Source organism: Cupriavidus sp. IDO, from assembly GCF_000812465.1.
GTDB lineage: Bacteria > Pseudomonadota > Gammaproteobacteria > Burkholderiales > Burkholderiaceae > Cupriavidus.
Genome location: NZ_JWMA01000044.1, coordinates 57,672 through 115,342 on the forward strand (window position 1 = coordinate 57,672; position 57,671 = coordinate 115,342).

44 protein-coding genes, 1 tRNA gene and 1 pseudogene (2 of these 46 cut by a window edge) are annotated in these 57,671 nt (G+C 66.7%); 21 read left to right on the forward strand and 25 right to left on the reverse strand.

Going from position 1 to position 57,671, the window contains the following annotated elements:
* The 3 genes in view from RM96_RS14725 to RM96_RS14735 are tightly spaced (at most 44 nt apart) and all read right to left on the reverse strand, a layout consistent with a single transcriptional unit that may run on beyond the window.
* On the reverse strand, positions 1-1,354 hold the 5' portion of the coding sequence (locus RM96_RS14725) for an efflux transporter outer membrane subunit (RefSeq protein WP_039011578.1). 131 nt of this gene lie to the left of the window's left edge; the window shows 1,354 of its 1,485 coding nt (coding positions 1-1,354); its start codon is at positions 1,352-1,354; the stop codon falls past the left edge of the window.
* A 1-nt stretch (position 1,355) separates the two neighbouring features.
* Positions 1,356-4,508, reverse strand: coding sequence for an efflux RND transporter permease subunit (locus RM96_RS14730; RefSeq protein ID WP_039011580.1), 3,153 nt, complete (start codon positions 4,506-4,508; stop codon positions 1,356-1,358).
* A 44-nt stretch (positions 4,509-4,552) separates the two neighbouring features.
* A complete protein-coding gene (locus tag RM96_RS14735) occupies positions 4,553-5,776 on the reverse strand; it encodes an efflux RND transporter periplasmic adaptor subunit (protein WP_039011582.1) in 1,224 nt (407 codons plus the stop codon).
* Positions 5,777-6,340: 564 nt separating this feature from the next.
* On the opposite strand from RM96_RS14735, the gene RM96_RS14740 reads away from it, so the two are divergent.
* A complete protein-coding gene (locus RM96_RS14740) occupies positions 6,341-7,075 on the forward strand; it encodes a TetR family transcriptional regulator (protein WP_039011583.1) in 735 nt (244 codons plus the stop codon).
* 138 nt (positions 7,076-7,213) lie between these two features.
* On the opposite strand, the gene RM96_RS14745 is transcribed toward RM96_RS14740, so the two are convergent.
* The gene (locus RM96_RS14745) at positions 7,214-8,326 is read right to left on the reverse strand and encodes an ABC transporter substrate-binding protein (RefSeq protein ID WP_193752460.1); all 1,113 of its coding nucleotides are present in this window, start codon (positions 8,324-8,326) and stop codon (positions 7,214-7,216) included.
* Between the two features lie 301 nt (positions 8,327-8,627).
* Here RM96_RS14745 and RM96_RS14750 point away from each other — a divergent pair, with 301 nt between their 5' ends.
* Both RM96_RS14750 and RM96_RS14755 read left to right on the forward strand, forming a co-directional pair.
* Entirely contained in the window at positions 8,628-9,302 is a 675-nt protein-coding gene (locus RM96_RS14750) for a response regulator (protein ID WP_039011878.1), read from the forward strand.
* 13 nt (positions 9,303-9,315) lie between these two features.
* Complete coding sequence (locus RM96_RS14755) at positions 9,316-10,782, forward strand: sensor histidine kinase (protein WP_039011584.1); 1,467 nt, start codon at positions 9,316-9,318, stop codon at positions 10,780-10,782.
* A 661-nt stretch (positions 10,783-11,443) separates the two neighbouring features.
* Here the strand turns inward: RM96_RS14755 and RM96_RS14760 are convergent.
* From RM96_RS14760 to RM96_RS14820, 13 genes are all read right to left on the reverse strand, one after another.
* Positions 11,444-12,916: a dihydrolipoyl dehydrogenase family protein gene (locus RM96_RS14760; RefSeq protein ID WP_039011585.1), complete on the reverse strand. Its 1,473-nt coding sequence runs from the start codon at positions 12,914-12,916 to the stop codon at positions 11,444-11,446.
* Between the two features lie 73 nt (positions 12,917-12,989).
* Positions 12,990-13,886 (reverse strand): patatin-like phospholipase family protein, encoded by an 897-nt coding sequence (locus RM96_RS14765; protein ID WP_039011586.1) that lies wholly within the window; start codon positions 13,884-13,886, stop codon positions 12,990-12,992.
* Between the two features lie 31 nt (positions 13,887-13,917).
* A complete protein-coding gene (locus tag RM96_RS14770) occupies positions 13,918-14,343 on the reverse strand; it encodes a PaaI family thioesterase (protein WP_039011588.1) in 426 nt (141 codons plus the stop codon).
* A 57-nt stretch (positions 14,344-14,400) separates the two neighbouring features.
* Entirely contained in the window at positions 14,401-15,459 is a 1,059-nt protein-coding gene (locus tag RM96_RS14775; RefSeq protein WP_039011590.1) for an AbrB family transcriptional regulator, read from the reverse strand.
* A 116-nt stretch (positions 15,460-15,575) separates the two neighbouring features.
* Positions 15,576-17,090, reverse strand: coding sequence for a tripartite tricarboxylate transporter permease (locus tag RM96_RS14780; protein WP_039011592.1), 1,515 nt, complete (start codon positions 17,088-17,090; stop codon positions 15,576-15,578).
* Between the two features lie 31 nt (positions 17,091-17,121).
* Complete coding sequence (locus RM96_RS14785; RefSeq protein ID WP_039011593.1) at positions 17,122-17,595, reverse strand: tripartite tricarboxylate transporter TctB family protein; 474 nt, start codon at positions 17,593-17,595, stop codon at positions 17,122-17,124.
* Between the two features lie 281 nt (positions 17,596-17,876).
* Positions 17,877-18,845, reverse strand: a complete 969-nt coding sequence (locus RM96_RS14790; RefSeq protein WP_082016554.1) for a tripartite tricarboxylate transporter substrate binding protein — start codon at positions 18,843-18,845, stop codon at positions 17,877-17,879.
* A gap of 367 nt (positions 18,846-19,212) precedes the next feature.
* Entirely contained in the window at positions 19,213-20,058 is an 846-nt protein-coding gene (locus RM96_RS14795; protein WP_052279518.1) for a ChaN family lipoprotein, read from the reverse strand.
* 146 nt (positions 20,059-20,204) lie between these two features.
* Positions 20,205-23,402 carry an efflux RND transporter permease subunit gene (locus RM96_RS14800; RefSeq protein ID WP_039011595.1) on the reverse strand — a complete coding sequence of 1,066 codons (3,198 nt, stop codon included), beginning with the start codon at positions 23,400-23,402 and terminating at the stop codon, positions 20,205-20,207.
* 3 nt (positions 23,403-23,405) lie between these two features.
* Positions 23,406-24,647, reverse strand: coding sequence for an efflux RND transporter periplasmic adaptor subunit (locus RM96_RS14805; RefSeq protein WP_039011596.1), 1,242 nt, complete (start codon positions 24,645-24,647; stop codon positions 23,406-23,408).
* 238 nt (positions 24,648-24,885) lie between these two features.
* Positions 24,886-25,524: an MOSC domain-containing protein gene (locus RM96_RS14810; protein ID WP_039011597.1), complete on the reverse strand. Its 639-nt coding sequence runs from the start codon at positions 25,522-25,524 to the stop codon at positions 24,886-24,888.
* A 106-nt stretch (positions 25,525-25,630) separates the two neighbouring features.
* Entirely contained in the window at positions 25,631-26,803 is a 1,173-nt protein-coding gene (locus RM96_RS14815) for an MFS transporter (protein WP_039011598.1), read from the reverse strand.
* A 206-nt stretch (positions 26,804-27,009) separates the two neighbouring features.
* The gene (locus RM96_RS14820) at positions 27,010-28,035 is read right to left on the reverse strand and encodes a D-2-hydroxyacid dehydrogenase family protein (protein WP_039011599.1); all 1,026 of its coding nucleotides are present in this window, start codon (positions 28,033-28,035) and stop codon (positions 27,010-27,012) included.
* 501 nt (positions 28,036-28,536) lie between these two features.
* Here RM96_RS14820 and RM96_RS14825 point away from each other — a divergent pair.
* Positions 28,537-30,393 carry a phosphoenolpyruvate carboxykinase (GTP) gene (locus RM96_RS14825; RefSeq protein ID WP_039011601.1) on the forward strand — a complete coding sequence of 619 codons (1,857 nt, stop codon included), beginning with the start codon at positions 28,537-28,539 and terminating at the stop codon, positions 30,391-30,393.
* Positions 30,394-30,458: 65 nt separating this feature from the next.
* On the opposite strand, the gene RM96_RS14830 is transcribed toward RM96_RS14825, so the two are convergent.
* Both RM96_RS14830 and RM96_RS14835 read right to left on the reverse strand, forming a co-directional pair.
* Positions 30,459-31,139: a response regulator gene (locus tag RM96_RS14830; RefSeq protein ID WP_039011603.1), complete on the reverse strand. Its 681-nt coding sequence runs from the start codon at positions 31,137-31,139 to the stop codon at positions 30,459-30,461.
* On the reverse strand, positions 31,136-32,554 hold the full coding sequence (locus RM96_RS14835; RefSeq protein ID WP_039011881.1) for a cache domain-containing protein: 1,419 nt from the start codon (positions 32,552-32,554) through the stop codon (positions 31,136-31,138). Before RM96_RS14835 ends, RM96_RS14830 begins: the two co-directional genes overlap by 4 nt.
* A gap of 381 nt (positions 32,555-32,935) precedes the next feature.
* Here RM96_RS14835 and RM96_RS14840 point away from each other — a divergent pair, with 381 nt between their 5' ends.
* The 3 genes from RM96_RS14840 to RM96_RS14850 all read left to right on the forward strand — a co-directional run bounded on the left by RM96_RS14840 (position 32,936) and on the right by RM96_RS14850 (position 35,886).
* Positions 32,936-35,008 carry a carbon starvation CstA family protein gene (locus RM96_RS14840; RefSeq protein WP_039011883.1) on the forward strand — a complete coding sequence of 691 codons (2,073 nt, stop codon included), beginning with the start codon at positions 32,936-32,938 and terminating at the stop codon, positions 35,006-35,008.
* A 14-nt stretch (positions 35,009-35,022) separates the two neighbouring features.
* Positions 35,023-35,217 carry a YbdD/YjiX family protein gene (locus RM96_RS14845; protein ID WP_010811333.1) on the forward strand — a complete coding sequence of 65 codons (195 nt, stop codon included), beginning with the start codon at positions 35,023-35,025 and terminating at the stop codon, positions 35,215-35,217.
* A 222-nt stretch (positions 35,218-35,439) separates the two neighbouring features.
* Positions 35,440-35,886 (forward strand): hypothetical protein, encoded by a 447-nt coding sequence (locus tag RM96_RS14850; RefSeq protein WP_039011604.1) that lies wholly within the window; start codon positions 35,440-35,442, stop codon positions 35,884-35,886.
* A 251-nt stretch (positions 35,887-36,137) separates the two neighbouring features.
* On the opposite strand, the gene RM96_RS14855 is transcribed toward RM96_RS14850, so the two are convergent.
* The gene (locus tag RM96_RS14855) at positions 36,138-36,392 is read right to left on the reverse strand and encodes a hypothetical protein (RefSeq protein WP_039011605.1); all 255 of its coding nucleotides are present in this window, start codon (positions 36,390-36,392) and stop codon (positions 36,138-36,140) included.
* Positions 36,393-36,581: 189 nt separating this feature from the next.
* Between RM96_RS14855 and RM96_RS14860 the strand changes: the two genes are divergently transcribed.
* Positions 36,582-37,484 (forward strand): LysR family transcriptional regulator, encoded by a 903-nt coding sequence (locus tag RM96_RS14860; protein ID WP_039011606.1) that lies wholly within the window; start codon positions 36,582-36,584, stop codon positions 37,482-37,484.
* A 67-nt stretch (positions 37,485-37,551) separates the two neighbouring features.
* Here the strand turns inward: RM96_RS14860 and RM96_RS14865 are convergent, their stop codons facing one another.
* From RM96_RS14865 to RM96_RS14880, 4 genes and pseudogenes are all read right to left on the reverse strand, one after another.
* The gene (locus RM96_RS14865; protein ID WP_039011607.1) at positions 37,552-40,233 is read right to left on the reverse strand and encodes a DNA topoisomerase III; all 2,682 of its coding nucleotides are present in this window, start codon (positions 40,231-40,233) and stop codon (positions 37,552-37,554) included.
* 147 nt (positions 40,234-40,380) lie between these two features.
* Positions 40,381-40,785, reverse strand: a complete 405-nt coding sequence (locus tag RM96_RS14870; RefSeq protein ID WP_039011608.1) for a thioredoxin family protein — start codon at positions 40,783-40,785, stop codon at positions 40,381-40,383.
* A 69-nt stretch (positions 40,786-40,854) separates the two neighbouring features.
* Positions 40,855-41,809, reverse strand: a pseudogene (locus RM96_RS14875) (DNA-processing protein DprA).
* Positions 41,806-42,978, reverse strand: coding sequence for a LysM peptidoglycan-binding domain-containing protein (locus RM96_RS14880; protein WP_039011610.1), 1,173 nt, complete (start codon positions 42,976-42,978; stop codon positions 41,806-41,808). Before RM96_RS14880 ends, RM96_RS14875 begins: the two are co-directional and overlap by 4 nt.
* Positions 42,979-43,140: 162 nt before the next feature.
* Between RM96_RS14880 and def the strand changes: the two genes are divergently transcribed.
* From def to RM96_RS14940, 12 genes are all read left to right on the forward strand, one after another.
* On the forward strand, positions 43,141-43,647 hold the full coding sequence (def, locus tag RM96_RS14885) for a peptide deformylase (protein ID WP_039011612.1): 507 nt from the start codon (positions 43,141-43,143) through the stop codon (positions 43,645-43,647).
* 165 nt (positions 43,648-43,812) lie between these two features.
* Entirely contained in the window at positions 43,813-44,832 is a 1,020-nt protein-coding gene (fmt, locus tag RM96_RS14890) for a methionyl-tRNA formyltransferase (protein WP_039011613.1), read from the forward strand.
* A gap of 40 nt (positions 44,833-44,872) precedes the next feature.
* Positions 44,873-45,511 carry a LysE family translocator gene (locus RM96_RS14895; RefSeq protein WP_039011614.1) on the forward strand — a complete coding sequence of 213 codons (639 nt, stop codon included), beginning with the start codon at positions 44,873-44,875 and terminating at the stop codon, positions 45,509-45,511.
* 93 nt (positions 45,512-45,604) lie between these two features.
* Positions 45,605-46,465: a zinc metalloprotease HtpX gene (gene htpX / locus RM96_RS14900; RefSeq protein ID WP_039011615.1), complete on the forward strand. Its 861-nt coding sequence runs from the start codon at positions 45,605-45,607 to the stop codon at positions 46,463-46,465.
* A gap of 186 nt (positions 46,466-46,651) precedes the next feature.
* Entirely contained in the window at positions 46,652-48,025 is a 1,374-nt protein-coding gene (gene rsmB / locus RM96_RS14905) for a 16S rRNA (cytosine(967)-C(5))-methyltransferase RsmB (protein ID WP_039011616.1), read from the forward strand.
* Positions 48,026-48,034: 9 nt separating this feature from the next.
* On the forward strand, positions 48,035-48,910 hold the full coding sequence (locus tag RM96_RS14910) for a DUF4390 domain-containing protein (RefSeq protein WP_039011618.1): 876 nt from the start codon (positions 48,035-48,037) through the stop codon (positions 48,908-48,910).
* A complete protein-coding gene (locus tag RM96_RS14915; RefSeq protein WP_039011619.1) occupies positions 48,907-51,348 on the forward strand; it encodes a sensor histidine kinase in 2,442 nt (813 codons plus the stop codon). The genes RM96_RS14910 and RM96_RS14915 overlap by 4 nt, the downstream gene beginning before the upstream one ends.
* A 52-nt stretch (positions 51,349-51,400) precedes the next feature.
* Positions 51,401-52,114, forward strand: coding sequence for a response regulator (locus tag RM96_RS14920; protein ID WP_039011620.1), 714 nt, complete (start codon positions 51,401-51,403; stop codon positions 52,112-52,114).
* Positions 52,115-52,174: 60 nt separating this feature from the next.
* A tRNA-Phe gene (locus tag RM96_RS14925) sits at positions 52,175-52,250 on the forward strand.
* 289 nt (positions 52,251-52,539) lie between these two features.
* Entirely contained in the window at positions 52,540-53,028 is a 489-nt protein-coding gene (locus RM96_RS14930) for a hypothetical protein (protein ID WP_039011622.1), read from the forward strand.
* A 279-nt stretch (positions 53,029-53,307) separates the two neighbouring features.
* Positions 53,308-53,928, forward strand: a complete 621-nt coding sequence (locus RM96_RS14935; RefSeq protein WP_039011623.1) for a LysE family translocator — start codon at positions 53,308-53,310, stop codon at positions 53,926-53,928.
* Positions 53,929-54,192: 264 nt separating this feature from the next.
* Positions 54,193-54,939 carry an aquaporin gene (locus tag RM96_RS14940; RefSeq protein ID WP_063925989.1) on the forward strand — a complete coding sequence of 249 codons (747 nt, stop codon included), beginning with the start codon at positions 54,193-54,195 and terminating at the stop codon, positions 54,937-54,939.
* On the opposite strand, the gene RM96_RS14945 is transcribed toward RM96_RS14940, so the two are convergent.
* On the reverse strand, positions 54,923-56,593 hold the full coding sequence (locus RM96_RS14945) for a carbohydrate porin (protein WP_039011624.1): 1,671 nt from the start codon (positions 56,591-56,593) through the stop codon (positions 54,923-54,925). The genes RM96_RS14940 and RM96_RS14945 overlap by 17 nt on opposite strands.
* A 489-nt stretch (positions 56,594-57,082) precedes the next feature.
* Between RM96_RS14945 and RM96_RS14950 the strand changes: the two genes are divergently transcribed.
* On the forward strand, positions 57,083-57,671 hold the 5' portion of the coding sequence (locus RM96_RS14950; RefSeq protein WP_039011626.1) for a TRAP transporter substrate-binding protein. Its footprint extends 548 nt past the window's final position; the window shows 589 of its 1,137 coding nt (coding positions 1-589); its start codon is at positions 57,083-57,085; its stop codon lies beyond the right edge, outside the window.

Here is a 57,671-nt window from a genome sequence, read left to right on the forward strand (position 1 = left end):
CCTGCTCCGCGGTGAACAACTGCCGCTGTGCGTCCAGCTCGTCAAGGTAGCTCGCCACCCCGCTGCGGAACCGCACGCGCGCCAGTTCGTAGCGCGCCGCTTCGGCGTTGCGTACCTGCTCCTGGCCAGTCACCTGATCCTCCAGCGTGCCGCGTGCCACCAGTGCATCGGCCACTTCGGCGAAGGCCGTCTGGATGGTCTTCTCGTAGTTGGCGATCTGGATGTTCTTGCGCACGTTGGCCAGGTCCAGGTTGGACTTGTTCCGGCCATAGTCGAAGATCGGCAGCGTCAGCTGCGGCGCGAACGACCACGCCTTGGTTCCGGCATCGAACAGGTTCGAGAACGTCGGGCTGATGGTGCCGATGCTGGTGGTCAGCGTGATGCGCGGAAAGAACGCCGCGCGCGCCGCACCGATGTTCGCGTTGGTGGACAGCAGCTGCTGCTCGGCCTGACGGATGTCGGGACGCTGCTCCAGCAGCTCCGAAGGCAGGCCTTCGGGGATGTCGCTGATGATGCGTTCGTCCGACAGCTGCATCGGCTCTGGCAGGTTCTCGATGGTGCCGATGGGCTTGCCCACCAGCACTTCGAGCGCGTTCTGCGCCTGCGCGCGCTGGCGTGCGAGCTGCGCGGCGGAGACACGTGCCTGCGCCACCAGCGATTCGTTGTCGCGCAGGTCCAGCGCGGAAGTGGCGCCGACGTCGAAGCGCTGCTTGGCCAGTGCGTAGGTGCTCTCGCGCGCCTTGAGCGTGTCGCGTGCGATCTCGTACTGCTCGGCGAAGGAGCGCTCGGACAGGTAGGCCTTGGCCACTTCGGACACCAGCGAGATATAGGCCGAACGGTGCGCCTCTTCGGTGGAGAAATACAGTGCCAGGGCTGCATTGGACAGGCTGCGCACGCGACCGAAGAAGTCCAGTTCGTAGGACGAGATGCCGAGGCTGGCCGAGTAGACTTGCGATACCGCAGGCTGGCCCAGGACCGATACCCCCGTGGCAGCGTTGGTGCTGGCACGGGTATAGCCAGCGTTCGCGTTCACCGTCGGCAGCAGGTCGGCACGCTGTACCTGGTACTGCGCGCGCGCTTCCTCGATGCGCAGCGCGGCGGTGCGCAGGTCGCGGTTGTTCTCGAGCGACGTGGCGATCAGTGCCTGCAGGCGCGGATCGCGGAAGAACTCGCGCCAGCCGATGTCGGCGGCCCGGCGCGTTTCGCCGCTCTTCACCTCGGCCGCGGCATAGCCTTCCGGCGCCGCGGGATAGCTGGTGGCCACCGGCGGGGCGGGGCGGTCGTAATGCGGGGCCAGTGTGCAGCCCGTCAGAACGCCGGCCACCAGCAGCAGTGTGGTCAGTGTCTTGGTCATGTCAGATTTCCTCTTGCGGCTCGTGCCACTTCTGGTCCAGCATGCGCTGGCGGGCGCTGCCTTTGAAGCGCTTGCGCACCACCACGAAGAAGACCGGCACCAGGAAGATCGCCAGCAGCGTGGCGGTGATCATCCCGCCCATCACGCCGGTGCCGATCGCGCGCTGGCTGCCCGAACCCGCGCCGGTGGCGATGGCCAGCGGCAGCACGCCCAGGATGAACGCCATCGACGTCATCAGGATCGGGCGGAAGCGCAGGTGCACCGCTTCGAGCGTGGCTTCGATCAGGCCCTTGCCTTGTGCCTGCAGGTCCTTGGCAAATTCCACGATCAGGATGGCGTTCTTCGCCGACAGACCGATCGTGGCAATCAGGCCCACCTTGAAGTACACGTCATTGGGCATGCCGCGCAGCGTCACGCCCAGCAGCGCGCCGAGCACGCCCAGCGGCACCACCAGCAGCACCGAGAACGGGATCGACCAGCTTTCATACAGCGCGGCCAGGCACAGGAACACGATGATCAGCGACAGCGTGTACAGGATCGGTTCCTGCGAACCGGCCAGGCGTTCTTCGTACGACTGGCCGGACCACTCGAAGCCGAAGCCCGGCGGCAGCTTGGCGAAGTTCTCTTCCATCACGCGCATGGCTTCACCGGTACTGCGTCCCGGTGCGGCCTGGCCCGCGATCTTCACCGCCGGCATGCCGTTGTAGCGCTCCAGGCGCGGCGAGCCCATGATCCACTTCGAGGTGGCGAACGCGGCAAACGCCACCATGTCGCCGTTGCTGTTGCGCACGCGCAGCTTGGTCAGGTCGTCGGGCAACTGGCGGTCGTCGCCGTCTGCCTGCACGATCACCTTGCGCACGCGGCCTTCGTAGATGAAGTCATTGACGTAGTTCGAGCCGAACGCAATCGACAGGGTCGAGTTGATGTTGGCAATGGTCACGCCAAGCGCCTTCGCCTTTTCGCGGTCGATGTCGATCTGCAGCTGCGGCGCGTCTTCCTGGCCTTCAGGGCGCACGCCCATCAGCACCGGGTTCTTGGCCGCCATGCCCAGCATCATGTTGCGCGCTTCCATCAGCTTGGCGTGGCCCTGGCCGGTGCGGTCCTGCAGGCGGAAGTCGAAGCCCGAGGAGTTGCCCAGCTCGGAAATCGCCGGCGGGTTGAGCGGGAAGATGATGGCGTCCTTGATGAAGGACAGCGCGCCAAAGGCACGGCCGACCAGCGCCTGTGCGGTCTCGTTGGCGCCGGTGCGGTCCTTCCAGTCCTTCAGTCGCACGAACGCGATACCGCCGTTCTGGCCGCGGCCGAAGAAGGAGAAGCCGGCTACCGTGATCATCTGGTCCACCACCTTGCTTTCCTTCTGCAGGTAGTAGTCCTCGATCTGCTTGAGCACGCCGATGGTACGGTCCTGGGTGGCGCCATTGGGCAGCTGCACGACGGTGATCATGTAGCCCTGGTCTTCGTCAGGCAGGAACGACGACGGCAGGCGCTTGAACAGCACCACCACGCCGACGATGATGACCGCGTAGATGATCAGGTAGCGGCCCGTGCGCGCCAGGATGCGCGCGACCACGCCCTGGTAGCTGGTCGAGGCGCGCGCAAAGGTGCGGTTGAACCAGCCGAAGAAGCCGCCCTTCTCGTGGTGATGGCCTGCCTCGACCGGCTTGAGCAGCGTTGCGCACAGTGCCGGGGTCAGCGTCAGCGCCAGCAGTGCCGAGAACGCCATCGAGGCGATCAGCGACAGCGAGAACTGGCGGTAGATGTTGCCCACCGAACCCGAGAAGAATGCCATCGGGATGAACACGGCGGTCAGCACCAGCGTGATGCCGACGATGGCACCGGTAATCTGGCCCATGGCCTTGCGCGTTGCTTCACGCGGCGAGAGACCTTCCTCGCTCATGATCCGCTCGACGTTCTCGACCACCACGATCGCATCGTCCACCAGGATACCGATCGCCAGCACCATGCCGAACATGGTCAGCACGTTGATCGAGAAGCCGAAGGCCAGCAGCGCGCCGAACGTGCCCAGCAGCGCGATCGGCACCACCAGCGTCGGGATGAGCGTGGCGCGGAAGTTCTGCAGGAAGAGGAACATCACCAGGAACACCAGCACCACGGCTTCCAGCAGCGTCTTGATCACTTCCTCGATCGATATCTTGACGAAGGCCGACGTGTCGTAAGGCACGGTGTACTCGTAGTCCGCCGGGAAGTTCTTCGAGAGCTCTTCCATCTTCGCGCGCACCGCGGTGGCGGTTGCCAGCGCGTTGCCGGTCGGGGCCAGCTTGATGGCGATGGCCGCAGACGGACGGCCGTTGGTGCGGGCCAGCGTCGAGTAGTCGGCACCACCCAGTTCCACGCGGCCGACATCCTTGATGCGCACCGACGAACCATCCGGGTTGGTACGCAGCAGGATGTTGCCGAACTGCTCGGGCGTGGTCAGGCGGCTTTCGGTCGTGACCGTAGCGTTCAGCTCCGTGCCCTTGGGCGACGGCGTGCCGCCCAGTTCGCCCACGGCGACCTGGATGTTCTGCTCGCCCACGGCGGCGGTGACGTCAAGCGGCGTCAGGTTGTAGCCGGTCAGCTTGGCCGGGTCCAGCCAGATCCGCATGGCGTACTCGGTGCCGAACAGGTCGGCCTGGCCCACGCCGGGCACGCGGCGGATCGAGTCGATCACCTGCGCCGAGACGTAGTTGCCGAGCTGGATGGCGTCGGCCGTGCCGGTCTTGGACGTGACCGTCAGGAACATCATGTAGTTGTTCCCGGCCTTGTCCACGCGCACGCCCTGCTGGCGCACTTCGGCCGGCAGGCGCGCTTCCACGCGCTTGAGGCGGTTCTGCACTTCGACCGAGTTCAGGTCGATGTTGGAACCCGGCGCAAAGGCGATCGTGATCGTGGCCAGGCCCGACGACTCACTGGTCGAGTTGTAGTACAGCAGGTTGGGCGCGCCGTTGAGCTCCTGCTCGATCACCGAGGTGACGGAGTCCTCCAGCGTCTTGGCCGACGCACCCGGATAGGTGGCGGTGACCGAGATCGTCGGCGGGGCGATGTTGGGGTACTGCGCGATCGGCAACTGCACGATCGACAGCAGACCGCCCAGCACGATGATCAGCGCGAGCACCCACGCGAACACCGGCCGGTCGATAAAAAACTTGGCCATAAAACTGGCTCCCTCTTTGTATTGCTCTGGTGTATGCCCTGACTTCAGCCTTGCTTGCCGTCAGACTTGACGGGCTGCGCTTCGGCCTTGGCTTCGGAGGCGGCCTGCTGCTCCGAGGCCTGCGTCGGGGCGCCGGCAGGCTTGAACGGCACGGCCTTGGCGGGCGCGCCGACCTTGACCTTCTGCAGCCCTTCGACGATCACCTTCTCGCCGCCCTTGAGGCCTTCGGTCACCACCCAGCTGTCGCCGATCGCCTGCGGCGCCTTGACCGGCAGCGCGGCTACCTTGCCGTCGGTGCCCACCACCAGCACGCTGGCGCCCTGGGCATTGCGGATCAGTGCGCGCTGCGGCACGGTCAGGGCGTTCTCATCCATGCCCTGCTCGATCTTCACGCGCACGAAGGTGCCCGACAGCAGTTCGCGCTTCGGATTGGGGAACTGCGCACGCAGCGTGATGGCACCGGTGGTCGGATCCACGGTCATGTCCGAGAACAGCAGCTTGCCGGTCTGGTCGTACTCGCGGCCGTCTTCCACATACAGGTGCACCTTGGCGCCACCGTTCATGCCCTTGACCGCGCCGGACTCGATGGCGCGGCGCAGGCGGGTCACTTCCGAAGCGGGCTGGGTGAACGTCACCCAGATCGGGTCGACCTGCTCCACCACGGTCAGCTTGGTGGCTTCGCCCTTGCCGACCAGCGCGCCCTCGGTCACCAGGGCACGGCCGGCGCGGCCGCTGATCGGTGCGGTCACGGTGGTGTAGCTCAGGTTGATCTGCGCGGTGGTCACGGCAGCCTTGGCCGAGGCGATATCGGCATTGGCCTGGCCGGCGGCGGCGACAGCGTCGTCGTACTCCTGCTTGCTGACCGCATTTACGGCCACCAGCGGCTTGTAGCGCTCGGCCTTCTGGCGTGCCGACACGGCGTTGGCTTCGGCGCGCTGCAGCGAGGCCCTGGCGGACGCGAGCTGCGCCTGGTACGGGGCCGGATCGATGCGGAACATCACTTGGCCGGCCTTCACCTCGCCGCCTTCGGTGTAGTTGCGCGACAGCACGATGCCTTCGACGCGTGCGCGCACTTCCGCCGTACGCACGCCTTCCAGGCGGCCCGGCAGTTCATTGACGACGGCAACAGGTGACGGCGTGACGGTAACAACGCCCACTTCAGGCGGGGGCGGGGCGCCGCCTTCGGCCTTCTTCTGGCCGCAGGCGGACAGCGCCAGGACGGACAGCATGGCAACGGCAACGCAACTGATACGTTGGGACTTCCTCATCGATAACCCCATGATGGCAATTTGAGATCTGCCGCATCGTCCCGATCTCGCCCACACGGGCCTGGGTACGACACAGCCCGCCGAGCGAATAGCGGCGGACAAAAGCGTGATGCTAGCCACAAATCGCGGCGTCGCGGTGACGCAAGTGACGAACGGTGACTTTTATGTAACGACTGGCTGGACGGGCGGAGTGAATTGCTTGTGACTGGCGTATCACAGGCCTGCGGGCTGGCCCAAAGCCGGACGAACGCGTATTATATATACATTCAAGCATGTATGTTAAAGCATTGCTCCAATGCGGGTCTTTCTTCACACGGCGCCGTTTTTGTGTGCAATTCCTACCGGACTTTTCCTGAATCCGCGCTTTGCCGTCCTGGACTGAAGCGCGAAGCGGCAAGCCGGGTTACGATGCGGGCCTTTCGGCCCGGGGCGAGAAATCGCCAAGGGTCCGGATAAGTGCAGATAACGACCTGTAGGTGCCAGAGGCACGACGCGTGGCCCTCGGAAGTGCTGCGCCAGGGAGACAGAAACAGGACCGGCCCTCAGGCCGGCACAGAGAAAGACATGGTCAGACGCACCAAGGAAGAGGCGCTTGAAACGCGCCACCGGATTCTCGACGCGGCCGAAGCCGTATTCCACGCCCGCGGCGTGGCGCGCCCGTCGCTGGCAGATATCGCCGAGGCCGCGGGTGTCACCCGCGGCGCGATCTACTGGCACTTCAAGAACAAGAGCGACGTGTTTGCCGCCATGTGCGACCGTGTCCACCTGCCGGTCGAGGCCCTGTGCGACCCCGAGCGCATCGCGCGCCAGGAAGATCCGCTCGGCGGCATCCGCGACATCTGCGCCTTTGTCATGCGCCAGACCGTGGTCAACCCGCAGTGGCGCCGCGTGTTCGAGATCATCTTCCACAAGTGCGAAATGGTGCAGGACAACGGCGCCATCTTCGAGCGCCAGCGCCAGTCGCACCAGGAAGGCCTGATCAAGATGCGCGAACACCTGCGCCTGGCCATGGAGCGCGGCCAGCTGCCGGCCGATCTCGACCTCGACCTGGCCGTCAACGCCTTCCACGCCGCGATTGGCGGGGTGCTGGCGCACTGGCTGTTCTCTCCCGAAGACTTCGACCTCGACGCCAACGCCGAGCGGTTATCGGATGCCTTCGTCGACACGCTCAGGCTCTCTCCAGCCCTGCGCTACGGCTATGTGCCGCGCCCGGTGGCCAAGCTCGACCAGGAACTGTCCACGTTGTGCGAGCAGGCCAAGCAGCAGAAGGCGCTGGATACCGGGGATCTGGTGCCCTGAAGCGTCCTTGCCCCGGAAGCTGTTTCAGAGCGAAGCGAAGCGGTTCTGGCCAGGCGCGCGGCCGCAGACAGTACAAGGGGTACGGCAAGCGAGTTTGGCAAAACCGGCAACGACGCCAGAATCGTTCTGAAACAGCCTCTATCCCCGCATGGCGTCGCGCCAGCGAGCCAGGAATGCGCGCTTGCGCATGGTGTCCTGCGCGGCCAGCAGGCCCGGTCCGACGCTGATCGGCTTGAGCGCGTAGCCGAGCCGCTCGGCCAGCGCGGCGGCGGTGTGCTCGCTGCGCGTATCCGTGCGGATCGTGTAGAGCTGCGAAGCCGACTGGCCAAGCAGCCCCTGGCCGTCGCGCGAGAGCAGGAAGTCCAGCCACAGCCGCGCCGCATTGGGCCGCGGCGCGCGCCTGGCGATAAAGGCGACGCGCGACATCACCAGCGTGTAGTCGCGCGGCGCGATCACATCGATGCCGGCGCCACGCTCCATCAGCGAGAGCGCATACGATCCCAGCAGGTTGTAGCCCAGCACCAGCTCGCCGCTGGCGATGCGCTCGATCATGTCCGCGGTGGAGGCCGACAGCCGCGCATGCGTGCGGCCCAGCGCCTGCGCCAGGTACCAGAACTCGCTGCCCATGCGCGCATCCTGCTGCGCCAGCAGATAGCCCACGCCCGACCGCTCCACGTCATAGGTGACGACTTTGCCGCGCCAGCGTGGCGCGTTCTCCTGCAGCAGGCGCGCCAGGCCGCTGCGGCTGCCGGGCGGCTTCATGCCGGCAAAATGGCGGCGGTTATAGACGATCACCGCCGGCTCGAAGGTGGTGCCCCAGGCCTCGTCGCGCCAGACCGCCCAGCCCGGCAGGCCGGCGCGCTCCGGCGAGGCATAGCGCTGCGCGTGGCCATCGTTGACGAGCTTGATCTGCAGGTCCATCGCCGTGCTCCACAGCACGTCGGCGTGCTCGGCGCCGGGCGCGGTCTGCGCGTTCCCAGGCCTCGCGCTTTCGGCCAGGAAGCGGTCATTCAGCTCGATGGTATTGAGATCCTGGTAGTGGACGCGGATGCCCGGATAGCGCGCCTCGAAGGCGGTGATCAGCGGTTGCGCGACTTCCAGGTCGGCGGAGGCATAGACTGACACCACGCCCTCGCGCAGCGCATTGGCGATGATGGTGTCGTAGCCGGACGGATAGCCGGCGGGTGGCGCAGGCATGGCGGCCTGTGCCCGGGCCGGCCCGGGCAGGCCGGCAAGCGCCGGCGACAGCATGGTGGAAGCCAGCAGGCGGCGGCGCAACGCGGAAACGGGTTCGCTGCTGTCAGCCAGAGGCACGGGCGCTGCGGGTGGGGGTGTCAGGCTCTCAGGCACGATGGGCAGTGAACGGCGGCGGGTATGGCGCTGGCAGGCGCTGGCGCAGTTCCCGAGGGGCGGGGTGCCGGCCACGCGGCACGCGCCCGCACTCGCGCCAGGATCGGCGGGGCGGGGGTATTATAGGCGCCCGCGGCGCATGCGCGACACCGGCAGGAACGCCACGCGCCGCATCGATCAGAACCGGCAGAGGAGGACCGGCATGCGAATTCTGCTGGTGGAAGATGAAGTCGAGCTTGCGCGCTGGGTTGCCCGCGCACTGGAGCAGGGCGGCTTCGTGATCGAGCACGTCGCCGACGGCCTGCAGGCCGAGACGCGGCTGCAGGCCGAGGAATACGACGCGGTCGTGCTCGACCTGCGGCTGCCCGGCAAGGACGGCCTGTCCGTGCTCAAGGGCATGCGCGGGCGCGACGACCGCACGCCGGTGCTGATCCTCACCGCGCAGGACACGCTGGACGAGCGCGTGCGCGGCCTCAACCTGGGTGCCGACGACTACCTGCCCAAGCCCTTCGCCATCGCCGAACTGGAAGCGCGCATCCTGGCGCTGATCCGCCGCAGCCGCGGCCGCGCCCATCCGCGCCTGCAGTGCGGCGCGCTGGTGTTCGACGGCGAAACCCGCAGCTTCACGCTCGACGGCGCACCGCTCGCGCTGACGCCGCGCGAATCCACGCTGCTGGGCGCACTGCTGGCACGCAGCGGGCAGCCGCTCACCAAGGCGCAACTGCTCGACAAAGTGTTCTCGCTCGATGCCGACGTCAGCCCCGACGCCATCGAGGTGCTGGTCTACCGCCTGCGCAAGAAGCTCGCCGGGCACGGCGTCACCATCGTCACGCTGCGCGGCTTCGGCTACCTGCTGGAGCCAGAGGCCAGCCACTAGCCCATTGCCCACCATGGAACGTACGCGCCATCCGATCCTGCTGTGGCGGCGCGGCAGCCTGCGCCGCCAGCTGCTGTTGCTGCTGGTGCCGGCGCTGGCCGCCATGATGGCGATCGACACCTGGCTTACCTACGGCACGCTGCGCGATGCTGCCAACACCGCCTACGACCGCTCGCTGTACGGCTCGGTCCGCACCATCGACAACGCTATCGGCATGGCCGGCGAGAGCGTCCAGCTCACCCTGCCCGACGCGGCGATGGAGATGTTCGAGACCGCGGCGCAGACCCATGTGTTCTACCGCGTCTCGCTGGAGCGCGCCGGCAAGATCGAAACCGTCACCGGCTACGACGACCTGCCGCTGCCCGAGGGCGAGCTGGCCAACAACCAGCCGCGCTTCTACGATGCCGACTACCGCGGCGACGCCGTGCGCATCGCCGCCCTGGCGCGCCCCGTGTACCGCCCGGATGCACACATGCGCGTCATCATCCAGGTTGCCGAGACCGCCGAGCCGCGCACCGCGCTGATCGGCAGCGTCTGGCGCAGTGCGCTGGCGCGCGACCTGCTGCTGATCCTGCTCAGCGCCGGCATCCTGGTCGGCGGCGTCACCTGGGTGCTGCGCCCGCTGGGACGGGTACGCGACGACGTCGAAGCCCGCTCGCCCGACGACCTCACACCGCTCGCCTTCGACCGCGTGCCGGCGGAAGTGCGCCCGCTAGTGGATGCCGTGAATCTCCATGTCTCGCGCTCCGCCGCCCTCGCGCAGGCGCAGGCCCAGTTCATCGCTGATGCCGCGCACCAGCTGCGCACGCCGCTGGCCATCCTGAAGACGCAGGCCGAGTTCGCCCAGCGCCAGCTAGGCGCCGGCACGGCCAACCCCGAGGCCTCGCGCAAAGCCGCCAGCGAAGCCGTCGGCGGCATCGTCACGCAGCTCGAACAGGCAAGCCGGCTGACCAACCAGCTGCTGGCGCTGGCGCGGGTACGTCAGCACCACGACGAACCCGCCGCTCCGGCCACGGATGCCGTCGACATCATCGATGCCGTTGCCGTCGCCGAGCAGGTGGCACTGGACTACCTGCCGCTCGCGCGCGGCAAGCAGCAGGATTTCGGCTGGGAGCCGGTGGCGGGGCTGAAGCTGCCGGTGCGGGCGGATGCCGCGCTGCTGCGCGAGGCGCTGGCCAATCTTGTACACAACGCGATCCAGTATTCGCCGCGCGGCAGCCGTATCACATTGTCCGCGGCACGCGCGGACCAGACCGCCTGCCTGGTGGTGGAAGATGACGGGCCGGGAATTCCGGCCGAGGAACGCGAGAAGGTGTTCGCGCGGTTCTACCGGCGTGTGGGGCATGCGGAGCCTGGCTCCGGGCTTGGGCTGGCGATTTCGCGGGAGATGGCGGCGCGGTTTGGCGGGACGGTGGAACTTGGGGAAGGAATGCAGGGGCAGGGGGTTCGGGCAGTGTTGAGGCTGCCGGTGGGGGAGTAGATTTCGGCTTACTAACCCGAGGTGCCATTCGGATAACTGCTGATTCGCGGCTGGTGGTTGTGGCTTCTATCTGTCGAAGGTCGACGGCCCGGTTTCGCCCTGCCGGGCGACTTCCTTTTTGACGGCGCCAAAAAGGAAGCAAAAAGCGCCTTGCCCGCCGGGCGGGAGTCTTATCGTAGTGAGCTACGGTTTTTGTACGGGTATGGGCTTCAGGGCATAGCTGGACTGCCTGCCGCAGATCGCCAGGGGCAACGCCGGGAAGACCGCTGTCCTCCCGACCTCGTGAGAGCGGAGTGGCTCGGTGATCGAGCCGCGTGCCTGCGGCAAGAGTTTTGGACCATGACGGTGGTGCGCGATTCGCGCTGCGCATGCTGACGGGTATCAAGCTGCGTGCCACTCCCCTCTCACGAGGTCGGGAGGACGGCCTGTCAATGCCTCGCGCCGTCTCGTCACAACGCGGCAGGCATCGTCGCTATGCCCTGAAGCAATTACCCGTACAAAAACGCAGGCAGACTACGATAAAACTCCCGCCCGCCGGGCAAGACGGCGCCTTTTGCCTACTTTTGGGCGCCGTCCAAAATTAGGTCGCCCGGCAGGGCGAAACCGGGGCCGTCGACCTACGACAGAGGCATGCCGCAGGCACCAACCTCACACATGCCCACTACCCAAACAACTCCTCCGCCACCGTAGGATGCACCTGCACCGTCGTGCTCAGGTGCTCCTCCTTCACCCCCAGCCGCATCGCCACCGCGAAGGTCTGGACAATCTCCGGCGCCGCGTTGTCCATCAGGTGCGCGCCCAGCACGCGTCCGCTGCGGGCATTGAGCACCAGCTTGAACATCGACGTCTGTGCGCTGCCGCCGAAGCGATTCTCCAGCGAGACAAAGCGCTTCACGACCGTGCGGATGCGTTCCGGCTTGCCGGCCGCTTCGATCGCCTGCGCCTCAGTAAGCCCGACCGACCCGATGGCAGGCTCGCAAAACACGGCCGTCGGCACGAAATCGAAGTCCGCGCGATCACCACGCCGGCCGAACAGCCGGTCCGCCAGCCAGCGCCCTTGCGCCGTGGCCACGGGCGTCAGGTGCATGCCGTCGATGGCATCGCCGATGGCGTAGATCGAGCGGACGGAACTGCGGAACTGCCGGTCCACCTTGATGCCGCCTCGGTCGCCGAACGTCATGCCCAGCGCATCGAGTCCGAGTCCGTCGACATTGGAGATGCGGCCGACTGCCGCCAGCGCGGCCTGCGCCCGGATCGATTCGGTCTGCCCCGGTTTGCTGGCGGGGCGATAGCAGACTTCCAGCGCGCCGTTGGCCTGGCTGATCAGGTCCACTTCGGCATTCAGATGCAGGCGTACGCCCTTGGCGACCAGCGCCTCCGCGAGCGAAGTGGAGATGTCGTGATCGAAACGCGGCAGCAGGCGGTCGCCGGCGACGATCAGGTCGACCTTCACGCCGTAGCGCGACAGGATCGACGCCTGCTCCACGCCGATATAGCCGCCGCCGATGACCGCCATCGAGGCCGGCACGGTCTGCCAGGTGAAGACATCGTCGGAATTGCTGGCGAGTTCGCCGCCGGGGATCGCCAGCGTGCGCGGCCGTGCACCGGTAGCAATGAGGATGCGGCGGGCGCGGATGGTCTCTTCGCCGATGCGCACTTCATCGGGCGCGGTAACCGTGGCATCGCCGCGGATAATTTCGACGCCGGCTTCCTGCAGGCGCTGCGTGTAGGCAACGTTGAGCCGCGCCACTTCGGCGTTGACGCGCACGATAGCGTCGCGCCAGTCTTCGCGCCCGCCGGTGTGGGACAGGCAACCGGACAGGATCGCGGCCCAGCTGGCGCCGTATGACAGCATCTTCTTGGGCACGCAGCCGCGGTTGACGCAGGTGCCGCCGATGGTGTCGCGCTCGATCAGGATGACGCTGGCGCCATGCGAGGCGGCCCGGCGTGCGCTGGCCACACCAGCGGAGCCACCACCGATCACGACGAAATCCGCCTTGCGGACCTTCGCGGCCTTGCCGCTCCTGCCCGCACGCGCGCGCGGCACCTGTTCGACCGCGAGTTCCGAGCTGACCTGGCGGGCCCGCCGTTGCCCGTTGGCGGGCGTGGCGGGAGTTGTCTGGCGCTTAGTCATCCATGCCTCCTGTCGCGGCGCGTGGCCGCATCGACAACAATCAGACATCAGACCGGCGCCACCAGAAACAATGTCAGGGCGCCGGCTTCAGTTCCGTACTCAGGATCGACGGCCAGTCGCGCAGGAAAGTTTCCCCGTCGCGGCGGCCGAGCTCGTACGCATGCGTCATCGCTTCGGGACGGGTGTAGTCCCAGCTCGAAATCGGCACGCGTTGCGAAGGTTGCAGATACAGGCGGCGCTGGCCGCCGGCGTGCAGGACAAAGCGGCGCGGACGCGGATAGAGCCGTGTCACCAGCACCAGCACATTGCCCGGCGTGGGGTCGAGCGCATCGACCGGCACGTTGTCCACCAGGCCGCCATCGAGCACCGCGCGGCCTTCACGGCGCAGCACCGGCGTGAAAGGCGGCGTCGAAGCCGACTGCAGCAACAGGTCCGCCAGCTGCTCGGGCGACCGGCAGTCCTGCGCGCGCACGAACTCGGGACGAAAGCCCAGCTTGCGGCCCAGGCGCGGGTGCAACGTCCTGAGCACGTGCTTGTCGATGTTGTACGCCAGCAGACCGGCGGCCACCGCAAGGTGCGGGCTGCTCCAGCGCGGGATATGCGCCACGCCGATGCGGATTTCCGGCGCATCCTGCAGATGATCGAGACGGCCTTCCGAGAAGATCGACAGCAGCGCGGTGCGATAGATGCCGTAGTGCGGAAACACGCGCTCGTTGCGCAGCAGGTTGCCCCAGTAGGCATTGCGGCGGTTGCCCGCGAGCACCTCGCGGTAGTAGTCCATGGTCTGGTGCGAATCGTGCGCGTAGACCATGCACGCCGTGGCCGCCCCCGCGGAGATCCCTGCGATCACGCGTGGCCGCAGCTGCAGCTCGGGCGCCACGGTGTCCCACCATCCGGCCTGCCACCAGCAGCGGTTGCCGCCGCCGGCGAAGACGATCTGGTCGAAGGGATGGGCAGTGCCGGACGTCATGTTGCGATGGGCTTGGCGGAGGGAAGGTGGATCAGAGCAGCGCGTAGGTGGTGGTGGCCTGGACGGCGAGCTTGCCGTCGGTGCCGGTCAGCTCGATCTCGCCGAACACGACAGTCTTGCCCAGGCGCAGCACCTTGGCGCGCACCAGCACATCGCCCTCGATCACCGGGCGCATGAAATTGGTGGTCAGCGTGACCGTGGTCATCGGGCGGAAGGCGCCCAGCGCACTGGCCACTGCGACGATCATCGCGGTATCGGCGGCAGACATCAGGACCTGGCCGCACACCACGCCGCCCGCATGGCGAAATGATTCGCTGAACGGCAGGCGCAGCGTTACACCCTGGGCATCGATGGATTCGGCACGCAGGCCAAGCTGCCGTACCCAGGGAGCCAGCACGCGTTCCAGCGTAGCGTCGATCTCGGCAAGGGTGAAGCGGCGTTCTGCGGATTCGGACATGGCGATTCCTTGTTCTGCTGTCGCCGCCCGGTCCCGGCCGCCAAGTGCAGCGGACCGCTACTCCGTCTCCTCCGGCGCGACGCGATGTTTGAGCCAATGATACAGGGGGCCGGTGGCCAGCACCACGAAGGCCATCCGGATCACATGAAACGCGGTCACCAGCGGCACGCCCAGCTCCAGCACCTTGGCGGTGATGCACATCTCGGCAATGCCGCCCGGCGTGGTGCCCAGGATCACCGTGGCAGGGTGCACGCCCGACAATGCCGACAGCCCCCAGCCGAACAGCGCCGACACCACCAGCGCCACCACCGTATAGAGCGCCACGCCCGACAGGAAGCGCGGCGCGGTATGCAGGAACTCGCGCGAGAAGCGCGCCCCCAACGATACGCCAATCAGCAACTGCCCGGCGCGGCTCATCCAGGTGGGAATGGCCGACAGCTCGATGCCCGACGCGGTCAGCAACGCCGCCGCGAGCAGCGTGCCGATCACGAACGGATTCGGCATGTTCAGTCGCTTGACGACCAGCGCCGCGCTCAGCGTAATGGCGATCAGCGCCAGCAGCCCGCCGGCATCGACGGTGCGCGGCCCCGGGATGAAAGGATCGAGCCCGTGGATACCGCCGTACTGGAAGATCGCCGGTACCGTCATCACGACCATGAGCACGCGCAGCGAATGCGCGGCGGCCACCTGGTCGATGCGCGCACCGTTGCGCTCGGCAAGATTGGCCATCTCCGAGGCACCGCCGATGGCTGTGGAAAAGTAAGCGGTCTTGAACGCCACGCCCGTAGTCTTGCGCATCATCAGCGCGCCGGCGGCGCCCAGCACCAGCGCGAACAGCGAGCCGGCGACGATGTAGGGCAGGAACTCGACCAGCTTCGCCACCACCACGGGCGTGAAGTACAGGCCCAGCGACGCGCCGATCACCCATTGCCCGGCATTGCGCGCCTGCGACGGGGCCCGCAGGTCGGCGCCGGCCATACGCGCGCTGGCGACAGACAGCAGGGGGCCGATCATCCACGGCAGCGGCGTGTGCAGCAGCGTGCAGAGCAGGGCGGCGGCCAGGCCGAGCGACAGCGTCAGCACGAACGGCAGCCAGCGATTGAAGGAAGGACTCATCTTGCAGCGGCCTGGCGATGGGGCGCCGGCGCCTTGTTGTTGTCAGGCTGTGGAATGCAGAAGGCCCGGCGCGCAGTGCGCCGGGCCTTCATTATGTCGCTATCGGGAATCCGGCATCACGCCGCATTATCGGCCTGCGCATGCGCCGTCGTGCGGCTGGCGTGCCAGCGCAGCAGGCGCGGGATCACCACCACGGCCACCGTCATCGCCAGGATGGTTGCCGAGATCGGCTGCTTGATGAACAGGCTCCAGTCGCCCTGGCCGATCGACAGCGCATTGCGCAATTGCTTCTCGGCGATCGGGCCCAGGATCAGGCCGACAATGACCGGTGCGGTCGGGAAGTCGAAGCGGCGCATCACCATGCCCAGCAGGCCCACCACAAACAGCAGCAGCAGGTCGAACCACGACTGGCGGATGCCATAGGCGCCCAGGCCCGCGAAGATCAGGATGCCGCCGTACAGCAGCGGGGTCGGCACGCGCAGCATGCGCACCCACAGTCCGATCGCCGGCAGGTTCAGCACCAGCAGCATCACGTTGCCGATGTACAGCGACGCCAGCAGGCCCCACACCAGGTCGCCCGAGGTCTGGAACAGCATCGGGCCCGGCTGCAGGTTGTAGTTCTGGAACGCCGCCAGCAGGATGGCGGTGGTGTTCGAGGTCGGGATGCCCAGCGTCAGCAGCGGGGCGAGCGTCGCCGTCACGGCGGCATTGTTGGCCGCCTCGGGACCAGCCACGCCTTCAATGGCGCCGACCTTGCCGAATTCTTCCTTGTGATTGGACAGCTTCTTCTCGGTCGCGTACGACAGGAAGGTCGGGATCTCGGCGCCGCCGGCCGGGATCAGGCCGAACGGGAAGCCGATGACCGTGCCGCGGATCCAGGCGGGAACAGAACGCTTCCAGTCCGACTTGTTCATGTGGACCGAGCTGAGCTTGTTGAACGTGCCCGGGGGCTGCGGGAAGAAGGCGTTGAACAGTGCCTCGCCCACGGCAAACAGGCCCACGGCCACCACCACGATATCGACGCCGTCGTACAACTCCTGCACGTTCATCGAGTAGCGGGTCTGGCCCGACAGCGAATCCATGCCGATCAGGCCGATGCCCAGGCCGAGGAACAGGCTGGTCATGCCACGCAGCAGCGACGAGCCCAACACGGCCGAGACCGTGGTGAACGCGAGCAGCATGATCATGAAGTATTCGCCGGGGCCGAACTGCAGCGCCACGTCCGCCGCCACCGGCGCGAACATCGACAGCAGCACGGTGGCGATGGTGCCGGCCACGAACGAGCCGATGGCCGCGGTGGCCAGCGCCGGGCCGGCGCGGCCATTCTTGGCCATGAGGTTGCCTTCCATGGCGGTGACCATGGTGGAAGACTCGCCCGGCGTATTCATCAGGATCGAGGTGGTCGAGCCGCCGTACATCGCACCGTAGTAGATGCCGGCAAACATGATCAGCGCAGCGGTGGGTTCGACCTTGGCGGTCAGCGGCAGCAGCATTGCCACCGTCAGCGCGGGGCCGATGCCGGGCAGCACGCCGATGGCGGTGCCGAGGAAGCAGCCCACCAGGGCCCACATCAGGTTGATCGGCGTGATGGCGACGGCAAAGCCGTGCATCAGCTGGTTCAGGGTATCCATATCAGACTCCTTGCTGGACAGGCCGGCGGGCTCAGAAGCCGGCCACGGGCAGCAGCGGCAGGTTGATGCCGAGCAGGTATTCGAACAGCGCCCACATCGGCAGCGTGATGCACAGGCCGATCAGCGCGTCGCGCACGATGCGGCGGCTGCCGTAGCCGCGTGCCACGCAGACCATCAGCAGCGTCGACGAGAACACGAAGCCGAGCGTGCCGATCAGCGCCATGTTCGCCACCAGGCCGGCAGCGACCCACAGGAAGCCGCGGAAATTGTGCGGGGCGTCCGGCAGTTCCGCGTCTTCTTCCGGCATGTTGCGGAAACCGCCGCGCACGCCCTGCCAGGTCAGCAGTGCGCCGCACACGGCAAGGCCGATGGCGACGAGCGTCGGCATGAAGCGCGGCGACAGGCCGGCATAGCCTTCCTCGCCCGAGATGCCGGGCAGCCCGAGAAAGAAAAACAGCGAGATCGCCAGCACGGCAATGCCGATGGCAAGGTGTGAGGGTTTCATGGAGACTCCTTGGGGTATGCACCCCGGCCTTCGTCGCCAGCAAAGCGCTGGCGTCCGCGACGCTGGCATGCGACGCCTGCGCGGTCGCAGGGCCCGGCGACATGTAGTTTTGGTTTGGGTATCGCAGGTGGCAGACACCGGGCCCCGCGCCGTTCTCCTGCCGCCGGCGATAACCGGCGGCGTCGGCAGGAACGACAGGTAAAGCGGGTGATGCTGGGTAGATCAGGTGCGGCGTTGAATCTTCAGGCCCGACGGCCTGTCAGGCGATCTGGCTCGGGCGCTTACTTGGCAACGCCCAGTTCACGCAGCGTGCCGCCCAGGCGGGCCGATTCGCTGTCGACGAACTTGCTGAACTCGTCGCCGGTCAGCAGGAAGGGCGTCCAGTCGTTCTTCTGCAGCGTGTCCTTCCACGACTTGCTCTCGGTCGCCTTCACCACCGCGTCGATCATCGCCTTGCGCTGCTCGGCGCTGATCCCGGGCGCGCCATAGACGCCGCGCCAGTTGTAGATCTCGACGTTCACGCCTTGCTCCTTGAGCGTCGGGATATCGGCGGTGCGGTCCTTGGACGTCACTGCCAGCGCGCGCATCTTGCCGCTCTTGATAAAGGGCAGGAACTCGGACACGCCGGCGATGCCGACGGTCACGTGGCCGCCGAGGATCGACGCCGACGCTTCACCGCCGCCCTGGAACGGCACGTAGTTGATCTTCTTCGGATCCACGCCCGATTCCTTGGCGACCAGGCCGGCCAGGATGTGGTCGATCGAACCCTTCGAACCGCCGCCCCAGCTCACGCTGCCCGGGTTGGCCTTGAGCTGCGTGGTCAGGTCCTTGATGGATTTCAGCGGCGAGTTGGCCGGCACGGTGATCACCATGGTATCGGCAAACAGGCGCGCGATCGGCGTGGCGTTCTTGAGGGTGACAGGCGGGTGGTTGGTCTCGATGGCACCCACCATCACCGCGCCGACCACCATCAGTGCGGCGGGGTTGCCCTTGTCGGTGTTGACGAACTGGGTCAGGCCAATGGTGCCGCCCGCGCCGCCCTTGTTGTCGTAGGTGGCGGTCTTGGCCACGCCTGAGGCGATCATGGCTGCGCCCAGCGAGCGCCCGGTCTGGTCGTAGCCGCCGCCGGGGTTGGCGCCGATCATGAACTTGACGCTGTCCAGCGCGAAGGCCGGCGCAGCGGCGACGGTCGCGGTAATGGCGGCCGAAGCCATGACGACATGGGCGAAACGATGAATCGTGCGACGCATTACGGTCTCCTAAAGGTTTCCGGTGATCGCCACGGCTGCAGTGCAACGTCTGCGCGACCTGACCCGGTATCCGGCTGGCTGCCATGGCTTGCGGTCGGGAAGGGAGTCATGCGAAGGCGCCGGACGCCATATGCGCGACGGGCGGCTGGTGCTGTCTCCCTTTCCGTTGCACGCGATGCATGCCGGAATTGTTTTTGGACTTCTTTGCTTTCCAGACTACAGCTGGCCGGAGATCTCGGCCATGGCAGGATTCTAGGCGGCGGAAACTGTCAAAAGGCTGTCAATCAGGGGAGAAGGGTGTCGGGGTTTACGTGGATATCGCGCGCAATCCGGGCGTCGCCGCCTTTAGCTCTGAAGGCGAAAACCTTCATTGCCTCCCCATTACAGCCCCCGCGCACGGGTCGTCCCGGTCGACAGCTTCCACCCGAACCACCCAGTCAAAGCCAGCGACATTCCCTTGTCCACGCTCGAGATAGCCGATGCTGAGCATGGTGCCTGCACCTGCGGCGAGCCAGCGAGGCACGCCGATATCGCGGCGCACATGCCCGTTGCCCGCAATCAGCACCGCGCCCCGTGCCGCGTATGGCCGCAACGTTGCCGCCATCACCGCATCGCGCGCGGCCTGCGCATTCAGCATCCCGGGCAGCATCGCCTTGGGGAAGTTGCCGCAATGGCCTTCGTCCAGCAAGGCGGTCTGCGCTGCGATCAGGTCCGGCGGCAGCGAGTCCGCCAGCCCGAGCCGCGCCCGATCCTTCGCGGAGAACAAGCCTTCCAGTCCGCCGCGCACGATTTTCGCGGCATCGGCACGCGAAAGGTTGGCCGCGAGCAGCGGCAGGTCGTACTGCAGGGCCAGCGCCACCACCGGCCGGTAAAGCGGCCATTGCCAGCCGCCGGCTCCGGCTTGCGCGATGAGGTAGTCGGCATCGTCCGGCCGTTCGCGGCGGGCACGGTCGATGTCGGCCTGGCGCTCGCGGTCGAACTGTTCCATCGCGATCGCCGGGCGCCAGCCCTGCTGCACGGCGCGGGTGAGGGCATCCAGGCGTTGCCGCTGTCCGGCGGCGTTGTCGTGGACTTCGCCAAGCAGGACATAGGACTTGCCGGCGAAGGCTGCGCTCAGCGCGTCGGGCGAAGGCGAAGGTGGCGTGCCAGCACATGCTGCAAGCAGCAGCGCCGCCATGGCGGCAATCACGGATCGAAGGAGACGCAAGGGCATGACTTTCACGGCAGGAATGCGACCGTGAGATTCTCGCTCACATTCTGCGGCTTGCCACGCGAGAGTCGTCCGAACGCTGTGCAGGGGGATTCCGAGGGCAAGAGAAGGAATGGACGGGCCGCGCAAGACCACGCGGCCCGTGCGGCTCAATGCTGGCGTACCGGCTCGGCCGCGGTGGTCTCAGGCAGGCGATTGCCTTCGGCATCGATCTGCAACGGCCCGGTCCCCGAGAACCGGTCCAGCGCCAGATAGATCACCGGCGTAATGAACAGCGTGATCACCTGCGAAAACAGCAGGCCGCCCACCACCGCCAGGCCCAGCGGCTGGCGCAATTCGGCGCCGGCGCCCAGACCAAGCGCCAGCGGCAGCGCACCCATCACCGCGGCAAAGGTGGTCATCATGATCGGCCGGAAGCGCAGCAGGCACGCCTGCCGGATCGCCTTCGCAGGCGGCATGCCCTGCTCGCGCTGCGCCGCGAGCGCAAAGTCGATCATCATGATGGCGTTCTTTTTCACGATACCGATCAGCATCAGCACGCCGATGGTGGCGATCAGCGACAGCTCGACGTTGAAGATAAACAGCGTCAGCAGCGCGCCAATGGCCGCCGAGGGCAGGCCGGCCAGGATCGTGAGCGGGTGGATGTAGCTTTCGTACAGCACGCCCAGCAGGGTGTAGATCACCGCAATGGCCGCCACCAGCAGCACGATCTGCGTGGCCTGCGAGGACTGGAACACTGCGGCATCGCCACCCCAGCTGGTGAAGATTGAGGTCGGCATGGCAATCTCCTGCCGGTAGCGGTCGATGCGCGACGACGCATCGCCCAGCGCCGCGCCCGGCGCCAGGTTGAACGACACCGTCACCGACGGCAGCTGCCCCTGGTGGTTCACGGCAATCGGCCCGACCCGGCGATCGGTGGTGGCAAAGGCGGAAATCGGCACCATCTGGCCGGTCTTGCTGCGCACGTAGAGCTTGGAGAACGCGGTCTCGTCGGCACGGTCGATATCGGCCGCCTGGAGGATCACGTAGTAGTTGTCGATGGCCGTGTAGATGGTCGACACCTGCCGTTCGCCGAAGGCCGAATACAGCGCGGTGCGCACGTCCTGCATCTGCACGCCGAGTGCGTTGGCCTTGTCGCGGTCGATCGAGAGCTGCGCTTCCAGGCCCGACTGCTGCGAATCGCTGGTGACGTCGCGGAAAACGGAATCCGCGCGCATCTTTGCCATCAGCTTGTCGGAGAACTCCTGCAGCTGGCCGGCCTTCACGCTCTGCAGCGTGTACTGGTAGCGGCTCTTGCTCTGGCGTCCGCCCAGGCGCAGGTTCTGCACGGGCGAGAAATACACGGCCAGCCCCGGAATGCCCGCCACGTCCTTGCGCAGCGACTCCACCACCTTCGGCATCCTGGGACGCTCCCCGAGTGGCTTGAGTTCGATGAACATGCGGCCGGTGTTGATGGCGGGCGAGGGGCCGCCACCGATCGAAACCACCACGCTGCGCACCGCAGGATTGGCGCGCATGCGCTCGGCCGCGTCGCGCAGCCGCTCGGCCATGGCATCGAAGGAAATATCCTGCGGGCCTTCCGCATTGACCTGGATCTGGCCGATGTCCTCTTCCGGGAAGAAGCCCTTCGGAATCGCCACGAACAGCACCGCCGTCAGCACGAAAGTCAGCCCAGCGGCCACCAGCACCGTGCGGCGATGCGCCAGGCACCAGTCCAGCCCGCGCGCGTAGCGGTGCAGCGTGAACTCGAACAGGTTCTCGAACCACTGCGTCGAGCGCATGCCCAGCGTCTGCTTCTGGACGATGACCGGCTGGCTGGCGGCATGATCGCCGTAGGCATGCTGCGATTCGTCCACCGGCACGTTCTCGGCCGACAGGAAGCGCGCGCACAGCATCGGGATCAGCGTGAGCGACACCAGCGCCGATACCAGGATCGACAGCGACACCACCGCGGCGAACTCATGGAACAGCAGGCCGATCACGCCCGGCATGAAGAAGATCGGGATGAACACCGCCACCAGCGAGATCGAGATCGACAGGATGGTGAAGCCCATCTCGCGCGAGCCCACCAGCGCGGCCTTGAGCGGCGGCACGCCTTCCTCGATGTGGCGCACGATGTTTTCGAGCATCACGATGGCGTCGTCCACCACCAGGCCCACGGCGAGCGTGATGGCCAGCAACGAGACGTTGTCCAGGCTGTAGCCGAAGGCCTTCATCAGCGCCACCGTGCCGATCAGCGAGATCGGCAGCGACACCGTCGGAATCAGCGTGGCGGCGGCGCGGCGCAGGAACAGGAAGATCACCAGTACCACCAGCGCCACGGTCAGCGCCAGGGTGAATTGCACGTCGTGGATCGATTCGCGGATCGACATCGAGCGGTCGTTGACCACGGCCACGTTGACCGAGCCCGGCATCTGCTGGATCAGGCGGGGCAGGGCGCCCTTGATGCCATCGACCACCGCAACGGTGTTCGCGTCAGGCTGGCGCAGCACGGCCAGCACGATCGAGCGTTCGTTGTTGAGCCAGCTGCCGGTCTTGATGGTTTCGACGCTGTCCTCGACCTCGGCCACGTCCGCCAGCCGCACCAGCGCGCCATTCGGCTGGCTGGCGACGATGATATTGCGAAAGGCGTCGGCGTTGGCGAGCTGGCGGTTGGCCTGGATGGTCAGCGTCTGGCGCGGGCTGTCGAGCGTACCCACCGGCGTGTTGGCATTGGCGCGGTTCAGCGCCGTGGCCAGCTCGTCCAGCGTGAGGCCGCGCGCGGCCAGTGCGTCCGGGTGGGCGCGCACACGCACGGCGAAGCGCTTCTGGCCGAATACCTGCACTTGCGCCACGCCCGGCAGCGTCGCCAGCGTGGGCGAGATCAGGTTGTCGCCAAACGCGTTCAGCTCCGCCAGGCTCATCGCCGGCGAGTTGATCGCCAGCAGCAGCACCGGCGCGTCGGCCGGGTTCACCTTGCGGTACGACGGCGGCACCGTCATCTCGATCGGCAGCGAACGCTGCGCGCGGAACAGCGCGGCCTGCACGTCCACGGCGGCGGCATCGATGTCGCGGTCGCTGTTGAATTCAATGGTGATGCTGGAGTTGCCCAGCGTGTTCGCCGAGCTGATCACCGTGACGCCGGGGATGGTGGCGAACTGCTTCTCGAGCTGCGTGGCGACGGAAGCCGCCATGGTCTCGGGGCTGGCGCCGGGCAGCGTCGCGGTGACCTGGATCACCGGGGAGTTGAAGCTGGGCAGGGCGGCGATCGGGATGGTCGGGTACAGCACGATGCCGGTGACGATCACCGCCAGGCACAGCAGCACCGTCATCACCGGACGGCGGATACAAAGCTCGGACAGCGTCATGGCTCAGTGCCCCGCGGCGCCGTTGGCGGCCCGGGCCGGGCCGGCGGCCGGCGCGGAAGCGGGCGTGGCTTCGCGCACCTGGGCGCCCGGGCGCAGGTTCTGCGCGCCTTCCACCACCACGCGCGCGCCCGGCTGCACGCCTTCGATGACGGCGGCCGCGACCGTGGTCGTCACCACCTGCACCGGTACGCGCGCGACCTTGCTGTCAGGCTGCACGACGTAGACGAAGCGCCCTTCAGGGCCGGTCACCACCGCCTGCGGCGGCACCGACAGCGCGCCCTTCAGCGTCTGCACCACGGCACTGACGCTGGCGTAGGTGCCGGGCCACAGGCGCTGCTCCTCGTTGTCGAACTGCGCCTTGATGCGGATGGTGCCGTACTGTGGATCGACGGTGTTATCCACAAAGGTGATCTTGCCGGTGACGGGGGCCTTGCTCCCGTCGTTGGGCAGTGCCGTGACCTGGACCGGGCCGACGCGCAGTGCCTCGCGCAGCGCGGCGAGCTGGCGCTCGGGCAGGCTGAAGGTGACCGCGATCGGCTGGACCTGGGCGATGGTGACCATCGGCAAGGCGCTGTTGGGCATCACCAGCGAGCCCGGGAATACGTTGATCACGCCGGTGCGCCCGCCGATGGTGGCGCGGATCGCGCCGTAGCTCACTGCCACGCGGCTGGCCTCGATGGCAGCCTGGTCGGCGCGGATGGTGGCCTCGAAGCCGTCGACCTTGGCCTGCGCCGTATCCACCGCGCTCTTCGAGATGAAATTGCGCTCCAGCAGATCCTTGCTGCGCACGAGCGTGCGGCGGGCGTCGGCGAGGTCGGCCTGGTCGCGCATCAGCTGCGCCTGCGCCTTGGCCAGGTTGGCCTCGTCCATGCGGGTGTCGAGGGAGAACAGCAGGTCGCCCGGCTTGACGGTCTGGCCTTCCTTGATATGCACGGTGCGGATGGTGCTGGACACCTGCGGCCGGACCTCGACGGTGGATAACGCGGTCACGTTGCCGTTGGCCGAGACCTGCAGCGGCACATCGCCCTGCTGCACCAGCGCGGTGGCGACCACCACCGGTGCCGGCCCCTTGGCCACGGGCTTCGGTGCCAGCCAGGTACGCCAGGCAAACCAGCCGATGCCGGCCAGCACCAGCACGGCAATCACCACGACCCAGGGCGAAACTCTGCCCCGGCCAGTACCCGCGGAGGCACTCCAGTTGCTATCGACAAAGCTCTTGGGCTGGTCGATCCTGTCAGTTTTCATTTGTGTGGACCCTCGTCACTGCTTCAGCGCGCCACTCCCCATGAGCGCCCGGTCTCTTGGGACCGATGCGCTTCGCGCAAAACCTCTACTACTACAGCGCTTCGCCCGGCGGAGCTAGCGTTCCTTATTACAGAGCGTTACACCGCCCGTCACCTCATGCGGCTGCGCAGGCTCTCCACGTACCGGAGAGTCCGGGAAGTGCGCCAGACGGCTCGCTTGTATTATCAGACAAACATTATCAGAAAAGCTGCCGCCGGCCATCGCACCGCCAGCGATTAATGCTGTCGATCGAGACCTCGCGTGGCCCGGCCTCCACAATGACGGCATCGCCGGCGCGAACTTCACCGGTTTTCTGCACGCTGAGATAGACGCCTGAGTAGCCGCTCCGGACCATGTCGCGCACCGCATGGCGGTAGCCCAGCGCGGCGTTGAACTTGTAGCAGGGCTGGCGGGGGGACTCGACCCGCAGCACGGCGGTGCCGATACGCACCTGGTCGCCGACCCAGAGCCGGGATTCCGTCAGCCCTTCGATCGTCAGGTTCTCGCCCATCGCGCCAAACGACAGCGGCTGGCCGGCTTCAGGCTGGGAGGCGGCGCGGCGCTGTTCGTTCCACCAGGGGTAATGCTCGGCCGGGTAGGCGTAGACCGCCTTGTCCGGGCCGCCGTGGACGGTCAGGTCCGCCTGCTCGTCGCCGGCCACCCCGAGCGGGTGCACCTGCACGCCGAGCGGGTGCACCAGCGTGCTGAGCGGATGCTTGCGGATGCCCGACAGCACCACGGCCTCGGTCCCGGCGCCGGCCACCACCAGCGGGATGGCCTTGCCGATGCTGACCGCCAGCACACGGGCGCGGGCTTGCCCTGCATTGGAATCGCTCACGTGCGCTCCCCTCGGGGACGAATGGTTGTGGATAGCAATGTGGATAACCCTGAGGATAACGGGGCGGATAACGCTGTGGACAACCGCATGGTGCGGCTCACCGCCCTCAGGCTTGCTGCGGTGCCTCGCGACGTTGCCACTGGCAACCCAGTGCGCGTGCCCGCTGCGACACCGCCAGCGCCACCAGCATCAGGGCGGCAGCCCCCCAGTGCAGGGAATCCGCGCCGGCAACGGTGTAGATGGCGGCGCCAACCATGGCGCCGAGCGCCTGGCCGAGGTAGATCGACGATGAATTCAGCGAAATCGACACCGATGCCCGATCCGGCGCCAGCAGCACCAGCCGCGCCTGCTGGGCGCTGTTGGTGGCAAACCCGCCCAGGCCCCACAGCATGAACAGCAGCACCAGCGCCACGCCGCCCAGCCCAGCCAGCGGCCACAGCAGCATGGCGGTGATCGACGTGAGCAGGGTGAACTGCACGATCCGGCCCGGCGTCACTCGGTCCATGCGCGATGCGGCCACCACATTGCCGGACACCCCGCACGCGCCGTACGCGAGGAACATCAGGCTGAGCGCGCCGCCGCTGATGCCGTGCACGTCGCGCAGCAGCGGGGCGATATAGGTAAACAGCGTGAACATGCCGGCCGAAGAGAGCATGGTGGTCAGCACGACCAGCATGACCGGTTTGTGGCGCAGCACCGCGCCCCAGGCGGCGCGCCCAACCGACTCCACATACAAGGCGCGCGGCAACACGCGCCAGACCGCCGCCGATACCAGCAGCGCCAGGATGCCTACCAGCGCCATGCTGAATCGCCAGCCCAGCGTACTGGCAATCCACGTCCCCAGCGGCACGCCGACCACGCTGGCCACGCTCCAGCCGAGGAACACAAAGCTGATCGCCCGTCCGCGGGTCTGCGCATTGACCAGCAGTGGCAGCGTGGCGGCGGTCTGCGGCGTATAGATGGCGGCGCCAATGGCGGTCAGGAAGCGGATCGCCATCAGGGCGGCAAAGCTGGGCGCCAGCGCCGCGGCCAGGTGCAGAACGGCATAGACCAGCAGCGAACCGGCCAGCAGCAGGCGGCGGTCGATGCGGGAGCCGAGCGTGGCGAACAGCGGCGCCCCCACGCAGGTGGCCAGGGCAAAGACGGAGATCAGCTGGCCCGCACTGGCTGCGCCCAGGCCGAAATCGGCGGCAATGTCGTTCAGCATGCCGGTAACGATCATCGCACCAGTGCCAATGACGAAGTTGCCGACGCAGAGCGTCACAAGCCTGGGGTCCATGGCGGCCTTGGGAATGGGGTGCAGCGCGAGGGCGTCTTGTTGTTGTCGGTGCTGCCGCGGGCCGTTGCGGGCCGGGCGTGCAGGGAAGCGCCGAGTGTAGCGGGTTTGCGGTATACGCGTTGGCGGCGGACGGAATGACGCCGGCCATGGCCGACACCGGCCGAATGCGGCTCCCCCTCCCGCAGGCGGGAGAGGGGAGCAAACCCTCAGCGCGCCAGCGTCGGCGTCAGCGCCTTCGGATTGACGATGCTGTCGTGCTTGCCGGCCAGCACATCCAGGATGTTCTGGAATGCCGTGCGGAAGTAGAGTTCGTAGCTGTCGCGCTCAACGTAGCCGAGGTGCGGCGTGCAGATGCAGTTTTCCATGCGCAGCAGCGCGTGGCCCTGCAGGATCGGCTCGGATTCGAACACATCGATCGCGGCCATGCCCGGGCGGCCGCGGTTGAGCGCGGTAACCAGGGCGTTTTCCTCGAGCAGCTCCGCCCGGCTGGTGTTGACGAACAGCGCGGTCGGCTTCATGCCCGTGAGATCGGTCTGCTTGACGATGCCGCGGGTGTCGTCGTTCAGCCGCAGGTGCAGCGACAGGACATCGCTGTCGGCAAACAACTGCTCCTTGGACGTAGCCACCGACAGGCCGTCGGCGCGCGCAGCTTCCTGCGAGGCTTCGCGGCCCCAGACCAGCACGTTCATGCCGAACGCACGCCCGTAGCCGGCCACCAGCTTGCCGATCTTGCCGTAGCCCCAAATGCCGAGGGTCTGGCCGCGCAGCACCTGGCCGAGGCCGAAATTGGGCGGCATCGTGGTCGATTTCAGCCCGGACTGCTGCCAGGCGCCATGCTTGAGGCTGGCCACGTACTGCGGAATGCGGCGCTGGGCGGCCATGATCAGCGCCCAGGTCAGCTCGGCCGGGGCCACCGGCGAGCCCACGCCCTCGAGAACGGCGATGCCGCGGTCGGTGCAGGCGTCCAGGTCCAGGTGGCTGCCGGGGCCGGCGCCAACACGGCCGGTCTGGCTGATGATCTTGAGCTTGGGCAGTTTTTCCAGCAGTTGGCGGGTGATGCGGGTGCGTTCGCGGATAAGCACCACGGCTTCCACGTCCGACAGGCGCGCGGCCAGCTGGCCCACGCCCTTGACGGTGTTGTTGAACACCTTGACGTCGTGACCTTCCAGCAGCCCGAAGCACGGCAGCTTGCGCACGGCATCCTGGTAATCGTCGAGTACAGCAATCTTCATCAGGAACTCTTTCTGGGTTTTCTGTGTACTGGCTGGCGCCGGTTGGTGCGCGCGGCAACAGAGCCGCGTGTCGACCGACGGTATTGTTGGTTACCCCGGTTGGCCACCTTATTTTGCCGCCCCGATGCACAACATCCGGGGCGGCTCCGGCGCCGGCCAATCGGGGCACCACCATGCTGCGGAGCAAAAAACAGAGGGGTGCAGCAGTGGTATCCTAGCCGGCTCCAGTGTCGCGGCGGATTGTCGGTCGAGCATCGCTCCCGTCACCTGCCGGCCGCCGGACAAAGCCCGCCCGAATTGCGTAGCACTCCCTGCGCGGGCGAAGCGCAACTTTAGCGCAGCCGCAGGGACCGCCGCGACCTTTTGCATCATTCAGGCCGCCGCGGAGTTGTAACGGGATGTGACGGTCTTTCGTGCGAATTTTCGCACCCAGGCCACCGGCCGCGGCCGGGCTTTGCCAGGTTTCCTTCCTTACTTCCCTTTACGATTTGGAGTTGCAGTATGAACCACCCCTCGATGCAAGGCACGGCGGCCCTCAATGTCCCGTCCTGGGTCAAGCACCAGAAGCTGGTGGCCTGGGTCGCGGAGATCGCCGCCCTGACCAAACCCGACAATATCCATTGGTGCGACGGCTCGCAGGAAGAATATGACCACCTGTGCGAGCAGATGGTCGCGGCCGGCACCATAAAGCGCCTGAACCCGGCCAAGCGCAAGAATTCCTTCCTGGCCCTGTCGGATCCTTCCGATGTGGCACGCGTCGAAGACCGCACCTTCATCTGCTCCGAGAAGCAGGAAGACGCCGGCCCGACCAACAACTGGACTGCACCCGCCGAGATGCGGCAGACGCTGAGCGGCCTCTTTGACGGCTGCATGCGCGGCCGCACGCTGTACGTGGTGCCGTTCTCGATGGGCCCGCTGGGCTCGCCGATCGCCCATATCGGCGTGGAACTGTCGGATTCGCCTTATGTGGCGGTCAACATGCGCATCATGACCCGCATGGGCCGCGCCGTGTTCGACGTACTGGGCACCGACGGCGAGTTCGTGCCGTGCGTGCATACCGTCGGCAAGCCGCTCGCCGCCGGCGAGAAGGACGTGGCCTGGCCGTGCAACCCGACCAAGTACATCGTCCATTTCCCGGAAACGCGCGAAATCTGGTCGTTCGGTTCGGGCTACGGCGGCAACGCGCTGCTGGGCAAGAAGTGCTTCGCCCTGCGCATCGCCTCGACCATGGGCCGCGACGAAGGCTGGCTGGCCGAGCACATGCTGATCCTGGGCGTGACCTCGCCCGAGGGCAAGAAGTACCACGTGGCCGCCGCCTTCCCGTCGGCCTGCGGCAAGACCAACTTCGCCATGCTGATCCCACCCAAGGGCTTCGAGGGCTGGAAGGTCACCACCATCGGCGACGACATCGCCTGGATCAAGCCGGGCAAGGACGGCCGCCTGTACGCCATCAACCCGGAAGCCGGCTACTTCGGCGTGGCCCCGGGCACCAGCGAGAAGACCAACTTCAACGCGATGGCAACGCTCAAGGAAAACGTCATCTTCACCAACGTGGCGCTGACCGACGACGGCGACGTGTGGTGGGAAGGCATGAGCAAGGAGGCCCCGGCGCACCTGGTCGACTGGCAAGGCAAGGACTGGACTCCGGAAATCGCCAAAGCCACCGGCGCCAAGGCCGCGCACCCGAACGCCCGCTTCACCGCGCCGGCTTCGCAGTGCCCGTCGATCGACGAGAACTGGGACAACCCGGCCGGCGTACCCATTGATGCGTTCATCTTCGGCGGCCGCCGCTCCACCACCGTGCCGCTGGTGACCGAGGCCCGCAACTGGACCGAAGGCGTCTACATGGCCGCCACCATGGGCTCGGAAACCACCGCCGCGGCCGCCGGCCAGCAAGGCGTGGTCCGCCGCGACCCGTTCGCCATGCTGCCGTTCTGCGGCTACAACATGAGCGACTACTTCGGCCACTGGCTCGAACTGGGCAAGAAGCTGGAAGCCGCTGGCGCGAAGCTGCCGAAGATCTACTGCGTCAACTGGTTCCGCAAGGACGCCGACGGCAACTTCGTGTGGCCGGGCTTCGGCGAGAACATGCGCGTGCTGTCGTGGATGATCGACCGCGTGGAAGGCAAGGGGCAGGGCGCCGAGCATGTGTTCGGCACCACGCCGCGTTACGAGGACCTGAACTGGAGCGGCGTCGAGTTCTCGGCCGCACAGTTCGACAAGGTGACCTCGATCGACCGTGCCGCCTGGCAAAAGGAGCTGGCGCTGCATGACGAGCTGTTCACGCAGCTGAAGGATCGCCTGCCGGCCGCGCTGGCCGAAGCCCGCGCGGCGCTGGGCAAGCGGCTGGAGGGCTGACGCCCTCGCCAGCACGCTGGCATATCGTGGCAAAGGACGCCCGCCTCTTGTGAGGCGGGCGTTTTTTATCCGGCTTCGCTATCTCCCAGCGTCTCCACCGCATACTTCACGAGGCCCGCCCGGCCTTCGATCGCCAGCTTGCGCTTCAGGTTGAGCCGGTGTGTCTCGACGGTGCGCACCGATACGCCGAGCTGCGCCGCGATCTCCTTGTTGGCCATGCCGCGCCCGATGCAGCCGAGGATGTCGCGCTCGCGCCGGGTCAGCGCATCGAGCGGCCCGGGGCTCTGCTCGGCCATGCCGCGGGCAATCCGGGCGCTGTAGAACACCCGCCCGGCCAGTACCGACTGGATTGCCGCCATCAACTCGTCGGCCGGTGCATCCTTCAGCACATAGCCGCGTGCGCCGGCGCGGACCGCCTGCCGTACGTATTCCAGGTTGTCGTGCATCGACACGATCAGCACCGCCAGTTCCGGATACCGGTCATGCAGCGCCGCCGCCAGCGCAATGCCGCCCATGCCGCGCATGCCGATATCGGTGATGACCAGGTCCGGCAGGTCGGCCTCGCCGGCGCGGTCGAGCCAGGCGAGCGCTGCTTCGCCGTCATCGGCTTCGCCCACCACGCGCAGGCCGGGCTGCAATGTCAGGTGCATGCGCATGCCGTCGCGCACCAGCGCATGGTCGTCGATCAGCAGGACGCGTGCGGGTGCGCCGGCGGTGCCGTTGGCGGGTTCGGAATTCAGGGTCATGACTGCGAGGGGCCTGCTGAAACGGGATCGTGCGAAACGGTTGCGGGTTTTGGCGCAGGTTTAGCCAGGGGGAGGGAAGCGACCAGCTCAGTGCCGCCGGCCCCGGACACAATGCCAAACTGGCCGCACAGCGCGGCGATACGCTCGCGCAGATTGCGCAGGCCGATGCCGCGCTGCGGGTCGACCTGCATGCGCGCGACGTCAAAGCCGCTGCCATCGTCACGCACGGTAAGGCGGGTGGCATCCGCGTCGAACGACAACACCACTGTCACGCGGCGGGCCCGGGCGTGGCGCTCCACGTTAGTGAGCGCTTCCTGTGCGATGCGGAACAAGGCGGTGGCCTGCTCGTCGGGTAGCTCGCGCGGCTTGCCAGTCTGGGTCACGGCAATCTCCAGCTTGCTGCCGCCCTGCATCTCGCGCGCCAGATGCTGGAGCGCGGCAAACAGGCCAAGGTCATCGAGCAGGGCGGGGCGCAGGTTGCGGGCCACGCGCCGGACTTCATTGAATACGGTATCGAGCCGGTTCAGCGCCATGCCGAGCACCGGCGCCACGGCAGCGCCTTCAGCCGGGGTCAGGCGCAGGCGATTGGCAGCCGTCTCGAGCACCAGCTTGACTGACACCAGCAGCTGGCTGATGCCGTCATGCAGCTCGCGCGACAGCCGGGCGCGTTCCTCTTCCTGCGACTGCACCACACGCTGCGCGAGCTGCCGCAGCTTGGCGTCTGCCTCGCGATGCTCGCTGACATTGAGGGCCAGCCCGCTGGCCGCGACCAGCAGGATGCTGATGGCGGCGATCACGCCGATCCAGGCCATGGTCTCGCGGATATCGGTCTCGGCGCGGGCGTCGAGCTGGCGCAATGTACGCTCCACATCATCCAGATAGATGCCGGTGCCGAGCATCCAGCCCCATTCCGGCACGGCCACCACATAGCCGAGCTTGGGTGCGAGTTGTTGAGAGGACGGCTTTTTCCATAGGTAGCGCACCGAACCGCCGCCGGCCTTGGCCGCCGCGATCAGTTGCTGGATGGTGAGCGCGCCCTGCGGGTCGCGCAGCGTCCACAGGTCCTGGCCGACCAGCTCGGGCTGGCGCGGGTGCATCAGGTTGCGGCCCTGCAGGTCGTATAGGAAGAAGTAGCCGTCCGGGCCGTAGTCGAGGCGCGCGAGTGCTTCCATCGCCGCCTGTCGGGTAGCCGCATCGGTGCGGCCCGAGTGCACCATCGGCGCGATCGCGCTTTGTGCCAGTTCTACGTAGTGGCGCAGCTCGGTTTCCTTGCTTTGCAGATAGGCCGCCTCGACCAGCGCGCGCTCGTGCCGGGCAAGCTGGGTCGCCTGGTAACGCACGGCAAAGGCGATGCCGAGCATCGCCACCGCAAGTGGCGCCACAGCGAGCAAGAGGATCTTCTGGCGGAGTTTCATCTGGTCCGGGGTAAACACCGACATCGCGCAGGCGGCATGCCACCGTCAACTTGCGTAGTACTACGCAGACGTGCTGCGTAGTTACGCGCTTGTGCGGGGTTTGGCGGGTGTCAATACTACACGCCGGACGCAACCGGCCCCAGCAATGGCCGCGCGCGTCGACGCAGCAGGTGCGCCGGCCATGCCGGACGGTGCATCGCCTGCCTGCAGGACGAGATCCGGAAACGACAACAATACCGGGCGCGCAGAAGATCCAGGAGACACCCTCACCGCCGGATTTTCCGCACGCTGCCCCGCCTTCGGCGCAATCCCCGCTGCCGGCCGTTACCAGTGAATCGCCGCCGCAGGCTTTCAATACCCGGTCTGAGGAGACCCTTCATGATGAATCGCATCGGAGAACACCTGGTGTGGCTGGCCGTCGCCGTGCTCGGCGCATTTGCCTTCGCCACCGTCGCGCTGTCGCGCGGGGAGGCCGTCAGTGCGCTGTGGATCGTGGTTGCCGCGCTCTGCATCTACCTGATCGCCTACCGCTACTACAGCCGCTTTATCGCCGACAAGGTGATGCAGCTCGATCCCAAACGCATGACGCCCGCCTGGCGCCACAACGACGGCCTGGACTACGTCCCGACCAACAAGGCGGTGCTGTTCGGCCACCACTTCGCCGCCATTGCCGGCGCCGGCCCGCTGGTCGGCCCGGTGCTGGCCGCGCAGATGGGCTATATGCCGGGCATGCTGTGGATCCTGGCCGGCGTGGTGTTCGCCGGTGCGGTGCAGGACTTCATGGTGCTGTTCATTTCCACGCGCCGCGACGGCCGCTCGCTGGGCGACCTGGTCAAGTCCGAGATGGGCACGGTGCCGGGCATGATCGCGCTGTTCGGCTGCTTCATGATCATGATCATCATCCTTGCGGTGCTGGCGCTGATCGTGGTGAAGGCGCTGGCCGGCTCGCCCTGGGGCACCTTCACCGTGGCGGTGACGATTCCCATCGCGCTGTTCATGGGCATCTACACGCGCTACATCCGACCGGGCCGCATCGGCGAGGTCTCGGTGATCGGCTTCGTGCTGCTGATGCTCGCCATCATCGGCGGCCAGTACGTGCACGAAAGCGCCGTGCTGGCGCCGCTGTTCACGTACGACGGCAAGGCGCTGACCTGGATGCTGATCATCTACGGCTTCATCGCCGCCGTCCTGCCGGTGTGGCTGCTGCTGGCGCCGCGCGACTACCTGTCGACCTTCCTGAAGATCGGCACCATCATCGCGCTGGCCATCGGCATCCTTATTGTCGCGCCGGAACTGAAGATGCCAGCCTTCACGCAGTTCGCCAAGGGTGGCGGGCCGGTGTGGTCGGGCAACCTGTTCCCGTTCCTCTTCATCACCATCGCCTGCGGCGCCGTCTCCGGCTTCCATGCGCTGATCTCGTCGGGCACCACGCCCAAGCTGCTGGAAAACGAATCGCACGCGCGCTTCATCGGCTACGGCGCGATGCTGGCCGAGTCGTTCGTCGCGATCATGGCGCTGGTGGCCGCTTCGGTGATCGAGCCGGGCGTGTACTTCGCCATGAACAGCCCGTCCGCCGTGATCGGCACCACGCCCGACGCGGTGGCGCAGGTCGTTTCGACCTGGGGCTTCGTGATCACCCCTGACGTGCTGATCCAGACCGCCAAGGATGTTGGCGAGAACACCATCATCTCGCGCGCCGGCGGCGCACCGACGCTGGCCGTGGGCATCGCCCACATCCTGCACCAGGTGGTGGGCGGCCAGGCCATGATGGCCTTCTGGTACCACTTCGCGATCCTGTTCGAGGCGCTGTTCATCCTGACCGCCGTCGACGCGGGCACCCGCGCCGGCCGCTTCATGCTGCAGGACCTGCTGGGCAGCTTCGTGCCTTCGCTCAAGCGCACCGACTCGCTGCCGGCCAACCTGATCGCCACCGCACTGACCGTGGCGGCCTGGGGCTACTTCCTGTACCAGGGCGTGGTCGACCCGCTGGGCGGCATCAACACGCTGTGGCCGCTGTTCGGCATCTCCAACCAGATGCTGGCCGCCGTCGCGCTGGTGCTGGGCACCTGCGTGCTGGTCAAGATGAAGCGCGGCCAGTACGCCTGGGTCACGCTGGTGCCGACCATCTGGCTGCTGGTCTGCACGCTGACCGCCGGCTGGCAGAAGCTGTTCGACGCGGACCCGAAGGTCAGCTTCCTGACCCATGCCTCGAAGTTCAGCGCCGCCATTGCCGAAGGCAAGGTGCTGGCCCCGGCCAAGTCGATCGAGCAGATGCAGCGCATCGTCTTCAACGACTACCTGGATGCCGGCCTGTGCGCGCTGTTCATGTTCGTGGTGCTGTCGATCGTGTTCTACGGCTTCAAGACCGCGATGCAGGCCCGCACGGCCAGCCGCCGCACCGACAGCGAAACGCCGTTCGAGCCGCTGCCGGCGGCCGCCTCGGCACAATCCTGAAGCAGGAGCCCGCCATGCTGGAACAACTGGGAACGATGGGACGCTACCTCGGGCAGTCGCTGCGGCTGATGGTCGGCCTGCCCGACTACCAGACCTATGTGGCGCACATGGAAAGCACCCACCCGGACCGCGAGCCAATGAGCTACGAGGAATTCTTCCGCGAGCGGCAGGAAGCGCGCTACGGAGGCGGGCAGGGTAAGTGCTGCTGAACACACACTGAGTGCTGGCGTCCCTTGCCGGACGCTGATACAAAGAAGACAGGCGATCAGGTGATCGCCTGTCTTCTTTTGCGGCTGTTGTTTTTCCGCGTCGCTTTTGTTACGCCATGCCGACGTTTCTGCAGCGCGTTACAGGGCTTTACAGGTGGTTACAGCAAGGCAGCGGCTCGTTCTCTACACTTGCGTCACTGTGGCAATTAAAGGAACAACTACATGTCTCGCCATTCCGTTCGCAATATGACTCTGGCTATCGCCCTGGCGGCTTCCGCGCTGCCGGTGTTCGCGAGCGATATGAACAATGCCCTCGGCGGTGCGCTGGGTGGCGTAGCCGGCGCAGCCGTTGGTGGCGCGCTTGGCGGCAGCACGGGTGCCGTAATCGGTGGCGCGGTTGGCGGCGGCGCGGGCGGGGCGGTGACCTCGAATCGCCGCGAGCGCACCGGCGCCATCATCGGCGGCGCACTGGGTGGCGGCGCGGGTACCGCAGCCGGCAATGCCATGGGTGGCCGCACCGGCGGCCTGATTGGCGCAGGCCTGGGTGGCGGTGCAGGCGCGGCCTTGGGCGGCAACGTCTCGCGCAGCAATTCGTATGATAACGATCGCCGTTATGACAACGGCGGCTACAAGCACAAGAAGCACAAGCACCATCACCACGACGACTGAGTCGTTGGCAGGGAGTCAGAAGAAACGGGCCGATCGGCCCGTTTTTTATTTGCGCGCTCTGGCATAATGCCTCGCAGCAGGGCCGCGTTCCGTCGGCGCCAGAAACAAAGAAGCCCGCAGCAGGTGCGGGCTTCTTCCCCGATGACAGACGGTGAGACCATCTCAGGCACTTCCCAAACACCTGGGGAGATCAGGTATTAGGGATGGGGCCGCCTGGGGAAGAACGGTCCCGGATCGCGCCTTGCAGACCCTTACAGGGGCGCGCGATCGGTCGAAACGTCGTACTTGGCGCCGTCGGTGAAGGCATCGAACTTGCCGGCCCGCGCACCGTCGGTATAGGTGTCGAACTTGCCGCTCTTGGCGCCGTCCGTGTAGACGTCGTAGCGGGCGGCCTTGGCGCCGTCGGTATAAGTGTCGAACTTGCCGCTCTTGGCGAATGCCGGAGCTGCCGACAGGGCAGCGGCGAGGGTGGCAACAGCGATCAGGGCGTAACGATTGGTTTTCATGGCTCAGCTTTCTTCATGCTGGACGCTTGCTCTGGCACCGTGGTTTGTTGCGATGCCGCATCCGATGGCTAGATATTAGGCATTTCCCTCATATCAATAAATATCGGAAGCCACAATGATTAGTTCTGATTCCAACAATAAACCTGCCTGAACACGGAAAGATTCAGCGCCAGGCCGGGAGACTATGTCATGGATCGACTCCAATCGATGCGCGTGTTTTCCAAAGTCGTCGAGCTGGGCAGCTTCGCGCGTGCAGCGCAGCAGCTGGAAATGTCCAACGCAGTGGTCACCCGCTATGTCGCCGACCTGGAGAGCCATCTGGGTACGCGCCTGCTGAACCGCACCACGCGCAGCCTGTCCCTGACCGATGCCGGCGAGACCTACCTGCAGCGCTGCCAGCAGATCCTGGAGGATGTGGAGGAAGCTGAAAGCGTGGTCACCGCGCGCAGCCAGTCGCTGTCGGGCACGTTGCGGCTGGTGACGCCCGTCATGTTCGGCCTGCACCTGCTGCCGGCCCTGCTGGCGCGCTTCCAGCAACAATTTCCCGACGTCGTGTTCGACGTGCTGTTGTCCGACCGCAATGTGGACATCGTGGAGGAAGGGCGCGACGTCGCCGTGATGCTCTCGGACCTGGGCCTGGGCTCGCACCTCGTCGCCCGTCCGCTGATCTCGGCCGAGGTCATCCTGTGTGCGTCGCCCGGCTACGTGCGCGCTCACCCGCCGATGCGCCATGCGCACGAGCTGAGCAACCATCGTTGCATCGCGATGCGGCTGCCGAGTGCCGAGCATGAGTGGACGCTGCTGGGGCCCGAGGGCGAGGTCACGGTGCCGATCCGTCCCGGCCTGCTGTGCAGCAATGCGGAACTGGCGCATCAGGCGGCGCTGGCCAATATGGGCGTGGCGATGCTGTCGTCCTACCTGGCGCGGCCCAATATCGAGGCCGGGCGGCTGGTGCATGTGTTACCGCAATACCAGCTGCCGCGCCGCGACGTCAGCGTGGTCTACCCGAGCCGGAAATTCCTGCCGACCAAGGTACGGGCCTTTATCGATTTCCTGCTGGAAGAAGGGCGGGTCAGCAGAGAGCCGCTATAAACAGCAGGCAACAAGGCGGGCAGGCGCCCGGCGGCGGGCCCCTTGCGGGCCCGCCAGTCCGGTTGCCTTACTCTTCGGCCCCGACAGCGGCGCGGGTCTTCTTCGCGGCCGCGGTCTTGGCGGGTGCCTTCTTCGCGGCCGTCTTGCCTGCCGCGGTCTTCTTGGCAGCAGTCTTGGTGGCAGCCGTCTTGCTGGCGGTCTTTGCGGCCGGTGCCGACTCAGTTTCAGCCGTCTTGGCAGCACCGCGAGACGCGGTCTTGGCCGCCGGCTTGGCGCCCGCCTTGGGCTCGCGGACTTCGAACTCGAAGCCGATCTTGCCGTCCGGCTGCTTGACCAGGAACGCCTTGAAGTTGCGGCCGGTGCGCGACGACTTGAAGCCGGTCAGCAGGTCGGTCTTGCCGTCGGTCAGCAGCTTGCCGATCTGCTCGCGGCTGATTTCCTGCTGCAGGATGATCTTGCCGGTGGTGAAATCGCAGCTCTTCGGGCTCGCCACGCTGTTCTCGCAGACGTACTTCATGCCGTGCTCGAACACCGAGCCGCCGCACTTCGGGCAGTTGCCAACCGGCTCCTGGCCGCTGAAGTCGACCGGCTCGCCGTCGTTGTCGTCATCGTTCTGGCCGAAGTCGAATTCCATCTTGTAGTGGCCTTCGTCGTCCTTGCCCAGCTTCAGGATGGCGGCAAACGGACGGCCCATCTTGCTGCGGAAGCCCTGCAGCGGACCGATTTCCTTCTTGAGCAGCAGCTCTTCGACCTCTTCGATCTCGAACTGGCGGCCACCCGGGATCTTGCTGATCGAGAACTCGCACGCGGTGCAGGCAAAGCGGCGGTAGTTTTCCTTGACCTGCCCGCCGCACTGCGGGCACGGCGTGTCCAGCGTGGCGTAGTCGCCCGGGATGGTGTCGCTGTCGTATTCCTTGGCGCGCTTGACGATCTGCTGCGTCATCTGCGCGATCTCGAGCATGAACTCGTCGCGCTTCATGCGCCCGCGCTCGATCTGCGAGAGCTTGTGCTCCCATTCGCCGGTCAGCTCGGCCTGCGTCAGTTCCTGCACGCCCAGGCCGCGCAGCAGCGTCATCAGCTGGAACGCCTTGGCGGTGGGAATGAGCTCGCGGCCTTCGCGCACCAGGTACTTTTCCGTGAGCAGGCCTTCGATGATGGCCGCGCGCGTCGCCGGCGTGCCCAGGCCCTTGCCGGCCATGGCTTCGCGCAGCGCGTCGTCGTCGACCAGCTTGCCCGCGCCTTCCATGGCTGACAGCAGCGTGGCTTCGTTGTAACGGGCGGGCGGCTTGGTCGTCAGGCCCACGCTCTCGACCTTGTCGGTCTTGACCTTCTCGTCCTTGGCCACCGGCACCAGGTTGGCGGCATCCTTGTCGCCCTGCGCCTCGCGGCCGTAGATCGCCAGCCAGCCCGGGTTGACCAGCACCTTGCCTTCGGTCTTGAAGTGGTGGCCGGCAACTTCCGTGATGCGAGTCGTGATCTGGAACTCGGCCGCCGGGAAGAACACCGCCAGGAAGCGGCGCACGACCAGGTCGTACAGCTTCTGTTCCGGCTCGGACAGGTTCTTGGGCGCCTGCAACGTCGGGATGATGGCGAAGTGGTCGCTGATCTTGCTGTTGTCGAAGATCCGCTTGTTCGGCTTGACCCAACCCTGCGCCAGGATCTTCTTCGCGTGCGGCAGGTAGTTAGGCGAGCTGTCGGCCAGCATGTCCATGGTCTGCTTGACCGTGTCCAGGTAATCCTCGGGCAGCGCGCGCGCGTCCGTACGCGGGTAGGTCAGGACCTTGTGCTTTTCATACAGGGCCTGCGCCAGGCCCAGCGTGTTCTTGGCCGAGAAGCCGAAGCGCGAGTTGGCCTCGCGCTGCAGCGTGGTCAGGTCGAACAGCGCCGGCGACTGCTGGGTCGACGGCTTGGACTCTTCGGTGACGGTGCCCGGCTTGTCGCGGCAGGCCGCCACGATGCTCTTGGCCTCGGCCTCGCTCCACAGGCGCGAGTCGCGCGCCTCGGGATCGAATTCGTTCTTCTTGAACTTGGGATCGAACCAGCGGCCTTCGTACAGCCCGGCCGCGGCGATGAATTCGGCGTGGACTTCCCAGTAGTCGCGCGGCACGAAGTGTTTGATCTTCTCTTCGCGCTCCACCACGATCGACAGGGTCGGCGTCTGCACGCGGCCAACGGTGGTCAGGAAGAAGCCGCCGCCCTTGCTGTTGAAGGCGGTCATGGCGCGCGTGCCGTTGATGCCGACCAGCCAGTCGGCCTCGGAGCGGCAGCGGGCGGCGTCGGCCAGCGGCAGCATGTCTTCGTCTTCGCGCAGGCTGGCAAAGCCATCGCGGATGGCCTGTGGCGTCATCGACTGCAGCCACAGGCGGCGGATCGGCTGCTTGGCCTTGGCTTGTTGCGCGATCAGCCGGAAAATCAGTTCGCCCTCGCGCCCCGCATCGCAGGCGTTGATCAGGGCCGTCACGTCCTTGCGCTTGATCAGGCGGTTCAGCACCTTCAGGCGCGATTCGGTCTTGGCGATCGGGCGCAGGTCGAAGTGCGGCGGGATCACCGGCAGGTTGGCAAAGCTCCACTTGCCGCGCTTGACCTCGTAATCGTCAGGCGCCGCGATCTCTACCAGGTGGCCGACGGCCGACGACAGCACGAACTCGTCGTTCTCGAAGTACTCGTCGTGCTTGGTAAAGCCCCCGAGGGCACGGGCGATATCGGCCGCAACCGATGGCTTTTCCGCGATGATGAGGGCTTTTGACATTGAACGGGTCCTTGCGGGCTACCTTCGGGCAACCTGCGAATTGCACTGCAAAGTAAGTAAACAGAACGCTGGGGGGCTTTGAGGCGCCAATAATAAGCGCGGTTTCGACGGCGGTGCAAGCAAGCGCCGCCAATGGCAAACCCCCGGCTACGACTGGCGCTGATCGCCGGCAAGCAACCAGTCCAGCACTTCCGGCACCTCCGAGCCGGCCGAAGGCATCGCGGCGCCGCGCGTCAGCATGCGCTCGAGCACCTCGATATGCGGCAGCACGGTGCCGTAGAATTGCGGATCCCCCCCCGCCACCGGCTGCACCAGCAGCGTCGGGAAGTTCTCGATATCGATATCGCCCAGGCGGTCGGCGTGGGTCTCGATATCGATCCACACAAAACAATCTTCCGGATGGCGCGCCGCCAGTGCCGTCAGCGCCACCAGGTAATCCCGGCACGTGCCGCACCACTCGGCGCACAGGCAGGCCACCAGCCGGCCTTGCGGGCGGGCCGACAGTGCCTCGCCAATGGCGGCGACATCACGTTCGGGAAAGTAGACGGTCATGGCAATGGAAACATGAGCCTTTTCAGGCACGGCTGGCGGAGTCGATTGTATCGGGATTAGCGTGAGGGCCTAGCCGAGGCGCCGGAAATGGCTTCCCGGTAGACGCTCCACGAGCCCCTCCAGTTCCAGTTCGAGCAGCCGCGCCGCGGCAGCTTCCGGCGGCAGGCCGCTGCGCTCGCACAATGTGTCGAGCGTGACCGGATCATAGGCGAGGGCGGCCAGCAGTGGGTCATCCGTTGCCGCCAGCGGCAAACGCGCTGGCGCCGCTGCCGGCATCGGGCGGGCAGGCGATACCGTGGGCATCTCGAACTCTTCCAGGACGTCCTGCGCCGATTCCACCAGCTTGGCGCCCTGCTGGATCAGCAAATGGCAGCCTTTGGACAGGGGTGCGTGGATGGATCCGGGAATGGCAAATACCTCGCGCCCGAGTTCCGCCGCCAGGCGCGCCGTGATCAGCGAGCCCGAGCGCGCCGCCGCACCCGCGCAGGCCGCCCGGTTGCGCGGCGCCATCCACGCCGAGCGCCAGGCCCGACACGACAGCGTTGCCGGCTTCTGAAAAGGATGCGCCGAAGGCCTCGGCATCGCGCCGTCCCTGCGCCGTCGCATCGCGGGCGCCGACGATCGCCAGCGCCGGGCGAGCCAGCACGGCCGGGTCGCCCTTGATATATAGCAGCGGAGGCGGATCGGCCAGGTCGAACAGGCGGGCCGGGTAGGCGTCATCGGCCAGCGTCACCATATAGTTGCCCGGCTCGTCGAGCCACGCGGTGGTCCGCGCGACCAGCCCGGACAAGGCTGCGCCCGGCGCAGCCAGCACGGCACGCGCAAGTTTCTTCGTGACAACCGAAGACAGGGCCTCGAGGCTCTGCGCGAACACCTGCTGCGGCAAGCCAAAGGCCTCCAGCAGCAGACGCGCGGCCACCGGCCCGATGCCGGGGGCCGTGACCAGCCGCACCCACGCGGCGACCTCATCGTGAGCGTGCGTGCCGTCGAAACGCGCCGCGACCGGCGCCTGGCTGCCGGTCAACGCGGCGAGATGACGCGATCTCCCACTGCGATCACGTTCGATGCGTCGGTGACCAGCGCGTAGGACACGCCCGGGAAAACACGGAACACGAAGGCCAGCCCGTAGCGCTCGTCCGGCAGGACGATGGCGCGGTTGAGGTCGGTCGCATCGTTCACCACTTCGCCGGTGCGGGACAAGGCCAGCACGTGGCCGGGCTCAATGCCGGCGTTGCTGCCGACATTGAGCACCACGACCTGCTTGGCGCCGCCGTACTGCACGCCGCCGTAGACCTTGGCGATGCGGCCGTCGATCTGGCCATCGGGCGCATGCGGCGTGTAGCGGATCGCTTCGCGGAGGGGTTGAGGCATCAGCAGCGTGCCGACGCCCATTTCCTGCTGGGCCTGCGTCACGCGCAGGGTAGAAACACCACTCGGGCCTTCCGGCCCTCGGGCCAGGCGCGCGTTGCCTTCGTACTCGGCCTCGTAGCCGAGCACCTGGTTGGTGACCGGATCGCGCACCGGCGTGACCGGGCGGTAGCCCTGCCAGTCGCTGCCGAGCGCCGCGCCTTCCGGCGGGATGCCGCGTGCATAGGCGTTGTCGTCGCGGCCCACGTAGACATGCGATTCCGGCACCGCGACGATGCGCGCGGAGGTCTCGAGCGTGCCCTGGTCCACCACCAGCGGGCGGGTCAGGAAGGGTTCGATGTCCTTGGCGGAAATGCTCTGGATGGCGGCGCTGTCGGCGCCGTCGCTGCGGGTACGCGGCGAAAGCCGGACCGTGTCGCTGCCGCCGGGCGTGGTCGACAGCCAGGCGCGGCCGTCACGCTGTATCAGGTACAGGATCTGGCCGGGATAAATCAGATGCGGGTTGCGGATCTGCTGCCGGTTCATGCCCCACAGCTCGGGCCAGCGCCAGGGCTGGCGCAGGTAGCGCCCGGAGATGCCCCACAGGGTGTCGCCCGTTTGCACCGTGTACTGCGACGGCGCATTCGACGCGAGAGCCGAGACGGGAATGCCCTGCTGGGCGGTGCGCTGCGCCTCGGCCTGCTGCGCAGGCGTGACGGTGAGGTCAGCGGCCCGTACAGGAAGGCTCGCCGCGGCAGTGATGCCAGCGGCACTCAGCATGGTGAGGGTGAACGCGTGCAGCCTGCGGCCCGACGCCGCCTGGTGTTCTTTGGTAAGATCGCGCATTTTCCTGAACCGGCCGGTAGAACAGCCGGATTGACCCTGGAAGAGCGTGCCTGCTGCGGCGCGCCTTGAATTTTTGTACTAGCGCCCCGATTCTGCATGTAAACACCCGCCGCCGCAACGCGGCCGGACCGCTGAAAGCAGCCGGCGTTGCGCCCGAGCATCATGGCCAAACTCGACATCCTGACCTACCCCGATCCCCGCCTGCACACCGTCGCCAAGCCCGTCGCGGCCGTGGACGACCGTATCCGCCAGCTGGTGAAGGACATGGCCGAAACCATGTACGAAGCCCCCGGCATTGGCCTGGCGGCCACGCAGGTGAACGTGCATGAGCAGGTGGTGGTGATCGATATCTCAGAGACCCGCGATCAGCTGCAGGTCTTCATCAATCCGGAAATCACCTGGGCCAGCGACAACCACAAGGTGTGGGAAGAGGGCTGCCTGTCGGTGCCCGAAGTCTACGACCGCGTGGAGCGCCCGGACCGCGTGCGCGTGCGCGCGCTCAATGAAAAGGGCGAAACCTTCGAACTCGACGCCGACGACCTGCTGGCCGTCTGCATCCAGCACGAGATCGATCATCTGCACGGCAAGGTCTTTGTCGAGTACCTGTCGCCGCTCAAGCTGAACCGCATCAAGTCCAAGCTCCACAAGCGCGAGCGCGCCCGCATGTAAGCGGCAGTGGCGGCCGCGCCAGCGCCGCCACGAAGATGTAACAGCCAGCCCGATTCCGCGCGCTGGCGCCCGGCACCGGTGCCGGGTCTGCTATCTTTATGACTTCCGAAGAACAAACGTACCGGCCGCTTATGCGGCCGGTACTGCTTTATGCCGGAACCTGCCATGTCCCAGCCCCAACCCCAACCCCTGCGCGTTGCCTTTGCCGGCACGCCCGAGTTCGCGCGCGTTGCGCTTGAAGCCATCCACACCGCCGGGTTCCCGGTCGTGGCCGTGCTGAGCCAGCCCGATCGCCCCGCCGGCCGCGGTATGCAGCTGCAGGCCAGCCCGGTCAAGCAATACGCCGTCGCCAATGGACTTGGCCCGGTCCTGCAGCCGCGCTCGCTGCGCCGCCAGGGCAAGTATCCGGAAGAGGCCGGCGCGGCGGTCGATGCGCTCGCTGATATTGCACCGGACGTGATGGTGGTGGCCGCCTATGGCCTGATCCTGCCAACCGAGGTGCTCACCCTGCCGCGCCTGGGCTGCCTGAACATCCACGGCTCGCTGCTGCCGCGCTGGCGCGGCGCCGCGCCGATCCATCGCGCCATCGAGGCGGGCGATGCCGAGACCGGCATCACCCTGATGCAGATGGACGAAGGCCTGGACACCGGCGCCATGCTCACGCGCGAAGCGGTGCCGATCGGGCCGGACGACAGCACTGGCACCCTGCACGACACCCTGGCCGCGCTGGGCGGACGCATGATCGTCGACGCCCTGAAGCAACTGGCCGAAGGCCGTGCGCTGGCCGCCACGCCGCAGCCGGAAGACGGTGTGACGTACGCCGAGAAGATCGGCAAGGACGAGGCGCCGCTGGACCTGCGCCGGCCCGCGACCGCGCTGGCCAACCAGGTGCGCGCCTTCAATCCGTTCCCCGGCGCCACGGTGCAGGTGGGCGATACGGTCATCAAGTGCTGGAAGGCGCTGCCGCTGGCGGCGGGCAGCAGCCTGCCGCACCCGGCCGGGACGGTGCTCGCGTCCGATGCCGGCGGCGTCATCATCGCCTGCGGCGATGGCAGCGCGTTGCAGGTAACGGAGCTGCAGAAGCCGGGCGGGCGGCGCCAGCCGGCGCAGCAGTTCCTGCAGGGCATGCCGCTGCCGCCGGGTACGCGCTTCCTGCTGCCCCCGGCCGCCGGCGCGCAGGCATAATCAGGCGTCCTCACTCTCGGCCGGATCTCCGGCACATGTCATGCTGGGCATTACCGATTTCCCGCTGTTCGTCGGCGCGGTCTTCCTGCTCAACATCACGCCCGGGCCGGACACCGCCTATATCGTCGGCCGCAGCGTGGCCCAGGGACGGGCTGCCGGCGTGATGTCGGCACTGGGCGTGAGTGCCGGCTGCTGCGTGCACTCGGTGGCCACGGCCTTCGGTCTGACGGCGCTGCTGGCGGCCTCGCCCGCGGCTTTCACGATGATCAAGTTCGCCGGTGCCGCATACCTGGTGTGGCTTGGCCTGCGCCTGCTGTGGCAACGCCCGCAGCCCGCCGGGCAGCAGACCGCCACGCCGCCGCAGGCCCGGCGCAGCCTGCGCGCGCTGTTCATGCAGGGATTCCTGACCAATGTGCTGAATCCCAAGGTGGTGCTGTTCTTCGTCTCATTCTTTCCGCAGTTCGTCGACCCGCACGCAGGCCGCCAGGCCCTGGCCTTCCTGCTGCTGGGCGCGGTGATGGTGCTGATGTCTACCGTCTGGAATACGCTGGTGGCATGGCTGGCCGGCACGCTGACGCGTCGCGTTGGCCAGGCGCCGCGGCTGAAGTGCTGGCTGGATCGCCTGGTGGGTACCGCCTTCATCGCACTGGGCGCCCGGCTGGCCCTGGTGCAGCGCTAACCCATTGAATTTTCGGGCAACCGCCACTATCTAACGGTCATCGCGCCGCGTTATTGCGCCGGCGCGAATGACGACTATCCGGAGATCACGGCAATGTTCAACTGGGTCAAGACCTTCATGCTGATGGCGGCCATCACGGCCCTGTTCATCGTCATCGGCGGCATGATCGGCGGGCGCAACGGCATGATGTTCGCGCTGTTGATGGCGCTAGGCATGAACTTCTTCTCCTACTGGTTCTCGGACAAGATGGTCCTGCGCATGTACAACGCGCAGGAAGTCGATGCCGGCAGCGCCCCGCAGTTCTACGGCATGGTGCAGGAACTGGCGCAGCGCGCCGGCCTGCCGATGCCGCGCGTCTACCTGATCAACGAAGATGCGCCCAATGCGTTCGCCACCGGCCGCAACCCGGAACACGCCGCCGTGGCCGCCACCACCGGCATCCTGCGGGTGCTGTCCGAGCGCGAGCTGCGCGGCGTGATGGCGCACGAGCTGGCGCATGTGCGACATCGCGACATCCTCACCTCGACCATCGCCGCGACCATGGCGGGTGCGATCTCGGCGCTTGCCAACATGGCGATGTTCTTTGGCGGCCGTGACGAGAACGGCAACCGCACCAACCCGATCGCCAGCATCGCCGTTGCAATCCTGGCCCCGCTGGCGGCATCGCTGATCCAGATGGCGATTTCCCGCGCGCGCGAGTTCGAAGCCGACCGCGGCGGCGCTGAGATCAGCGGCGATCCGCAAGCCCTGGCCAGCGCGCTCGACAAGATCCATCGCTACGCCCAGGGCATCCCGTTCCAGGCCGCGGAAGAACACCCGGCCACGGCGCAGATGATGATCATGAACCCGCTGTCGGGCGGCGCCATCGCCAATCTGTTCTCAACCCATCCCGCCACCGAGGAGCGCATTGCGCGCCTGATGCAGATGGCGCAGACCGGCACCTATCCGGCCTGACGCACCGCGCGGCAGGCAAAAAGGGGAGGGGAATCCCCGTACAGGGTAAACTGCCCGCTGTTTTCTTCGCAGAACAGCGGGCTTTTTTTGTTGCCCGCGTGGTGCGCGCTGCGCTTCCCGCCTCAGGGCAGGGATCGCCGCGCCGCCAGACTGCCTTACCGCGTTACCGCCTGACTGCCTTACCTTATGCGCCTGCCACACGAATCGCTTGCCTTCCAGATGCTCGGCGCCGCCATGGCCGTGCGTGCCGTCAATGAGGGCACCGCCTTGCCGCAGGCCATCGAAGACGCAGCCTCCCATTTGCGGCTGGACCGCGTGCGCGACGCCGCCACGCGCGGCGCGCTGCAGGACCTGGCCTACCGCACCATGCGCCAGTTCGGCACGGCGCGCGCGCTGGTGACCCGGCTGGTCACGCGCCCGCCGGGTGCGCAGGTGGATTCGCTGCTGGCCGTGGCGCTGGCGCTGCTGCTTGAAGGCGAGCAGGGCGATGCCGAGAAGGCCGGGCGCGGCGGCTACAGCGCGTTCACGGTGGTGGACCAGGCCGTCAGCGCGGCCGCCTCCGAACCCAAGACTGCGCATGCGCGCGGGCTGGTCAACGCGGTGCTGCGCCGTTTCCTGCGCGAGCAAAAGACACTGCTGCCCGACGTCAATCGCGACGAGCAGGCGCGCTGGAACCTGCCGGCATGGTGGCTGCGCATGCTGCGCGAAGCGTATCCCGATCAGTGGATGGCATTGGCCGAGAGTGCCAACGTGCGCCCGCCGATGACGCTGCGCGTGAATACCGCGCGCATCCCGGTGCAGCAATACCTGACCGAGCTCGCCAACGCCGGCCTGGCCGGCGTGGCCATCGGCGAGCAAGCCGTGCGGCTGGTGCGTGCATTCCCCGTTTCGCAGATCCCTGGCTTTGCCCAGGGCGATGTCTCCGTGCAGGATGCAGGCGCGCAACTGGCTGCACCGCTGCTGGAAGTGGCCGACGGCATGCGCGTGCTCGACGCGTGCGCCGCGCCCGGCGGCAAGACCGGCCACCTGCTGGAGCTGGCCGACATCGAAGTGATCGCCGTGGAGAACGATGCGCTGCGCGCCGCACGCATCGACGAAAACCTGTCGCGCCTCGGCAAGCAGGCGAAGATCGTGGTCGGCGATGCCAGCCGGCCCGGCGACTGGTGGGACGGCCAGCAGTTCGACCGCATCCTGGCCGATGTCCCGTGCTCGGCCTCGGGCATCGTGCGGCGGCATCCGGACATCCGCTGGCTGCGCCGCGAAGCCGATATCGCAAGGCTGGTCACCGAGCAGCGCCGCATCGTGTCGCAACTCTGGCCCTTGCTCAAGCCCGGCGGCATCCTGGTGTATGTCACCTGTTCTATTTTCCCAACGGAAGGCGAGGAGCAGGCGCGCTGGTTTGGTGCACAGCTAACAGATGCGATACGATTGGAGGCGCCCGGCCAGTTGCTGCCCGGCACCCGTGCCCCTGATTCGGCTGGCGGCCAGGACGCCGGCCCGGCCAGCCTGCCATCGGATCACGATGGCTTCTATTACGCCCGCTTCCAGAAACGCGCCTGATCTGATCCGATGCCGAGCACGCTGCGCTTGTCCGTCTCCCGCGTCCACGACGACCATGCGCAACTGTTTACTGTCACCGGGCGCAACAGCCGCCGCGCCATGCTGGCGCGCTGGTGGGTCGCGCTGAGCCTGAGCGTGACCCTGCTGCTGGCTGCGCTGCTGCAATCCGGCACCGCGCATGCGCAGGTGATCGAAGCCACCGAAGCCCGCATCGAGTATCAGGACGGCGGCTTCGACCTGGCCGCCAGTTTCGACTTCGACCTGCCGCCCGCGCTGGAAGACGCGCTGAACAAAGGCATCTCGCTGTATTTCGTGGTGGATTTCCAGCTCAGCCGTCCGCGCTGGTACTGGTTCGATGAAAAGCCGGTCAACACCAGCCGCAGCGTGCGGCTGTCGTACCACCCGCTGACTCGCCAGTACCGCGTGTCCACGGGCGGGCTGCAACTGCCATTTGCGCGCCTCAAGGGCGCGCTGCAGTTCATCCAGCGTGTGCGCGGCTGGCGCGTGTTCGAACGCAGCGCCGTCAAGCCGGGCGAGACATACCACGCTGAAGTGCGCATGCGCCTGGACCTGTCGCAACTGCCCAAGCCGTTCCAGATCAATGCGGTCAATACGCGCGACTGGAACCTGGCCTCCGACTGGCGGCGTTTCAGCTATACCGTGCCAATGGACCTCAGTACGCCCGCACCACCTGCGCCGCCCGCGCCCACACCTGCACCGGCGCCCGCCCCGGTGCCGCCTGCGCAACCGGCATCGCCGGCCCTGCCGGCGCCGCCCGCATCGGCGCCGGCCGCGGCAGTCGACCCCCGTACCGGCGTGTTCGCGCAGACCGTGTCGAGCGCGTTATCGCCCAGCGTCCTCGCGCAGCCATCGGGCCAGCCATGAACGGCACCTTGTGGGACAGCAGATTCCGGCGCGTGCTGTATCGCGTCGTGGCAGGCGTCATCGTCTTTCTTGCGCTGGTGCTGGTCGGCCTGCTGGCCGGCGCCTCGGCCAACACGGAATTCTTCGATCGCTATTTCACGCTGCTGTTCAAGATCAACCTGATCGTCGGCGTGTTGCTGGTCCTGACCATCGGCGCGCTGGCGCTGACGTTGTGGCTGCGGTACCGGCGCGGCAAGTTCGGCACGCGCCTGATGACCAAGCTGGCGGTGTTCTTTGGCGTGGTGGGCGTGCTGCCGGGCGTGCTGATCTACCTGGTCTCGCTGCAGTTCGTGTCGCGCAGTATCGAGTCGTGGTTCGACGTGCGCGTGGAGACTGCGCTCGAAGCGGGCCTGAACCTGGGGCGCTCCACCATCGACACCTCGCTGGCCGATCTGCAGGGCAAGGCGCGCCTGATGGCCGAGCAGCTCAGCGGCGCATCCGGCATTGCCACCTCGCTGCAGCTCAACCGCCTGCGCGAACAGTACGGCGTGGAGGAGGCAGCGATCTTCACCGGCAGCGGCCGCGTGCTGGCCACCGCGTCGAACAGCTATGCCACGCTGGTGCCCGACCTGCCGTCCGGCGTGCTCGCCGAGCAGGCGCGCCTGGCAGGCGGATATGCGGCTGTCGAAGGCGGCACGGATCCGGCCGTCGACGGACAGCGTCCCGAACGTGTCGACAGCAGCCACTTGTATCGCCTGCGCGTGATCATTCCGCTGGGTACCGCCACCGGTGCCGAAGCCACCGCAACGGCCGCAGCCAGCGCCCCGGGCGCACCCCGCATGGCGGCGCCGAAGCCGCGCTGGGCCGGCTCGGGGCTGTCGGTGGAGCGTCGCCCGGAAGATTCGCCGTCGAGCGGCTTCGGCCTGGTGGGCGAGACCGTGCGCGAGGAACGCTACCTGCAGGTCGTGCATCCGGTGCCCGCGGTGCTGGCGCGCAATGCCGATGAAGTCCAGCGCGCGTACCAGGAGTACCAGGAAAAGGCGCTGGGCCGCACCGGCCTGCGCAAGATGTATATCGGCACGCTGACGCTGACACTGTTCCTGGCCGTCTTCATCGCGGTGATGCTGGCGCTGCTGCTGGGCGGCCAGCTTGCGCGGCCGCTGCTGATGCTGCTGCAGGGAACGAAAGAGGTGGCCGAGGGCGATCTCTCGCCCAAGCGCGAGCTCAAGAGCCGCGACGAGCTAGGCATGCTCACGCAGCAGTTCAACCAGATGACCCGCCAGCTCGCCGAAGCGCGGCTGGCCGTCGAGGAAAACCGCACGGCGCTGGAGCAATCGAAGGCATACCTGGAAAGCGTGCTGCAGAACCTCACCGCGGGCGTGCTGGTATTCGACCGCCGCTTCGTGCTGATCACCGCCAACCCCGGTGCCGAGCGTATCTTCCGCCAGCCCTTCGGCGCGGTGCTGGGCCTGCCGGTCGATCATATTCCCGGCATGGGCCCCTTCGGCGAGATTGTGCGGCAGGCTTTCTCCGAGCAGAACACCAGCGAAGTGCTGGGCGGCGCCGAGCACTGGCAGAAGCAGATCGAGCTGCCGCAAGGCCACGAGGAACAGCCGCTCACGCTGCTGGTGCGCGGCGCGCGCCTGCCCGGCGGCGAACGCGACGAGCCCGGCTACGTGGTGGTGTTCGACGATATTTCCGATGTGATTTCCGCTCAACGCTCGGTGGCGTGGGGCGAAGTCGCGCGACGCCTTGCACACGAGATCAAGAATCCGCTCACGCCGATCCAGCTGTCGGCCGAGCGGCTGCAGATGAAGCTCTCGCCCAAGCTCGAAGGCAGCGACGCCGATGTGCTCAAGCGCGGCGCCGCGACCATCGTCAACCAGGTGGCCGCCATGAAGCGGATGGTCGACGACTTCCGCGACTACGCGCGCACCCCGCCCGCGGTGCTGCAGTCGCTGCAGCTCAACAGCCTGGTGGCGGACGTGCTGCATCTGTACGGCATCGACGATCCCGCCGTGCACGAACATCCGGTGATCCATGCGTCGCTGGATGCCGACCTGCCCGAGATCAAGGGCGATCCGACCCAGCTGCGCCAGGTCATCCACAACCTGCTGCAGAACTCGCAGGACGCCGCAACGGAGAACGTCGCCGCCGGTAGGGGCGCGCCCCATATCGCTCTGCACACCGAGACTGTAGAATACAAAGATTCTGCCGGCGAAAGCCGTCAGGCCGTCAAGCTAACCATTGCGGATAACGGTCCCGGTTTCGCGCCACGCATCCTGAGTCGTGCGTTCGAGCCGTATGTGACCACCAAAGCCAAGGGCACGGGTCTCGGGCTTGCAATGGTAAAAAAGATCATTGACGAACACGGCGCGCGCATCGAACTGCGCAATCGCATGGAAGGCAGCGAGCATGCCGGTGCACTGATCTCGATCCTGTTCGTTAAACTGGCATAGTCAACATGGCGGTCCAACTCCGGAACGCTACGGTGGGGTTAAGAGGGGAAGTATGGCAACCATCCTCGTAGTCGATGACGAAATGGGAATCCGGGAACTGCTCTCGGAGATCCTCAGCGATGAAGGCCATGTGGTCGAGGTCGCGGAAAACGCTCAGCAGGCGCGCGAGTATCGCGCGGGTGCCACCCCGGATCTCGTGCTGCTCGATATCTGGATGCCCGATACCGACGGCGTCAGCCTGCTCAAGGAATGGTCGGCGCAAGGCCAGCTCACGATGCCTGTCATCATGATGTCCGGTCACGCCACCATTGACACGGCCGTCGAGGCAACCAAGATCGGTGCCCTGAATTTCCTTGAGAAGCCGATCGCGCTGCAGAAGCTGCTGTCGGCAGTGGAGCAGGGCCTCGCACGCGGCGTCGAACGTCCACGCGCGGCACCGGCCACGGCAGCAGCGCCTGCCATATCGCCTGTCGCCGAGCACGGATCGGAGCAGGCCGCTGCCGCCGAAGCGTCAGCGGAAGCTGCGCCCAACGGCAGCCCCGCCCGCCTGCCCGAGGCGGAAATGCACTTCTCGTTCGACATGCCGCTGCGCGAAGCGCGCGACCTGTTCGAGCGCGCCTACTTCGAGTATCACCTGCTGCGCGAACACGGCAGCATGACCCGTGTTGCCGAGAAGACCGGGCTGGAGCGTACCCATTTGTACCGCAAGCTCAAGCAGCTCGGCGTGGAACTGGGCCGCAACAAACCCGAGCCCGCCGAGCAATGAAGCAGTGACGCGTCGGGCGCTTGACCAACGCAAAAAGCGCTGTTATAGTTTCGCTTCTTTGGCCCGGTAGCTCAGTCGGTAGAGCAGAGGATTGAAAATCCTTGTGTCGGCGGTTCGATTCCGTCCCAGGCCACCAGAATTGAAAAGCCCGACTCGAACGAGTCGGGCTTTTTGCTTTCTGCGTTCCCTTCTTCTGCGCTCTATTCTCCTGCCTCGTCCCTCAGCCAGCACGCACGTGACAAACACATGTCCGCAATGAACGTCGTGCGGCACCAACAGTCCCGGCCGGGCTAACCCAGATCTAAAAATCTTCTACTTGGCGGCCGATATATGTATCTCTACGATTGCCTGACGTAGCGGAGTAACGGGCCAGCGCGCGCGCATAAGCGCGCAGCCCTGAATCAGGGTGTCCTACAGGGGTCAATATGAAAACGCTAACTGAGGCCGGGGCCGCCTGGCCTGAGCTCGAAGCCAGCGAACGCGGGATCTGGAAAAGCACGATCGCCGCCGCCAGCCAGGCGCTAGGCGCCGCGAGCCGCGTGCAGCAAGCGGTCGGGCAGACGCTGAAGCTGCAGCGAAAGATCCGCGACCTGCGCGACGAGCTGCACAAGATGGAGGCCGAGCGCGACGTCTATCGCGAGCTCCATGCCCGCACGGTGGATGAGCTGCACCAGGCGGTGGATCGCAGTCCGGCCGAGATCAAGCGCCTGCGCGCGGAGACCGAGGCGCTGCAGATTCGTCACCGCGCCTACAAGCTGCTGGTCCAGCATTATGCCCGCCTCGGCGTGAGCATCGATCCGACAGTGTTCTCCGAGCAGCGCAGCCGCGTGCAGCAGCACATCCTGTTCCAGCGCCGCAAGGGCATTCCCGTTTCGCAGATCACCGTCGACGATATCGCGTTCCTGCTGCGATAACGTGCCGGCGTTGTCATGCCGTCGGGGCCTGGGACCCGCCGGCATCCTCGCTCGCGTGAACGCTGTCGTCGTTGACGACACGGTTGCGGCCGTGCGTCCTGGCGTCATAGAGGCGGCGGTCCGCGATCGCAACAGGGCTTGGGGCATGATTTCGCTATCGGTGCGGCCTCGGCCACGCCGACGGAGATGGTGAAGGCCCCGCACACCCGGCAATAGCCACGCCTGCATTACCATGGCATTGCCGCCCCACGCGCCTTCCTACCCCTGCCCCTGCCCGCCATGTTCGATATCCAGAACTACTACAGCTTCCTGCTCGCCATCCTGGTCTTCCAGTTGATCCCCGGCCCCGGCACCATCGCCATCCTCAATGCGACCGCGCGCAACGGCATCGGCGCCGGCATGGGCGCGGTAACGGGCACCCTGCTGGGCGACCTCACGTACATGATCGCGGCCGTGGCCGGGCTGGCGGCGGTGATGAAGGCCAATCCGATGCTGTTCCACGGCCTGCAATGGTTCGGTGCGGCCTACCTGTGCTGGATGGGGATCCGGTTGCTGCGCGCACGGATCTCGTCCGTCCCCGCGGCGCCCGAGCCGGAAAAGACGGCGCGGGTGTACCTGCGGCAGGGCCTTGCCGTGAGCCTGACCAATCCGAAGGTGATCCTGTTCTTCGTGGCCTTCTTCCCGCTGTTCCTGCGCCCGGATTCGCCGCCGGTCACGCTGGCGGCCATGATGGTCCATGTCACGCTGATCAGCTTCCTGTACCAGGCAGGGCTGGTGCTGGCGGGCAATGTGATCGCGCGCAGGCTGAAGGCGCTGCCGTTTGCACGCAAGGTTGCGACCCGGCTGGCCGGCGTCGCGCTGGTGGGCTTCGGTATCAGGCTGGCGGCGAGCAACCGCTGAGCACGGATTCGATACTTGCCGTCCATTCACAACAACCTGGCAGCGCATTGACGGTGCGGGGGAAGACGCGGAACACTGCGCGCTCGCGCATCAAGCGCGGAGCCAACCGTATTCCACCCCCGATCGAGGCGTCGTCTCAGGCGACGTTGAACATCTGCCGCTGCCAGCCTTTCCTCCTGTCTTTCCCGCGCTGAATCCGTGCCGCGCCATGTGGCACTCGTCCATTCGCGCGATCCCGTCTTCATGCCGCACGGAGGCGCAGCAGTGAGTACGCTCGCGCGCCGGCTGGTAGCCGAAGGACTGGGTACGGCGCTGCTGGTGGCCGTGGTGGTGGGCTCGGGCATTCGTGCCGAGCGGCTGGCGGCCGGCGATATTGCACTGGCGCTGCTGGCCAATTCGCTTGCGACCGGAGCAGGACTGGTGGCCTTGCTGGTGTCGCTGGGCCCAGTATCGGGCGGGCATTTCAATCCGGTGGTAAGCCTGTCGGCGCTGGTGCAGGGAGCGCTGTCGCCGCGGGATGCGCTGCGCTACGCGCTGGTGCAGATCCTCGGCGGGATGGCCGGCGTGCTGGCTGCCCATGCGATGTTCGGCGAGCCGGCGCTGGCGTGGTCTGGCCATGCGCGCACCGGCGCACCGATGTGGTGGAGCGAGTTCCTGGCCACCTTCGGCCTGGTCGGCGTGGGCATCGGCACGCTGCGCAGCCGGCCGGGGCTGGTGCCGTTCGTGGTGGCTGGCTATATCACCGCGGGATACTGGTTCACGTCGTCGACGTCGTTCGCCAATCCGGCGCTGACCATCGCCTGCGCGCTGACCGATACCTTTACCGGCATCCGTCCGGTGGACGTGCCGGGTTTCGTGCTGGCGCAGATCGGCGGCGGACTTAGCGCGACGCTGGTGTTCCACTGGCTGTTCCGCCAGCAGGCGCCGGTGCGCACGGGCTCAGCCGCGGGAACCCCCGGCAAGTCCGCATGGCGCAGGCCCGGGGAACCGGCGGCTACCAGCGCCGATTGAGCTGGACGCCGAAGATCGAGCCGCTGGTCTGGGTGGCCCAGGCGTCGGCCGGCGCGGTAAAGGCGATGCCCTCCACGTCGCTGGCGCGGCTGTAGGTATAGAACGCGCGCAGGTTGGCGTTGCCGGCCGATTTGCCCAGCGTCAGCGTCGGCGCCACCGTCAGTGCGGTACGCTGGCCGCCCGCCCCGAACCCGGACGAGATCTGGTCGTGCGCGACTTCGAATGTCAGCCTGAACTGGTCGCTGGCCACGTAGGCCGGCCGGATGCGGGTGGCAGCCCACTGCAGCGTACCCACCGGCGAGCGGTCGAGCTGCAGGCTGGACTCGACCGATCCGCCAATTCCCGAGCGGCCCTTCCATTCCAGCGATTCGGCCACGCGCATGCGCGACAGCGCCGGGCCCATGCCGGAATAGCCGGTCATGGCCGCGCGCGAACCCGAGCCGAACTGCAGGCCCAGCCGGTTGGTGCCGGCCAGTATGCCTTTCTGCTCGTGCAGGGCGGACGCCCACCACGCGCCGCCGTCATCGGCCAGCGTGGGCTGGGCCTCGACCCGCGTGAAGCCGAGCTGAACCGATCCCTTGTCGTTGGTCTCGATCGGCGCCGTGCGCACCGAGTGATAGCTGGGCAGGTTCGCCCCGTTCTGGTCGTTGCGGGCCGTGTACTGGTAGTTGAAGCCGACGCCCCCGATCACGCGCGCATTGTCCACGCCAAAGCGCATGGCCGCGGAATTGGGCGGGAGCAGGCCGGACGACATCAGGAACGGCGAGCTGTCGCGGCGGCCGGCCCACATGGTGGCGCCGTCCAGCACCGAAAGGCCGCTCACAGCCGTATAGAACTGCGGTACCAGCGCATAGGGGTCGACAGCGGCAGGGCGGCCATTCACCGAAGTGGCATCGGTACCCTTGGCCTGCGCGACCAGCATGACCTGGGCGCCGCCGTCGAGGTCGAGCACGGATTCGCGGATCTTGACCTCGCCCGTGCTGCTGCAGGCCAGTCCGTGGCCGATGCCGGTGGATAGCGCGCCGCCGGCACAGGCGCGCATCGTAGCGTCCCGATCTTCCGCGGCGGCACGGCCGCTGTAGCTCAGGCGCCAGACGGAATCGACGGCCGCATCATCGGCCGGCAACTGGGACCGCAGGACCGGCGGTGCATCCGAGGGCGGGGCATCCGCGTCTGCATTGCCGGCAGCTGATTCTCCGGCCACCTTCGGCTGTACGGGCTCGGCCTGGAACTCGCCCAGGCGCGGCGGAAACAGCACAACTGGCGGAGGGGGTGGAGGAGGCGGTTCCGGCGGCCCGACAAAGGCGTCTTCGGCAGCCGTTGCGGCTACGGTGGCCGGCGCGGCGCCGGGTACACTTGCCGGCGCCGCCGGGACAGGTGCACCGGCAGTCAGTCCGGCGCCCGCAATCAGTGCCGCCAGCGGGTCTTCCTGTGGGGCTGCGGAGTCAGCCTTGGACACCAGCCGGGCAGGTGCGGTGGCGGCAGCCGGCGCGGCCACTGTCAGCCCTGTGCCAGGCCCGATACGCGGTGGCTCGAGGCCAGACGGCGTATTCTGCGCCGCGCACGCACCGAGCCCCCAGGCCGCCAGAACGGCAAATCCGAGACGGCGGCGGGGCAGGCGGCGAGGAAGGGCGGTAAGGGTTACTGGCAACATGCAACTTCAGCACCGGAGTATGGCAAATGGCAATCCTCCGGAAGGGCTCTGTTTTTATCAGCCGCACAATTTGACTGCAAGCCGGGTTACAAAATCCATCATCGTTTTCGTCTTCTCACAATACGAAAACTCCGAAACGAAATCTCTCCGGTGCAACCGCTCCGGTGTTCGGCAGGACACGGCGAAATGGACACAAATCCGGCGAAAGACTAGCGAAAACCCGCACTTCCGCATGGCCCCGTGCCGAAAGGGTCACCGCTATAATCGGCTGGCTTGTCTTTCGGATAAGACAGCCCTGGCCTGTTACGAACCGGTGTCACCGCACCTGTCAGGCACTTCAGGGTCCCACCGCAATGGCCCCCGTCCGTAACAGGCTCAGCGTTGCGCACCGCTTCCGTATCCCGGCGGCGGCGCGTCACGGTCTGGCAAGTGGCGTCATGGCGCCTGCGCCTGCATCCGCACCAATATCTATAACGAGGAGAAGTCGAGATGGAACGTCGTTCCTTTCTGTTGAAAGCATCGGCCGTGGCCGCCACCGGGGCGCTTGCCGCCTGCGGCAAGGGTGAAGAAAAGGCAGCGCCCGCCGCAGCAAGCGGCCCCGCCGCCCCGGCGGTGGTCGGCAGCAACCCGGCCGTGGAATGGCGCCTGGCTTCGAGCTTCCCGAAGTCGCTCGACACCATCTTCGGCACTGCCGAGCTGCTGTCCACCCGCGTCAAGGAACTGACCGACGGCAAGTTCAACATCAAGGTCTTCGCCGCCGGCGAAATCGTGCCGGGACTGCAGGTGCTGGACGCGGTGCAGAACAACACCGTGCAGCTCGGCCACACCGCCGGCTACTACTACTTCGGCAAGAACCCGACGCTATGCTTTGACACCACCATCCCCTTCGGCCTGACCGCGCGCCAGCAGAACGCGTGGATGCTGCAAGGCAACGGCATGAAGCTGCTGCGCGAGTTCTTCAAGGAATACAACGTCGTCAACTTCCTGGGCGGCAATACCAACGCGCAGATGGGCGGCTGGTTCCGCAAGGAAATCAAGACCGTGGCCGACCTGCAGGGCCTGAAGTACCGGATCGCCG

What these genes read in the sequence shown, in the direction of transcription:
- RM96_RS14865 (WP_039011607.1), bottom strand. Translation starts at nt 40,233, where the DNA reads ATGTCAAAAGCCCTCATCATCGCGGAAAAGCCATCGGTTGCGGCCGAT.
- fmt (WP_039011613.1), top strand. Translation starts at nt 43,813, where the DNA reads ATGTCCCAGCCCCAACCCCAACCCCTGCGCGTTGCCTTTGCCGGCACG.
- RM96_RS14930 (WP_039011622.1), top strand. Translation starts at nt 52,540, where the DNA reads ATGAAAACGCTAACTGAGGCCGGGGCCGCCTGGCCTGAGCTCGAAGCC.
- RM96_RS14820 (WP_039011599.1), bottom strand. Translation starts at nt 28,035, where the DNA reads ATGAAGATTGCTGTACTCGACGATTACCAGGATGCCGTGCGCAAGCTG.
- RM96_RS14795 (WP_052279518.1), bottom strand. Translation starts at nt 20,058, where the DNA reads ATGCCCTTGCGTCTCCTTCGATCCGTGATTGCCGCCATGGCGGCGCTG.
- RM96_RS14775 (WP_039011590.1), bottom strand. Translation starts at nt 15,459, where the DNA reads ATGAGTCCTTCCTTCAATCGCTGGCTGCCGTTCGTGCTGACGCTGTCG.
- RM96_RS14790 (WP_082016554.1), bottom strand. Translation starts at nt 18,845, where the DNA reads ATGCGTCGCACGATTCATCGTTTCGCCCATGTCGTCATGGCTTCGGCC.
- RM96_RS14750 (WP_039011878.1), top strand. Translation starts at nt 8,628, where the DNA reads ATGCGAATTCTGCTGGTGGAAGATGAAGTCGAGCTTGCGCGCTGGGTT.
- RM96_RS14935 (WP_039011623.1), top strand. Translation starts at nt 53,308, where the DNA reads ATGTTCGATATCCAGAACTACTACAGCTTCCTGCTCGCCATCCTGGTC.
- RM96_RS14915 (WP_039011619.1), top strand. Translation starts at nt 48,907, where the DNA reads ATGAACGGCACCTTGTGGGACAGCAGATTCCGGCGCGTGCTGTATCGC.
- RM96_RS14920 (WP_039011620.1), top strand. Translation starts at nt 51,401, where the DNA reads ATGGCAACCATCCTCGTAGTCGATGACGAAATGGGAATCCGGGAACTG.
- RM96_RS14770 (WP_039011588.1), bottom strand. Translation starts at nt 14,343, where the DNA reads ATGTCCGAATCCGCAGAACGCCGCTTCACCCTTGCCGAGATCGACGCT.
- RM96_RS14755 (WP_039011584.1), top strand. Translation starts at nt 9,316, where the DNA reads ATGGAACGTACGCGCCATCCGATCCTGCTGTGGCGGCGCGGCAGCCTG.
- RM96_RS14895 (WP_039011614.1), top strand. Translation starts at nt 44,873, where the DNA reads ATGCTGGGCATTACCGATTTCCCGCTGTTCGTCGGCGCGGTCTTCCTG.
- RM96_RS14845 (WP_010811333.1), top strand. Translation starts at nt 35,023, where the DNA reads ATGCTGGAACAACTGGGAACGATGGGACGCTACCTCGGGCAGTCGCTG.
- RM96_RS14860 (WP_039011606.1), top strand. Translation starts at nt 36,582, where the DNA reads ATGGATCGACTCCAATCGATGCGCGTGTTTTCCAAAGTCGTCGAGCTG.
- RM96_RS14780 (WP_039011592.1), bottom strand. Translation starts at nt 17,090, where the DNA reads ATGGATACCCTGAACCAGCTGATGCACGGCTTTGCCGTCGCCATCACG.
- RM96_RS14830 (WP_039011603.1), bottom strand. Translation starts at nt 31,139, where the DNA reads ATGACCCTGAATTCCGAACCCGCCAACGGCACCGCCGGCGCACCCGCA.
- RM96_RS14870 (WP_039011608.1), bottom strand. Translation starts at nt 40,785, where the DNA reads ATGACCGTCTACTTTCCCGAACGTGATGTCGCCGCCATTGGCGAGGCA.
- RM96_RS14855 (WP_039011605.1), bottom strand. Translation starts at nt 36,392, where the DNA reads ATGAAAACCAATCGTTACGCCCTGATCGCTGTTGCCACCCTCGCCGCT.
- RM96_RS14735 (WP_039011582.1), bottom strand. Translation starts at nt 5,776, where the DNA reads ATGAGGAAGTCCCAACGTATCAGTTGCGTTGCCGTTGCCATGCTGTCC.
- RM96_RS14785 (WP_039011593.1), bottom strand. Translation starts at nt 17,595, where the DNA reads ATGAAACCCTCACACCTTGCCATCGGCATTGCCGTGCTGGCGATCTCG.
- RM96_RS14805 (WP_039011596.1), bottom strand. Translation starts at nt 24,647, where the DNA reads ATGAAAACTGACAGGATCGACCAGCCCAAGAGCTTTGTCGATAGCAAC.
- RM96_RS14850 (WP_039011604.1), top strand. Translation starts at nt 35,440, where the DNA reads ATGTCTCGCCATTCCGTTCGCAATATGACTCTGGCTATCGCCCTGGCG.
- RM96_RS14760 (WP_039011585.1), bottom strand. Translation starts at nt 12,916, where the DNA reads ATGACTAAGCGCCAGACAACTCCCGCCACGCCCGCCAACGGGCAACGG.
- RM96_RS14835 (WP_039011881.1), bottom strand. Translation starts at nt 32,554, where the DNA reads ATGAAACTCCGCCAGAAGATCCTCTTGCTCGCTGTGGCGCCACTTGCG.
- def (WP_039011612.1), top strand. Translation starts at nt 43,141, where the DNA reads ATGGCCAAACTCGACATCCTGACCTACCCCGATCCCCGCCTGCACACC.
- RM96_RS14730 (WP_039011580.1), bottom strand. Translation starts at nt 4,508, where the DNA reads ATGGCCAAGTTTTTTATCGACCGGCCGGTGTTCGCGTGGGTGCTCGCG.
- RM96_RS14745 (WP_193752460.1), bottom strand. Translation starts at nt 8,326, where the DNA reads ATGCTGTCGCCGGCGCTTGCCGGCCTGCCCGGGCCGGCCCGGGCACAG.
- RM96_RS14765 (WP_039011586.1), bottom strand. Translation starts at nt 13,886, where the DNA reads ATGACGTCCGGCACTGCCCATCCCTTCGACCAGATCGTCTTCGCCGGC.
- RM96_RS14910 (WP_039011618.1), top strand. Translation starts at nt 48,035, where the DNA reads ATGCCGAGCACGCTGCGCTTGTCCGTCTCCCGCGTCCACGACGACCAT.
- RM96_RS14880 (WP_039011610.1), bottom strand. Translation starts at nt 42,978, where the DNA reads ATGCGCGATCTTACCAAAGAACACCAGGCGGCGTCGGGCCGCAGGCTG.
- htpX (WP_039011615.1), top strand. Translation starts at nt 45,605, where the DNA reads ATGTTCAACTGGGTCAAGACCTTCATGCTGATGGCGGCCATCACGGCC.
- RM96_RS14740 (WP_039011583.1), top strand. Translation starts at nt 6,341, where the DNA reads ATGGTCAGACGCACCAAGGAAGAGGCGCTTGAAACGCGCCACCGGATT.
- RM96_RS14825 (WP_039011601.1), top strand. Translation starts at nt 28,537, where the DNA reads ATGAACCACCCCTCGATGCAAGGCACGGCGGCCCTCAATGTCCCGTCC.
- RM96_RS14800 (WP_039011595.1), bottom strand. Translation starts at nt 23,402, where the DNA reads ATGACGCTGTCCGAGCTTTGTATCCGCCGTCCGGTGATGACGGTGCTG.
- RM96_RS14945 (WP_039011624.1), bottom strand. Translation starts at nt 56,593, where the DNA reads ATGTTGCCAGTAACCCTTACCGCCCTTCCTCGCCGCCTGCCCCGCCGC.
- rsmB (WP_039011616.1), top strand. Translation starts at nt 46,652, where the DNA reads ATGCGCCTGCCACACGAATCGCTTGCCTTCCAGATGCTCGGCGCCGCC.
- RM96_RS14815 (WP_039011598.1), bottom strand. Translation starts at nt 26,803, where the DNA reads ATGGACCCCAGGCTTGTGACGCTCTGCGTCGGCAACTTCGTCATTGGC.
- RM96_RS14840 (WP_039011883.1), top strand. Translation starts at nt 32,936, where the DNA reads ATGAATCGCATCGGAGAACACCTGGTGTGGCTGGCCGTCGCCGTGCTC.